At 67.9% G+C, this 56,467-nt stretch carries 48 protein-coding genes and 1 tRNA gene (2 of these 49 cut by a window edge); 20 read left to right on the top strand and 29 right to left on the bottom strand.

Annotated features, from left to right (window positions below; translation table 11 throughout):
• From ABNQ39_RS30845 to ABNQ39_RS30825, 5 genes are all read right to left on the bottom strand, one after another.
• Nucleotides 1–174: the beginning of a hypothetical protein gene (locus tag ABNQ39_RS30845; protein ID WP_376965393.1), read on the bottom strand. The gene continues 225 nt to the left of window position 1, outside the view; only the first 174 of its 399 coding nucleotides appear in the window; the start codon lies at nucleotides 172–174; its stop codon lies off the left edge, out of view.
• Nucleotides 175–359: 185 nt separating this feature from the next.
• A complete protein-coding gene (locus ABNQ39_RS30840) occupies nucleotides 360–2,066 on the bottom strand; it encodes an ArnT family glycosyltransferase (RefSeq protein ID WP_376965391.1) in 1,707 nt (568 codons plus the stop codon).
• Nucleotides 2,063–2,398, bottom strand: a complete 336-nt coding sequence (locus ABNQ39_RS30835) for a lipid-A-disaccharide synthase N-terminal domain-containing protein (RefSeq protein ID WP_376965389.1) — start codon at nucleotides 2,396–2,398, stop codon at nucleotides 2,063–2,065. The genes ABNQ39_RS30840 and ABNQ39_RS30835 overlap by 4 nt, the downstream gene beginning before the upstream one ends.
• Before the next feature lie 55 nt (nucleotides 2,399–2,453).
• Nucleotides 2,454–3,215, bottom strand: coding sequence for a glycosyltransferase family 2 protein (locus tag ABNQ39_RS30830; protein ID WP_109448429.1), 762 nt, complete (start codon nucleotides 3,213–3,215; stop codon nucleotides 2,454–2,456).
• 114 nt (nucleotides 3,216–3,329) lie between these two features.
• Complete coding sequence (locus ABNQ39_RS30825; RefSeq protein WP_376965387.1) at nucleotides 3,330–4,946, bottom strand: DegQ family serine endoprotease; 1,617 nt, start codon at nucleotides 4,944–4,946, stop codon at nucleotides 3,330–3,332.
• 487 nt (nucleotides 4,947–5,433) lie between these two features.
• Between ABNQ39_RS30825 and ABNQ39_RS30820 the strand changes: the two genes are divergently transcribed.
• The gene (locus tag ABNQ39_RS30820) at nucleotides 5,434–6,294 is read left to right on the top strand and encodes a hypothetical protein (RefSeq protein ID WP_376965385.1); all 861 of its coding nucleotides are present in this window, start codon (nucleotides 5,434–5,436) and stop codon (nucleotides 6,292–6,294) included.
• Nucleotides 6,295–6,462: 168 nt separating this feature from the next.
• A tRNA-Tyr gene (locus ABNQ39_RS30815) sits at nucleotides 6,463–6,548 on the top strand.
• 101 nt (nucleotides 6,549–6,649) lie between these two features.
• On the opposite strand, the gene ABNQ39_RS30810 is transcribed toward ABNQ39_RS30815, so the two are convergent.
• From ABNQ39_RS30810 to ABNQ39_RS30800, 3 genes are read right to left on the bottom strand one after another with little or no spacing between them, the layout of a single operon-like run.
• Nucleotides 6,650–7,216 (bottom strand): DUF4865 family protein, encoded by a 567-nt coding sequence (locus ABNQ39_RS30810; protein WP_376965383.1) that lies wholly within the window; start codon nucleotides 7,214–7,216, stop codon nucleotides 6,650–6,652.
• Nucleotides 7,213–7,647, bottom strand: coding sequence for a cupin domain-containing protein (locus tag ABNQ39_RS30805; protein ID WP_376965381.1), 435 nt, complete (start codon nucleotides 7,645–7,647; stop codon nucleotides 7,213–7,215). The genes ABNQ39_RS30810 and ABNQ39_RS30805 overlap by 4 nt, the downstream gene beginning before the upstream one ends.
• Nucleotides 7,644–8,045: a tautomerase family protein gene (locus ABNQ39_RS30800; RefSeq protein WP_376965379.1), complete on the bottom strand. Its 402-nt coding sequence runs from the start codon at nucleotides 8,043–8,045 to the stop codon at nucleotides 7,644–7,646. Before ABNQ39_RS30800 ends, ABNQ39_RS30805 begins: the two co-directional genes overlap by 4 nt.
• Nucleotides 8,046–8,154: 109 nt before the next feature.
• Between ABNQ39_RS30800 and ABNQ39_RS30795 the strand changes: the two genes are divergently transcribed.
• Nucleotides 8,155–9,069 (top strand): LysR substrate-binding domain-containing protein, encoded by a 915-nt coding sequence (locus ABNQ39_RS30795; protein WP_376965377.1) that lies wholly within the window; start codon nucleotides 8,155–8,157, stop codon nucleotides 9,067–9,069.
• Nucleotides 9,070–9,077: 8 nt separating this feature from the next.
• On the opposite strand, the gene ABNQ39_RS30790 is transcribed toward ABNQ39_RS30795, so the two are convergent.
• Entirely contained in the window at nucleotides 9,078–10,949 is a 1,872-nt protein-coding gene (locus ABNQ39_RS30790) for a PAS-domain containing protein (RefSeq protein ID WP_376965375.1), read from the bottom strand.
• A gap of 282 nt (nucleotides 10,950–11,231) precedes the next feature.
• Between ABNQ39_RS30790 and ABNQ39_RS30785 the strand changes: the two genes are divergently transcribed.
• The 4 genes from ABNQ39_RS30785 (at nucleotide 11,232) to ABNQ39_RS30770 (ending at nucleotide 14,498) form a co-directional block, all read left to right on the top strand.
• Nucleotides 11,232–11,657 (top strand): YqaA family protein, encoded by a 426-nt coding sequence (locus ABNQ39_RS30785; RefSeq protein WP_109452952.1) that lies wholly within the window; start codon nucleotides 11,232–11,234, stop codon nucleotides 11,655–11,657.
• 241 nt (nucleotides 11,658–11,898) lie between these two features.
• Complete coding sequence (gene ccoG / locus ABNQ39_RS30780; RefSeq protein ID WP_376965373.1) at nucleotides 11,899–13,374, top strand: cytochrome c oxidase accessory protein CcoG; 1,476 nt, start codon at nucleotides 11,899–11,901, stop codon at nucleotides 13,372–13,374.
• Between the two features lie 212 nt (nucleotides 13,375–13,586).
• The gene (locus ABNQ39_RS30775; RefSeq protein WP_376965371.1) at nucleotides 13,587–14,144 is read left to right on the top strand and encodes a hypothetical protein; all 558 of its coding nucleotides are present in this window, start codon (nucleotides 13,587–13,589) and stop codon (nucleotides 14,142–14,144) included.
• A gap of 183 nt (nucleotides 14,145–14,327) precedes the next feature.
• A complete protein-coding gene (locus tag ABNQ39_RS30770; RefSeq protein WP_376965369.1) occupies nucleotides 14,328–14,498 on the top strand; it encodes a hypothetical protein in 171 nt (56 codons plus the stop codon).
• Nucleotides 14,499–14,542: 44 nt separating this feature from the next.
• Here ABNQ39_RS30770 and ABNQ39_RS30765 read toward each other — a convergent pair whose 3' ends face one another.
• On the bottom strand, nucleotides 14,543–15,703 hold the full coding sequence (locus ABNQ39_RS30765) for a cytochrome-c peroxidase (RefSeq protein ID WP_376965367.1): 1,161 nt from the start codon (nucleotides 15,701–15,703) through the stop codon (nucleotides 14,543–14,545).
• A 141-nt stretch (nucleotides 15,704–15,844) separates the two neighbouring features.
• Nucleotides 15,845–16,690 (bottom strand): uroporphyrinogen-III synthase, encoded by an 846-nt coding sequence (locus tag ABNQ39_RS30760; RefSeq protein ID WP_376965365.1) that lies wholly within the window; start codon nucleotides 16,688–16,690, stop codon nucleotides 15,845–15,847.
• A 179-nt stretch (nucleotides 16,691–16,869) separates the two neighbouring features.
• Here ABNQ39_RS30760 and ABNQ39_RS30755 point away from each other — a divergent pair, with 179 nt between their 5' ends.
• A complete protein-coding gene (locus ABNQ39_RS30755) occupies nucleotides 16,870–18,087 on the top strand; it encodes an acyltransferase family protein (protein WP_376965363.1) in 1,218 nt (405 codons plus the stop codon).
• 20 nt (nucleotides 18,088–18,107) lie between these two features.
• Here the strand turns inward: ABNQ39_RS30755 and ABNQ39_RS30750 are convergent, their stop codons facing one another.
• Entirely contained in the window at nucleotides 18,108–18,728 is a 621-nt protein-coding gene (locus ABNQ39_RS30750; protein WP_174474859.1) for a class I SAM-dependent methyltransferase, read from the bottom strand.
• Nucleotides 18,729–19,030: 302 nt separating this feature from the next.
• On the opposite strand from ABNQ39_RS30750, the gene ABNQ39_RS30745 reads away from it, so the two are divergent.
• Together ABNQ39_RS30745 and ABNQ39_RS30740 are read left to right on the top strand one after the other, a co-directional pair.
• Entirely contained in the window at nucleotides 19,031–20,821 is a 1,791-nt protein-coding gene (locus ABNQ39_RS30745) for a sensor histidine kinase (protein ID WP_376965360.1), read from the top strand.
• Nucleotides 20,822–20,828: 7 nt separating this feature from the next.
• The gene (locus tag ABNQ39_RS30740) at nucleotides 20,829–22,223 is read left to right on the top strand and encodes a sigma-54-dependent transcriptional regulator (RefSeq protein WP_376965358.1); all 1,395 of its coding nucleotides are present in this window, start codon (nucleotides 20,829–20,831) and stop codon (nucleotides 22,221–22,223) included.
• A gap of 7 nt (nucleotides 22,224–22,230) precedes the next feature.
• On the opposite strand, the gene ABNQ39_RS30735 is transcribed toward ABNQ39_RS30740, so the two are convergent.
• Nucleotides 22,231–23,910 (bottom strand): glycosyltransferase family 39 protein, encoded by a 1,680-nt coding sequence (locus ABNQ39_RS30735; protein WP_376965356.1) that lies wholly within the window; start codon nucleotides 23,908–23,910, stop codon nucleotides 22,231–22,233.
• A gap of 265 nt (nucleotides 23,911–24,175) precedes the next feature.
• On the opposite strand from ABNQ39_RS30735, the gene ABNQ39_RS30730 reads away from it, so the two are divergent.
• A complete protein-coding gene (locus ABNQ39_RS30730; protein ID WP_376965730.1) occupies nucleotides 24,176–24,652 on the top strand; it encodes a MerR family transcriptional regulator in 477 nt (158 codons plus the stop codon).
• Nucleotides 24,637–26,262, top strand: coding sequence for a 3-(methylthio)propionyl-CoA ligase (locus tag ABNQ39_RS30725; protein ID WP_376965354.1), 1,626 nt, complete (start codon nucleotides 24,637–24,639; stop codon nucleotides 26,260–26,262). Before ABNQ39_RS30730 ends, ABNQ39_RS30725 begins: the two co-directional genes overlap by 16 nt.
• Nucleotides 26,263–26,454: 192 nt before the next feature.
• On the opposite strand, the gene glpK is transcribed toward ABNQ39_RS30725, so the two are convergent.
• From glpK to ABNQ39_RS30680, 9 genes are all read right to left on the bottom strand, one after another.
• Nucleotides 26,455–27,948: a glycerol kinase GlpK gene (gene glpK / locus ABNQ39_RS30720; RefSeq protein WP_376965352.1), complete on the bottom strand. Its 1,494-nt coding sequence runs from the start codon at nucleotides 27,946–27,948 to the stop codon at nucleotides 26,455–26,457.
• Between the two features lie 284 nt (nucleotides 27,949–28,232).
• Complete coding sequence (locus tag ABNQ39_RS30715; protein ID WP_376965350.1) at nucleotides 28,233–29,996, bottom strand: ABC transporter substrate-binding protein; 1,764 nt, start codon at nucleotides 29,994–29,996, stop codon at nucleotides 28,233–28,235.
• Between the two features lie 144 nt (nucleotides 29,997–30,140).
• Complete coding sequence (locus tag ABNQ39_RS30710; protein WP_376965729.1) at nucleotides 30,141–30,413, bottom strand: DUF2160 domain-containing protein; 273 nt, start codon at nucleotides 30,411–30,413, stop codon at nucleotides 30,141–30,143.
• Nucleotides 30,414–30,434: 21 nt separating this feature from the next.
• On the bottom strand, nucleotides 30,435–31,187 hold the full coding sequence (locus tag ABNQ39_RS30705) for an ABC transporter permease subunit (RefSeq protein ID WP_246307146.1): 753 nt from the start codon (nucleotides 31,185–31,187) through the stop codon (nucleotides 30,435–30,437).
• Nucleotides 31,188–31,300: 113 nt separating this feature from the next.
• A complete protein-coding gene (locus ABNQ39_RS30700) occupies nucleotides 31,301–32,176 on the bottom strand; it encodes a carbohydrate ABC transporter permease (protein ID WP_109049476.1) in 876 nt (291 codons plus the stop codon).
• A gap of 14 nt (nucleotides 32,177–32,190) precedes the next feature.
• Nucleotides 32,191–33,279 (bottom strand): ABC transporter ATP-binding protein, encoded by a 1,089-nt coding sequence (locus ABNQ39_RS30695; RefSeq protein ID WP_376965347.1) that lies wholly within the window; start codon nucleotides 33,277–33,279, stop codon nucleotides 32,191–32,193.
• A gap of 13 nt (nucleotides 33,280–33,292) precedes the next feature.
• A complete protein-coding gene (locus ABNQ39_RS30690; RefSeq protein ID WP_376965345.1) occupies nucleotides 33,293–34,396 on the bottom strand; it encodes an ABC transporter ATP-binding protein in 1,104 nt (367 codons plus the stop codon).
• On the bottom strand, nucleotides 34,393–35,979 hold the full coding sequence (glpD, locus tag ABNQ39_RS30685; RefSeq protein ID WP_376965343.1) for a glycerol-3-phosphate dehydrogenase: 1,587 nt from the start codon (nucleotides 35,977–35,979) through the stop codon (nucleotides 34,393–34,395). Before glpD ends, ABNQ39_RS30690 begins: the two co-directional genes overlap by 4 nt.
• Before the next feature lie 187 nt (nucleotides 35,980–36,166).
• Nucleotides 36,167–38,368: a methyl-accepting chemotaxis protein gene (locus ABNQ39_RS30680; RefSeq protein WP_376965341.1), complete on the bottom strand. Its 2,202-nt coding sequence runs from the start codon at nucleotides 38,366–38,368 to the stop codon at nucleotides 36,167–36,169.
• Between the two features lie 389 nt (nucleotides 38,369–38,757).
• On the opposite strand from ABNQ39_RS30680, the gene ABNQ39_RS30675 reads away from it, so the two are divergent.
• The 3 genes from ABNQ39_RS30675 to uvrC all read left to right on the top strand — a co-directional run bounded on the left by ABNQ39_RS30675 (nucleotide 38,758) and on the right by uvrC (nucleotide 42,796).
• Nucleotides 38,758–39,573 carry a DeoR family transcriptional regulator gene (locus tag ABNQ39_RS30675; protein WP_098735309.1) on the top strand — a complete coding sequence of 272 codons (816 nt, stop codon included), beginning with the start codon at nucleotides 38,758–38,760 and terminating at the stop codon, nucleotides 39,571–39,573.
• A gap of 155 nt (nucleotides 39,574–39,728) precedes the next feature.
• Nucleotides 39,729–40,784 (top strand): GMP reductase, encoded by a 1,056-nt coding sequence (locus ABNQ39_RS30670; RefSeq protein ID WP_098735310.1) that lies wholly within the window; start codon nucleotides 39,729–39,731, stop codon nucleotides 40,782–40,784.
• 137 nt (nucleotides 40,785–40,921) lie between these two features.
• Entirely contained in the window at nucleotides 40,922–42,796 is a 1,875-nt protein-coding gene (gene uvrC / locus ABNQ39_RS30665; protein WP_376965338.1) for an excinuclease ABC subunit UvrC, read from the top strand.
• Between the two features lie 4 nt (nucleotides 42,797–42,800).
• Here the strand turns inward: uvrC and ABNQ39_RS30660 are convergent, their stop codons facing one another.
• The 5 genes from ABNQ39_RS30660 to ABNQ39_RS30640 form a co-directional block, all read right to left on the bottom strand.
• On the bottom strand, nucleotides 42,801–44,000 hold the full coding sequence (locus tag ABNQ39_RS30660; RefSeq protein WP_376965336.1) for a hypothetical protein: 1,200 nt from the start codon (nucleotides 43,998–44,000) through the stop codon (nucleotides 42,801–42,803).
• Between the two features lie 225 nt (nucleotides 44,001–44,225).
• Nucleotides 44,226–44,696 carry a hemerythrin domain-containing protein gene (locus ABNQ39_RS30655; protein WP_376965334.1) on the bottom strand — a complete coding sequence of 157 codons (471 nt, stop codon included), beginning with the start codon at nucleotides 44,694–44,696 and terminating at the stop codon, nucleotides 44,226–44,228.
• Between the two features lie 121 nt (nucleotides 44,697–44,817).
• The gene (locus ABNQ39_RS30650; protein WP_376965332.1) at nucleotides 44,818–45,078 is read right to left on the bottom strand and encodes a hypothetical protein; all 261 of its coding nucleotides are present in this window, start codon (nucleotides 45,076–45,078) and stop codon (nucleotides 44,818–44,820) included.
• 152 nt (nucleotides 45,079–45,230) lie between these two features.
• A complete protein-coding gene (locus ABNQ39_RS30645; RefSeq protein WP_376965330.1) occupies nucleotides 45,231–46,097 on the bottom strand; it encodes a universal stress protein in 867 nt (288 codons plus the stop codon).
• A 177-nt stretch (nucleotides 46,098–46,274) separates the two neighbouring features.
• Nucleotides 46,275–47,843, bottom strand: coding sequence for an AAA family ATPase (locus tag ABNQ39_RS30640; RefSeq protein ID WP_376965726.1), 1,569 nt, complete (start codon nucleotides 47,841–47,843; stop codon nucleotides 46,275–46,277).
• 190 nt (nucleotides 47,844–48,033) lie between these two features.
• Here ABNQ39_RS30640 and ABNQ39_RS30635 point away from each other — a divergent pair, with 190 nt between their 5' ends.
• From ABNQ39_RS30635 to ABNQ39_RS30620, 4 genes are all read left to right on the top strand, one after another.
• On the top strand, nucleotides 48,034–48,645 hold the full coding sequence (locus ABNQ39_RS30635) for a hypothetical protein (protein WP_376965328.1): 612 nt from the start codon (nucleotides 48,034–48,036) through the stop codon (nucleotides 48,643–48,645).
• A gap of 136 nt (nucleotides 48,646–48,781) precedes the next feature.
• Nucleotides 48,782–49,336 (top strand): DUF2934 domain-containing protein, encoded by a 555-nt coding sequence (locus ABNQ39_RS30630; protein ID WP_376965326.1) that lies wholly within the window; start codon nucleotides 48,782–48,784, stop codon nucleotides 49,334–49,336.
• Between the two features lie 107 nt (nucleotides 49,337–49,443).
• The gene (locus ABNQ39_RS30625; protein WP_376965324.1) at nucleotides 49,444–50,382 is read left to right on the top strand and encodes a DMT family transporter; all 939 of its coding nucleotides are present in this window, start codon (nucleotides 49,444–49,446) and stop codon (nucleotides 50,380–50,382) included.
• A gap of 207 nt (nucleotides 50,383–50,589) precedes the next feature.
• Complete coding sequence (locus ABNQ39_RS30620) at nucleotides 50,590–53,313, top strand: TIGR02302 family protein (protein ID WP_376965322.1); 2,724 nt, start codon at nucleotides 50,590–50,592, stop codon at nucleotides 53,311–53,313.
• An 87-nt stretch (nucleotides 53,314–53,400) separates the two neighbouring features.
• On the opposite strand, the gene ABNQ39_RS30615 is transcribed toward ABNQ39_RS30620, so the two are convergent.
• Entirely contained in the window at nucleotides 53,401–53,634 is a 234-nt protein-coding gene (locus ABNQ39_RS30615) for a hypothetical protein (RefSeq protein ID WP_376965320.1), read from the bottom strand.
• Between the two features lie 89 nt (nucleotides 53,635–53,723).
• Nucleotides 53,724–54,713, bottom strand: a complete 990-nt coding sequence (locus tag ABNQ39_RS30610; protein ID WP_376965318.1) for a DUF4142 domain-containing protein — start codon at nucleotides 54,711–54,713, stop codon at nucleotides 53,724–53,726.
• Nucleotides 54,714–55,008: 295 nt separating this feature from the next.
• Here ABNQ39_RS30610 and ABNQ39_RS30605 point away from each other — a divergent pair, with 295 nt between their 5' ends.
• Nucleotides 55,009–56,467, top strand: partial view of an FAD-dependent oxidoreductase gene (locus ABNQ39_RS30605; protein WP_376965316.1) — the 5' portion only. 233 nt of this gene lie beyond the right edge of the window; only the first 1,459 of its 1,692 coding nucleotides appear in the window; its start codon is at nucleotides 55,009–55,011; the stop codon falls past the right edge of the window.

Raw genomic sequence — 56,467 nt, 5'->3', positions numbered from 1 at the left:
CTGGGCCTGATCGAGGTTGCGCAGCAGCGGGCCGGTCGGGACCATCTGGTCGTACACCCAGGGCGCATATTCCTGCTTCTGGGCGTGGGCCGGCAGCGACAGCGTCATCACCGCCAGAGCGGCGGCGACGGCGGTCCGGATGGCGGTATCGGCAGAGAAGGAAACGCGGGTCATCGAACAGGCACCTTTCGTCCGGGGAAAACGGATCGGAAGGGGCAGTCGAGCGCAAAGCACCCGCGCCGTCCAATGCGGAGGCGCGTTACCCACCCCGGTCGCCGCATGCCCAAGCGGGGCATAGGTCCCGCCTTACGATACGGCGCCGGGGCTATTCCGTTAGGAGGCCCCTTCAGGAGGCTCCTTCAGGAGGCCGGCAGGCGGTAGAGCGTCAGGTGCAGCCGCTTGCCGGTGTTGTAGTTGAAGCCCGACAGATCGGCCAGCGGCAGCGGCGTGGCGGTGCCCAGGCTGTCGAGGAAGGCCGGCGCCTCGCGGTCCTCCACCAGGGCCAGCCCGCAGGCGCGGTCCGCCGTCAGATGCGCGGCGGCGCCGGCGCCATGGACCAGCTTGGTCGGCGTGCCGAGCAGGAAGATCAGGCTCGGCTCCGAATAGCCGGCGGACGCCACCACGCTGTCCGGGCAAGGCCGGACCTGCGCCACCGCGCGCGCGGCCTGCCGGCTGACCCACACGCCATCGATGTTCGGCAGAACGGCGGCATAGGTCCCGGCATAGAGCAGCGCCGCGGCCCCAACCCCGGCAGCAAGCCCGCTCCGCCGCTCCCCGCGCAGAATCGAGCGCAGCGACAGAGCGAAAAGGCCGCCCACCGCCGGCGCCAGCGCCACCCCGACCGGATCGATCCGGCCATCGACCAGCCAGGGGATCACCGCCACCGCCAGGATTAAGGCACCGAAACCGATCACGCCCAGCGCCACCGCGGCGGCGACCAGCCAGCGGCGCGGCTTTTCTCGGCTGCGGTCGAAGCCGTCGATCAGGGCCGCCGCGGCGATGGCGGCGATGGCCGGGAAGACCGGCAGCGTGTAGTGCAGGAGCTTGGTCGGCACCGCCTCGAACACCAGCCAGCTCGGGATTATCCAGGCGATGCAGAAGCGCACGGCATCCAGCCGGCGGCGCGCCCACACCCAGGGAACGGCCAGCAGCGCCAGCAGCGACCAGGGGGCGAAGGTCACCCAGAAGGTGCCGAGGTAATAGCCGGGCGGCAGCCCCTTGCCCTCCTGCCCACCCGACACCTTGCCAAGCATGTCGTGGCCGACGGATTCGGCGAAGAAGGCACCCTTGCTCTTGATGGCGATGGCGATCAGCCAGGGGGCGGCGATGGCGACGACGATGCCGAGCCCGGCCAGCGGCTTCAGCCGCTTCAGCCATCCGGCCTCGCGGTCCCACAGGGCCAGCACCAGAACCGTGCTGCCGGACACCAGCAGGACCATCGGCCCCTTGACCAGCACGCCGATGCCGGCGGCGATCCAGAAGACCAGCGGAGCCGTCCAGGCAGCGCGCCCGGCGGGGACTGGCCCGCGGCGGCCGAGATAGAGCTGGGCGAGCACCGCCTGCCCGACCACCACGGTGGAGAGCAGCACGGCATCGGTCTTGGCCATGCGCGCCTCGACCCCCAGCACGACGCAGGAGGCCATCATCAGACCGGCGATGAAGCCGGCCGGGCCGCCGAACAGCCGGGCCGCCGTCCAGGCGCTGGCGAGGACGGCCAGGATGGCGCCCAGGAACGAGGGGATGCGGTAGGTCCAGATGACCTTGTCGGCGCCGACCGGAATCCCGCGCACGGCATCGGCGGCGGCGGTCGCGGCGGTCTGCAGCCAGTAGATGCCGACCGGCTTCTTGTAGCGCGTCTCGTCCTGGAAGCGGATGTCGACATAGTTGCCGCTGTCCAGCATCTGCGACGATGCCTGGGCGAAGCGCGCCTCGTCCCGGTCGAAGGGCGGCAGCACGATGAAGCCCGGCAGGAACAGCGCCGCGGCGATCAGCGCCAGCAGCGCATAGGCCCAGATCGGCAAGCGGATGGCCGGCGGATGGCCTTGCGGCGAGGACGCTGCGGTCACGGCTTGCTCGGCACCGCGTCGCCGGTGGCCTGCGACTTCTTGTGCGACCAGACGAAATAGACGTTGCGGGCGTAGATCACCAGACCCATGCCCTGCCCCAGCATGAAGACCGGGTCGAATCGGTAGAAGGCGTAGGCGAACAGCATGACGCCGCCGCCCAGCGAGAAGTACCAGAACATCTCCGGCACCACGCTGCGGCGCGCCTTTTCACTGGCGATCCACTGCACGATGAAGCGCATGGTGAACATCAGCTGGGCGAAAAAGCCGATGCCGACCCAGATCAGGTCGGTGGTGCTTTGCCCCTGGAACCACGCTGCGGCGCGCTCAATCATCGTAGAATCCTGTCGCGAATGGGTCGCTGTGAAGGTCGATCGGCTTTAAAAGACGTCAGAGGCGTTCGGAGACCGGCGACATCTTCGTCCGCCGCTTCAGCCAATACACGCCCAGCAGATCGACAACGCCGATCAGCCCGCGCCGCCAGTTGTTGTATTTTGACACGCCGCGTTCGCGCGGGCGATGGTTCACCGGCACATAGGCCACCGGGTGGCCGTGGGCGCGGAACAGCGCCGGCAGGAACCGGTGCATCGCCCCGAAGAAGGGCAGGTCGAGGAAGGCGTCGCGGCGGAACAGCTTCAACCCGCAGCCGCTGTCGGTGCAGCCATCCTGCAGGAAGGACTGGCGGACGGCATTGGCGATCTTCGAGGCCCAGCGCTTGGACAAGGTGTCCTGCCGCTTCTTGCGCAAGCCGCCGACCAGCACCGGCGCTCCCGCCTCGCCTGTCGACACCAGGGCGAACAACGCCGGGATGTCGGCCGGATCGTTCTGACCGTCGCCGTCGAGCGTCACCACGAACTCGCCGCGCGCCGCCTTGACGCCGCTGCGCACCGCGGCACTCTGGCCGGAGCGCTGGACATGGCGCAGCACGCGCAGCCGGCCGGCCTCGACCGCCGGGGCAAGGCGCGCCTGGGTGTCGTCGTCGGACTGGTCGTCGACGAAGATGACCTCGAAACCGCCGACCGGAGCCAGTGCCCGCTCGATCTCTTCGAGCAGGGGCAGCACGTTCTCGGCCTCGTTGAAAACGGGGACAACGACCGACAGCCGCACCGGCTGGCCGCTCTCCGGATAAATGCTCACGGTTTGCCATCCCATTCGCCAAACGGGCGGCAAATTACTCTCGCGGCGCGGCGAACGGTAGCGGAAAAGGATGAGACGGAAGCGGGGCAGATCTCCGCTTCCGTCCGATCCGCAAATGCGACGGCCGGATTACCCCTTCTTACCACCGATCTCGGGGGCCAACGGCAGCGGCACATAGCGCAGGTCGCCACCGCGGCTGACCAGCATCAGCAGGGTCTTGCGCCCCTGTTCTTTGGCCTTGGCGATGCGGGTTTCCAGATCGGCGGCGGTTGCCACCGGCTCCTGCCCGGCCTCCACGATGACGTCGCCGAGGTCGAGTCCGCGCTGCGAGGCCGCGCTGTCGCGGTCGACCTCGGTGACCACCAGACCGTCGACATCCTCGCCGATGGCGAAGGTCTCGCGCAGGCCGGGGGTCAAGGGAGCCAGCTTCAGGCCGAGCGCCGACTTGCTTTCCTCCGGCTGGGCGGAACGGGGGGCGCCGCTCGATCCCGACATCGCCAGCTGCTGCGGCTCGTCGCGCAGTTCGCCGACGGTGACCTGGATCGACTGCTGCTTGCCGCCGCGCAGCAGGGTCATCGGCACGGTGCTGCCGATCTGCGTCGAGGCGACGAGGCGGGGAAGCTGGCGCATCTGCTCCAAGGGATCGCCGTTGAAGGCGGTGATGACGTCGCCCTGACGCAGCCCGGCCGAGGCGGCGGGACTGTCGGGCGAGATGCTGGTGACCAGAGCGCCGCCGGAGCCCTCCACGCCCAGGCTTTCGGCGATGTCCGGCGTCACCCGCTGAACCTGGACGCCCAGCCAACCGCGGCGCACCTTTCCGCCGTCCTTCAACTGGTCGATGATCGGCTTGGCCAGCGAGGACGGGATGGCGAAGCCGATGCCGACCGATCCGCCGGTCGGCGAATAGATCGCGGTGTTGATGCCGATCACCGCGCCGCCGGCGTCATAGAGCGGACCGCCTGAATTGCCGCGGTTGATGGCGGCGTCGGTCTGCAGATACTCGTCATAGGGGCCCTGCTGGATGTCGCGGGCACGGGCCGACAGGATGCCGGCGGTCACCGAGCCGCCGAGGCCGAAGGGATTGCCGATGGCGACCACCCAGTCGCCGACCTCCACCGTTTCGCTGTCGCCCCAATGGGCGGCGGTCAGCGGCTTGGCGCTCTCGACCTTCAGCAGGGCAAGGTCGGTCGGCGCATCCGATCCCACCAGCTTGGCCGGCAGCTTGGTGCCATCATGCAGGGTGACGGCGATTTCGGCCGCGTCGGAAACGACATGGTTGTTGGTGACGATCAGGCCCGACGGATCGATGATGAAGCCGGAGCCGAGCGCCATGCTCGGCAGACCTTGCGGACCGCCACCCTGCGGACCGCCGTTCGGCCCGCTTTCCGGCGAGCCGTTGCCATGACCGCCCCTCTGACGGTTGCGGAATTCACGGAAGAATTCCTCCAGCGGCGAGCCGGGTGGAATGTCCATCCCTTCCGGCAGCCGACCGCCCCCCGCCGAGGGCTGGGGCGCCTGGGTGCTGGAGATGTTGACGACGGTGTCGATCTGCGTGCGGGCGAGGTCGCGGAAGGACGGCGGCGCGTAGGTTCTGCTCGCCCCCGGCTGTGCCCCGACGGCGGGCGCATCCTGGGCTGCGGCCGGCAGCGCCGGCAGGAACACCGCGCCGGACAGCAACGCGCACAGCGCCGCGGCCGGAAGGCGTCGGAAGATCGGGTACGAACGCGGCACGGGCGCATGCGGCATGGACGGTCTCCGCAGAAAACGGTTGGGCAATCGCCGAAGAGTCGCGACCAACGGCTCTTCAAAAGACCCTGGGCCAGAAACCATCGAATGGCAGGGCCCCGGTCGGGTTTGTTCTGAAACTGCAAACACGGAACCCCCCGTCCGGGGTCCATCGCATTTTTCAAAAGTCCGGCGACCGGGAGATGCCGGCGGCGGATTCCTTCCACCCTGGGTTTCCAATTGCCCGTGGTTTTTAAAACCGCAGGCCCTCCACCAAGCATCGTGCCCAGTTGTGACACCGGCTACAAAATCACAATTCCGTGCAAAGTTATGCTGGCATTTTTGAGAAGAGTTTCCGATAGTCATCCATACCGAAAACATCGCCCGCCAGCGTGAAGCCTCGATGCTGCTGACGCACGCGCCCGCGTGGTCCCGCGTCCGAAGCGTGCGGTCCGGGTGGACATGCTGACGAATGACTGAAAATTCACTTTGGCAACCGAGCGATATAATGAACTCAGAAACCGGGAGCGAACCGGAGTCTCCCAAGAAGCGTGGGCGCATTCCGCAGTCGGCGTGGCCCCAAATTCTTGATCGCTACCGCAGCGGTGCAACCCTTTCGGCCATCGCGCGCGAATTCGAATGCACCCCCAGCGCCATCTCCTACATCATCAAGAAGGCGGAGGCCGCCAGCGGCCAGGGCGATGCCGTCTCGGGTGACGTCCAGGACGGTGCACAGATCGCCGAGGCCGGCACGTCCGCCACGGCGGACACGGCTGGCGAAGCCGCCGCTCCGGTGACGGCGACGACCCCGGAGACGCCGGCGGAAACGCCGTTGGCCGCTCCCGCCGAGCCCGCTCCGGCACCGGCTGCCGAGGCGCCGGCCGAACCGCGCCGCGCCGCCGGCCGCACCGGCCGGACCACGCTGACCCGCGCCTCCCGGCCGGAACCGGCTGCCGAACCGGCCCAGGCCGAAGCACCGGCAGCGGCCCCGGCGCCCGCTCCGGCGCCGACTGAAACGCTGCGCCTGAACCGTCCGGACGCCGCTCCGGCAGCCCCTGCCGCCACGCCGGCTCCGGCCGCACCGGTGGCCGCCGCGCCGGAGGCCCCGCGGGCTCCCGGCCAGCCGACCCCGCCGGTGGATGCGATCGAAGGCCGCCTGCGCGACACCGCCAAGGCCTGCATCTCCGCCTATCGCGGCTGGCGTCAGCAGCCGAGCGAGGCGACGATCCAGTCCCTGTCCGACACCGTGCACGAACTGCGCAAGGCTCTGGCCCGCGTGGAAATCGACATGTCGGCCAGCCGCCGCGAGGAACAGGCAATCCGCCCGATCCCGATCCCCGCGCATCGGGCTTCGCGCCGCCCGAACTGAGCGGACTTTTGAAAAGCGGGTTTGAAAAAGCCCCTTTGAAAAGCCTCCGTCCCCCTTGGGACGGAGGCTTTTTCTTGCCGCTTTTGCTGCCGCGCCTCCGCTTGCGTTTTTCGTGCAAAAGGGTCTTGACGGCCCCCCTATCGAAAGGCTACTCCTCAGCGCCCCGATGGAAGGGTGGCCGAGTGGTTAAAGGCAGCAGACTGTAAATCTGCCCGCGTTAGCGTACGCTGGTTCGAATCCAGCCCCTTCCACCATCCCTGCGAAATCAATGCTTCGCAGGGCCGCCGTTCCAGACGGCGACTGTGTTGCAAACTCTCCCCTGGTTACAGCGATCCTGCGCCCTCGATGCGCGTCTTTATTGTTCGTTCGGCAGCGAGACATGCCCGACGGTGTAAAGTTGCATCGTCTCCGTCACCATTGGCGGCAGCCCGGCCCAGAGAGTGACTTTCGTCATCTTCCATCCCGTCGGATCGAACGCGGCAACGGCGGCCAATGCACCGGCGTCAATCGCCGACTTTGCCTCCGCAATGGCATTGTCCCGCTGTGACGCCAAGTCCGAATAGGCCGCAATCGCAGCGATGTCGCGGGTGGCGTAAGCCGCGGCTTTCAAATTCCCCGTCAGTTCCGCATGCCAAACCAGCCATGTCTGCACCGACGGCCAGCCGAAATCGCGGGTCACTGCCGCAAAACCCGGACTGGAAAGAAAGCTGTCGATCCCTTCCGGCTCATCCCACAGGTAGAACGGCGCATAGAGGTTTTCCGCACCGGCAAAACCGGCATCCTGCTTTCTTGCCGCGAGATAGGCTTTGAAACGCAGGCGCGGAAAGCCGTCGAGCAGCGGTCCCCTCTCACGAATGCGGCGGTCGATGATCGCCATGTCGTAATCGGCAGGCAGCACGAAGCTGTATTGCATGGCGATCATCGGGAAAGCTCCCCCTGCTCGACGGCTTCCATCCACTGAACGGCGGTCCCGTCCCGCACCGGCTGGACGCTGACGTAGCTGAACGGGCTCAACGGCGCCGCGCCATGCCAGTGACGTTCGCCGGGTGCGAACCAGACGGCGTCCCCGGTACGGACCTCGACCGGCTCAGCGCCCTCGCGCTGCACCAAGCCGACACCGTCGAGCACGAAAAGAAGCTGTCCGGACGGATGGCTGTGCCAGTGGGTCACGACGCCCGGCGGGATGAAGGCCCGCATCGCCGTCATCTCGCCCTCTGTCCGGCTCGACAGCAGCATCTGAACGAGGAAGGAGCCGTTGGCGATCCCCTCGGGCGCGGCAACGATGCCGTCGCCGGCGCGTCGGACGGTCATGGCCGGCGGACAGGACATCTGCATTTCAAAGTAGCCGGTCATTGGGGCGCCTCCTGCGCCGGCAGTCCGGCGGACACGCCGGATGCGAAAGACCAATCCTCGAAGGACGAATCCGCGATCACGATCATCACGTCTTCCGGCCGCACGCCCGGCGACGCCGCAAGAGTCTCGGCCAGCCGCCGGAAGAAGCGCGCCTTGGTCTCCGGCGACCGCAGCTTTCCTGTGGTGATGTGAAAGACGATGAAATCATCCGAGCGCGGGCCGCCGCGATAGGTCCGGTCGAAGATCAATTCATGCGGTTGATGCTGATGAATGGCCACGAAGCGGTCGTTCTCCGGAACCTCGAAGCAGTCGACCAGCGCACGGTCCAGACTGTCGGAAACGGCCGCGAGATAGGCCGGCGATTTGCCAGCGAGCAAAGAAATCCGTGTGAAGGGCATGGCATGCCGCTCCTGTTTGAGCGATTGACAGCCCCAGTATGGGTGGAGATTATCATCCCGATAATCAGATTATTCTGAATGAATCGTCCTGATTTATGGGATTTCGGCAATGCGCCTGACCAACCTCGACATGGATGCGCTGCGCAGCTTCGTCGCCGGCATCGACGCCGGATCCTTCGCCCAGGCCGCCGACCGGCTCGGACGGTCGACATCGGCAGTCAGCGCCCAGCTCAAGAAGCTGGAGGAGCAGGCCGGGACGGCGCTGGTGCGCAAAGCGGGTCGCGGGTTGACGCTCACCGATGGCGGGGAGGTGCTGCTCTCCTATGCCCGGCGTCTGTTGAACCTGAATGACGAGGCAATGAGCGCCGTTCGCGGCGCGGGGCTGGAGGGCTGGGTCCGTCTGGGAATCCAGGAGGATTTCGGCGAGAGCGTGTTGCCGCAGGTTCTCGGCCGCTTCGCCCGCGCCCATCCCAAAGTCCGGATCGAAGGACGCATCGCCCGCAACAGCGAGCTGTCCGAGAAGATCGCCTCCGGCCATCTCGATCTGGCTCTGGCATGGGACGACGGCAGCGCATCGGCCACCGAGCGGATCGCGTCATTGCCGCTGTGCTGGCTGACCGCGGCGGAGGAGGCGCCACTCTGGCGGGCCGACGGGAACGAGCCGTTGCCGCTCGCCGCATTGGAGGCGCCGTGCCTGCTGCGCACCATCGCCTGCGACCATCTGGACCGGCATGGGATTGCCTGGCGCATCGCCTTCGTCAGCCCGAGCCTGGGCGGCCTCTGGGCGGCGACGGCCGCGGGGCTCGGCATCGCCCTGAGGACGCCGGTGGGCCGGCCGGCGGCGGTGCGCGTGCTGGATCCCGCCGCCTGCGGCCTGCCGCAACTTCCCTCGCTCGGCCTCCGGCTCCTGCGGTCCGACAAGGGACCGAACCCGATTGGCGATCATCTCGCCACCATCATCCGGCAGGCGTTGCGCGAAACACTGCCGGCCGGCTGGATGCCGGAAACACCGGGCGCCGGGTGACGCCGGCCTCACAGTGGCAGCGGATCGGCCGGCGTCACTCGCGGGAAGCGCAGCGTGAAGGCGGTCCCCGCCCCCGGCTCGCTCTCCAGCCGCAGCCGGCCGCGCAGGGTTCGCGTGACCAGCGTGTAGACGATGTTCAAGCCCAGCCCGCTGCCGCCGCGGTCGCGGCTGGTGGTGAAGAAGGGCTCGAAGATTTTGCCATGCAGGTCGGCCGGAATGCCGCGCCCGTCGTCGGCATAGACCAGTTCCACCTCTCCGCCGGTCACCGTGACCGTCACGGTCAGCCGGCCGCGGACGCCGGGTTCATAGCCGTGTAGGAGCGAGTTGATGACGAAATTGGTCAGGATCTGGCCGAAAGCGCCGGGATAGCTGTCGAGCGTCAGACCGTCCGGACAACGCACCTCGATCGAATGCCCGCTGCGGCGGATGCGCATGCCCAGGCTGCGCAGAATCTCGTGGATGTAGTGGTTCAGTTCGAAGACGCGGCGCTCCTCGCTGGCCTGATCGACGGCGATCTGCTTGAAGCTCTGAATCAGACGGGTGGCGCGCTCGATGTTCAGCAGCATCAGCTGCGTCGCCTCGTCGGCGATGTCGATGTAGTCCGCGAAATCGCCGCGCCGCAGGCTGCCGGCTTCGAAGAGATGCCGCAAGGCACGGGTCTTCTCCGCCAGCAGCGAGGCGCCGGTCAGGGCAATGCCGACCGGCGTGTTGATCTCATGCGTCACGCCGGCCACCAGCGATCCCAGGGCCGCCATCTTCTCCGCCTGGATCAGCTGGACCTGCGCCTCCTTCAAATCCTGCAAGGCCCGCTCGGCCTCATCCCTGGCGGCGCGCACCGCCTCGGCCGCATGGACGCTTTCGGTGACGTCGGTGTGGGCGCCGACGATGCGGACGATTCGGCCGTCATTCCCCGTCACGGCGAGCACGCGGGTCTCCAGGAAGATCGTCTGGCCGGACCGGTGGCGGAAACGCTGGAGCTGGCGGCTTTCCGACTGGCGGCCGGTCGCCAGCTCCTCCACCATCTCCAGCGCGGCGTCACGGTCCTGCGGATGGAGCAGTTCCTCCCACCGGTGGCGGCTGTTGTCCATTTCCGCTTCGGAATATCCCAGCAATCCCCACCATTGCGGGGAAAACCACACCTCCCCGCTGTTCAGGTCCCATTGCGAGATGCCCTCGCGTGCCGCCCGGATCGCCTGTTCCAGCAATTCCCGGCTGGAGGCCAGCTCCCGCTCCGCCTGCTTGCGGCGGGTGATGTCGGTGTAGGTGGTGACGAATCCACCGTCGGGCAGCGGCAGGGTCACCGTCTCGATGATGACGCCGTCGGGCCGGACACGCTCGTTGTAGAAGGGCCAGGGCGCCTTGCGGATATGGTGCAGCCGCTGCGCCACCAGATCGTCGACGTTGCCGCGGCCATAGCCGCCTTGTTCCGCGATGTGTCGGACCACCGCCTCGTAAGGCTGGGCATAGCGCGGGAATCCGGGATCGATGTGGAGCAGTTCCAGCACGCGCCGGTTCCAGGCGACCAGCCGGAGGTCGCGGTCGAAGGCCATCACCCCCTGGCTGAGGCAGTCGAGCACCGAGCTGGTCTTCGCCCACGGTTCACGCTCCGCCGGGCTGCCGGCAACGGCCGCCTCGACCGCCGTCAGCAGCCATTCGCCCGCTTCCCCGGCACCCAGCGCCAATGTGACGGCGCTGCCGTCGGGAAGCCCCGAAATCATCGGCCGGCCGCGGCGCAGGTCGGCCATCGCACCGCCCAACAGGCTGCCGAACAGGCCGTCCAGCGTCGTGTTGCCCGCCACGGCGAACCGGGCCGCAAAGGCGGCATTGGCCCACACCAGACGTTCGTCGGCGTCGAAGCGGGCGAACCCGGTTTTCCCCATGCCCGTTCCTACTCCCTCCGCTCAGCCCACCAGCCACCGAAGTCGCGCGAAGACTCTGCTTAAAACAGAATTGATTACGGGAATATTCACAAATCCAGACGCGCATGCAGATTTTTCTTTCGTATTCTTGTATCCCCTGAGTTGTAGGGCAAGCGTCATTGTGTGACGATTCTCGGCAAATCCGGCGGACAGGCCTCTTGATTTTACGCCACCACGAAGCCTAATCCAGCGCCTGTCGTGGGGTGCGGCAGTCAAGCCGTTGGCAGGAAAAGGATTTGCATGATGGGAGATGTCGCGGCCTATGGCAGCCTGTTCCTGGTGGCGCTGGTGGCCGCGACGATTTTTCCCGCCCAGTCCGAGCTTCTGCTCGCCGGGCTGCATGCATCCGGCAACTATCACGATGGCCTGCTGATTCTGGTGGCGACCGTCGGAAATGTCGCCGGCTCCACGATCAACTGGGCGCTCGGCCGCTATCTGATGCATTTCCAGGACCGCCGCTGGTTCCCGGTTTCCCGCCCGCTGGTCGAACGGGCGACCGGATGGTACCAGCGCTTCGGCGTCTGGTCGCTGCTGCTGGCCTGGGTGCCGGTGATCGGCGATCCGCTGACGCTCGTCGCCGGCATCCTGCGCGTCGACCTGCGCCTGTTCCTGCTGCTGGTGACCGTCGGCAAGCTGGGACGGTACGTTGCGCTGATTGTTGCAATATAGCACAGTATAGTAGAAGTATTGTGCGTGATACCGCCGAAAGCCGACAACAATGGGCTTGTGAACGGGCCCGCCGGCACAGTATTAACGGACCCCGAAACGCGGATCCCTCGAACCGGTGAAAAGCCTCGGACCTGAAGGGGCTTTTCGGAATATCGACGTTGTTTGACAGAGGTCAAACGCGCCGCATCGGCGGTCGACTATGCTCCGCGCCAACGTGGAACCGGAAATCAGGCGCATCGACATGCCAGACGGAAGCATCGTTCAGCAGGGCTCGGCCCAACCCGCCAAGGTTCCGCTGTACGAAAACCATAAGACGATCCATCCGAAGGCGGTCAAGGGCCTCTATCGCCGCCTCAAGACCGTCACCTTCTCCGTTCTTCTGGCACTGTTCTTCATCGCCCCCTGGATCCGCTGGGAGCGCGGTCCCGATGCGCCGGCCCAGGCGGTGCTGTTCGACCTGACCACGCCGCGCTTCTTCCTGTTCTGGATCGAGATCTGGCCGCAGGAGATCTATTACCTCACCGGCATCCTGATCGTCGCGGCGCTGGGCCTGTTCCTGGCGACCGCGCTGGCCGGGCGCGTCTGGTGCGGCTTCGCCTGCCCGCACACGGTGTGGACCGACCTGTTCGTGTGGATCGAGCGCGTCTTCGAAGGCGACCGGGCGGAGCGCATCCGCATGGACAAGCAGCCCTGGACGACGCGCAAGATGCTGCGCAAGGCCGGCAAGCATGCCGGCTGGATTGCGCTGAGCCTCGTCACCGGCTTCGGCTTCCTCGCCTATTTCACCGACGCCCCTGCCCTGCTGCACGATCTGGTCACCTTCCAGGCCAGCTACGAGGCAACGTCGTTCTTCGGCATCTTCGTCGGCATGACTTATGTGATGGCCGGCTGGACGCGCGAGCAGATGTGCATGTACATGTGCCCGTGGCCGCGCATCCAGAGCGCGATGCTGGACGAACATTCGCTGGTCGTCACCTATCAGGTCGACCGCGGCGACAACCGCGGCCCGAAGCGCAAGTCGCAGAGCTGGGACGAGCGGCGCGCCCAGGGCTTCGGCGACTGCATCGACTGCGGCCAGTGCGTGCAGGTCTGCCCGATGGGCATCGACGTCCGCACCGGCGAGCAGTCGGACTGCATCAATTGCGGCCTGTGCGTCGACGCCTGCGACAGCATCATGATCCAGCAGGGCCTGCCCACCCGCCTGATCGCCTTCGATTCGCTGGCCGCCCAGGACACGCGGGCTTCCGGCAAGAGCTACCAGTGGCGCCTCGCCCGTCCGCGCGTCATCGTCTATGCCCTGATGATGCTGGTCATCGGCGGCGCGATGGCCTGGAGCTTCGCGCTCCGCCCCAGCCTGAACATCACCGTTCTGCGCGACCGCGCCCCACTGTTCGTGACGCTGTCCGACGGGTCGATCCGCAACGCCTACACCTTCAAGGTCGCCAACAAGACCCGGCAGAACCGCTCCTACACCCTCAGCGTCGCCGGCCTGCCCACCGCCGACATCAAGGTGATCGGCGAGGCCGGGGATGAGTCCGCCGCCCACACCGCCACCATCTCGGCGGAGCCGGACAGCGTCGCCACCTACCGCGTCTATGTGACGGCCCCGCGCACGGCACTCACCGCCGCCTCCCTTCCCCTGACCTTCCAGCTGTCCGACACCGGCACGGCCGAGAAGAACAGCCGCGACAGCGTTTTCCTCGGCCCCGCCAACTGACGGTCGCCAGCACCTTGGCATGAGCGCGAAAGGCGGTGGCCGTCGGAACGGCCTACCGCCTTTCGCTTTTGTGCGCAAAGGAGGGACGCCCGCATGGACAGTTTGCGCGGGCACCCCAGCCACTCACCTGACTCAAGCGAACGCAGGCTGGGCCACGGCGACACCGTGCCGCCCGGCAGCTTGGTGACGGGTGGCAGCGAGGTGAAGATCCCATGCTTTTTGATTTCGAACCATCGGGCATCAACGACACCTACCTGCGCCTGACCCGCAACGGGCTGTCCTGCATCGTTGCGCCGGCCGGGGCATGGAACGGGCTTGTCCGGGTGAACTACATCGTGGCCGGCGCCCCCGGCAGCAGCGAACCCTACATGATCTTCCGCAGCCTGGATGTCGGCTGGGACGACGGCCGCTTCTGCTGGAAGGGGCGCGCGGCGCCGGTGATGACCAGTTCGGCCATGGTCGACATCCTGCTGGATCGCGGGATGGTGACCGAGGCGGAGGCGGAACGGCTGCTGTTCGGCATCAACGCGCCGGCGGCCGGCGCCACGTCGGACGAGTCGCTGATGATCCGCGCGCTGCTCGCCGGCTGCAGCTTCACCCCCGTCTACGACCAGCAACCGCTCAGCAGCGAACCGCCGACGGTCGCCGGCTTCGCCATGCGCACCCTGTCCGATCCCGGCGCCTTCATGCTGGAGGCCCGCAACGGCATCCCCGTTCTGGACAGCGAGGCGCGCGACGCCCTGCGCCGGCTGGTCGGCGTGGTGATGTGACGGCCTACTCCTCCGTCTTTGGTCGAAGATCGCGGCGAAGAGGGTCGATTCCTTGCCCAAAGGCGTAGGGGTTAGACCTTCGGGCGATAGAAACTGTCACAGTGCCGGGACATTCTTATTGCAACTGCTCACAGGAGCCATGCTGCCGCCGACTTAACCCCTTGCGAGAGAGTCCGACCAGCCATGAACGCCAGACTGTCCCACCGCTGCACCTCCCTGTTCGACCGCGCCCGCGCCGCTTGGCTCAGCCAGCCGCTGGCCCGCAGACTGACTTCCCGCAAGGCCGCCGGGCGCCCCCGGATGTCGATGGAACTGCTGGACCTGGAACTCTTCCGCATCGACATCGGTCATTGAGGGCTGCCGTCCGGCCCCATTCCCGGCCCCAGCCGCTGATTGCCCTATTTCAGCAGATGCTCGTACCGCGCATCGGTCAGCGTCTTCATGAAGGCGACCAGCGCCTTGACGCGGCGGGTATCAAGGGCGGGCGCCGATTCCAGTTCCTTTGACGACAGGTTCGCCGCCACCTCCGGCGGTCCCCACGGCTTGCCCGTCTCCGGGTTGAGCGCGGCCTTTTCCGTCCGGTTGTTGTAGTGGTCGTAGAAGCGGACCACCGTTTCCAGATCCTTGAACACCCCGTTGTGCATGTAGGGGCCGGTCACCGCGACGTTGCGCAGGGTCGGCGTCTTGAACTTTCCCTCGTAAGCGGGCTTGGCCGCCGCCGGATTGTCGTGCAGCCCGCGGTCGGCGAAACCCGGCTTGGTCGTCGCCTCGCGCAGGGCGGGATTGGCCGGCACGCCGATGTTGTGGTGTTCGTAATTGGTGAAGGTCTCGCCCGCGGCGGCCGGCATCGGCTTCAGCTTGTGGCACTGGTTGCAGTTGGTGAACTGGGTGGAGAAGAACAGGGTCATCCCCAGATCCTCCTCCGCCGTCATCTTGTACTCGCCGCGCAGGGAGCGGTCGTATTTCGAATCGAAGGGCGCGAAGCGGTCGGTCTTCTCGAAGGCGGCGATGCTGTCGCTCATCGCGTCATAGGCGCGCTCCGCATCGTCCAGCACGCCGGCGCCGTAGAGCGCCACGAAGGCCCGGGCATAGTCGGGATTCTCCGCCAGCCGGGTGCGTGCCTGCTCCTTGGACGCCAGCCCCATCTCCGCCGGGTTCAGCGGCGGGCCGCCGGCCTGATCCTTCAGGGTGGCGGCGCGGCCGTCCCAGAACTGCCCGCCGACCGCCTTGCCGTCGGCCCTGATGTGGAAGGACGGCGTGAAGGCGGCATAGCTCGCCGTCGGCGCGTTGCGGTCGCCCACCGATTTGCCGTTGTCCCCGACCGACGCCGCCCCGCCCGCCCCGCCGGTGCGCGGATCGGCGAAGCCGAACTCCGGGTTGTGGCAGTCGCCGCAAGACTGGGTGCGGTTGGCCGACAGGGCGGTATCCGAGAACAGCGCCTCCCCCAGCCTCTCCTTGCTTGAGAGATCGGCGGCGAGCGCCGTCCCGCCTCCCGCCAGACCGGCCGACAAGAGCGCCAGCGCCAACGCACGGGGCAGGAAAACGGGGAGGGTGGACATGATGACGCTCCTGACAACGGCCACTGACTGAGGCCGACACTGAGCGTCAAAGGTTAAGCGAGAGTGAGAATTGTTATCAATTGACCTGCGCGGAAGAGGGGTGGGACGAAAGGTCGCTGACCGGCAAAGGCCCCGGCCCGATCAGGCCGGCCCGTTTCCTTCCCCCTCGGTCAGCAGGCGGCGGATGGCGTTGACCAGCGGCTTCATGTGGAAGGTCGAGTCCGGAGAAACCGCGACGGTTCCGCCGGCCGCCTCCACCGCCTCGGCCACCACCGGACCGACGGCGGCGATGCGTGTCCTGGCGAAGCCCTGGCGGAAGGCGTCGCCAAGGCCGCAGGCCTCCGCCACCTCATGCAGGCGCCGCACCTGGGGGGAGGCGGTGAAGGCGACGAAGTCGATGCGCCCCTCCGCCATGTCGCGGATCGCCGCCTGGACGGCGCCGGTCTCCGAATCGTTGGCGTAGCGGTAGGGGGTGACCGCAACCGGCTGGCCGCCGCCCGCCCGCACCGCCTCCAGCAGCGGTTCGTTCGGGTTGTCGGGATAGAGCTGGATACCGACGCGGCGGCCGGACAGATCCTCGTCTCCCAGCATGGCGATGACGCCGTCGGTAGTCGGGGCGGGAGCGGATTTGTAAGGCGCGCAGCCGATCTCGCGGAGCGCCTTCACCGGCTTCGGGCCACGGACGAAGACCCGCGCGCGGCCGATGGCGGCGACCACTTCAGCCTCGCGCTCCATGGCGCGGGCGACGGTCATCAGCCGCCGCAGCCCCTCGCCGGTCAGCAGGACGATGTCGTCGTACCCCTCGGTCAGCAGCCGCTCCAGCCACGCCCGTGCCGGCGCAGGGTCGTCGAGGTCGAGGATTTTCACCATCGGGCAGCGGATCGTCTCGGCCCCATGCTGTTCCATCATGCCGGCGAACAGGTCGAGGTCCCGGCTTTCCGGCACCAGAATCCGCTTCCCCGCCAGATCGCCGCTCTGTCCGGCCATGGTCCCGCTCCCGTGATCAGCCTGTGTGGTGAGACCGAGACTAACAGCAGGCGGCGGGCGCGGTCACGCGGGATGGAGCGGTGCGCCCCAGCCGGAGACCAGCGAACGGCTTTGAGGCGAACGGCCTTGACAAGCGGTCCGCAGGCATCTCCCCATCACGCGATCCACGACGGCTGCGCATGACGATCCGGAACGACGCTATGGCCTTCTCCCCGCTGCTGGCGGTTTTCCTCTTCGCGGTGGCGATCTGCGCGTCCTGGGCCATTCTGCGCCTCGTTCCCCGTCCGCTTCGCCCGCAGGCCGGCGCAGACGGCCGAAATGAGGGCCGCTACGCCGCCATCGACGGGATGCGCGGGCTACTGGCTTATGCCGTGTTCATCCATCACGGCATCATCACCTGGCAATATCTCCACACCGGCCTTTGGGCGCTGCCGCCCTCGCGGCTCTACACCCAGTTGGGACAGAGCAGCGTGGCGCTGTTCTTCATGGTCACCGCCTTTCTGTTCTGGGACAAGCTGCTGAAGGCCGGGCCGGACATGGACTGGCCGGGCTTCGTGTCGTCCCGCATTTACCGAGTCTATCCGGTCTATGCGGTCGCCGTGCTGCTGGTCGCGGTGCTGGCACTGGCCTCGACGGGTTTCGAAGTCAGGACCGGTCCGCTCGACCTGCTGCGCCGGCTGATCGGCTGGGCGACCTTCAAGGCTCTGCCGATCAACGGCCTGGAGAACACCGGGCAGATCGTCGCCTACGCCACCTGGTCCCTGCCCTACGAGCTGCTGTTCTACGCGGCATTGCCGGCACTCGCCGTCCTGGTCACGCCGGCCCGCCGGCTGCGGCCGGCCCTCGTGTCGGTCGCGGCGACGCTGATCCTTCTGCTCTATTTCCGCAATTTCAGCCTTGCGGTGCTGGAGTGCTTCCTGGGCGGCATCGCCGCCGCCCATGCGATCCGCCGGCCCGGGCTCGTCCGGTTCGCGCGGTCGGACCGTGGTCTGGCGGTGGCGCTCGCCGGCTTGTCGGCGGCTGTGGCAGGCTTCGACACCGCCTATGCGCCGCTCCCCATGCTGGGGCTCGGCCTGTTCTTCGCCGCCGTTGCCGCCGGTCAGAGTTTCCGCGGCGCCCTGACCTGTCAGCCGGCTCTATGGCTGGGAGAGATCAGCTACGGCGTCTATCTGCTGCACGGGATCGTGATCTGGACAGCGGTCACCGCCAACGCTCCCATGCGTTCCCTTGTCGGAGAGGATGCAGGGCTGTACGCGCTGGCGCTGGCGGGGACAGGCATCCTCGTCGTGGCGGTCGCCAGCCTCGTCCATCTGGCGATCGAGCGGCCGGCGATCATGGCCGGCCGGCGGAGCCGCGCCCTGCGCCGGAACGACCGTGCCGAGCGCGTCCCAGCCTGACGGATCGCGGCTATGGCAATCTAGCCACGCCGGCAGTGCAGCAGGCTGAACAGCCCGAAGGGCGGCAGCGTGCGGATGCTCTCCACCGCCAGCCGCGACCCAGTCATCATCGCATCCAGCGTGAAGTCCGGCCGCCAGCCGAGCTTCTTCGACAGGGGCGACAGCCACCCCTCCACCGCGCGGCGGACACCGGCTTCGGGAGCGGCGAAATGGTTGACGATCACGATGTCGCCGCCGGGTTTGCAGACTCGCTCCAACTCCGCCATCGTGCCCTGGGGGTCGGGGACGACGGTCATCACATACATGGCGACCACCACGTCGAAGCTGCCGTCGGCAAAGGCCAGCTTGCCGGCATCCATCTCCAGCAGCCCTTCGACATGGTCGAGCTTCTCGCGCTCCACCCGCTCCTGCGCCACCTTCAGCATGTCGGTGGACAGGTCGATGCCGACGACGCGGTTGTCCTTGCGGTAGTCGGACAGCGACAGGCCGGTGCCGACGCCGACCTCCAGGATGCGCAGGCCGCCGCGGCGGTTCAGCCACTCCACCGCAGCATGCCGGCCCGATGCCAAAAGCACCCCGAACACGCGGTCGTAGAAGCCGGCGTAGCGGCGATAAGCGGCGCGAATGGATTCGGCGTCCATGATCCTGTCCCCCCGTTTCGATCCCGTTGCCGGCAGTTGCGACAAGGTCGAGCCCAAGCCGTCGGCGGCGCACCATAGCCGGCTTTCGTGCATCATGAAAGTGACGCAAACAACAAAACCCGGCCAATGTCACGCATCGGGAGGCTGTTCATTTGACATAGGCACGAGAATGATTCATCGGCATTTCATATGCTGGTTTTCTTGATTGAACGTTCATTCAAAATACGGTGCTGCTTTACCGCTCCGACGCTCCGTCGGAAAAGGCGCTGGACAGCGTCGCCCCGGCGGCTCCATAGACAGGCATGGCCGACACCGTTCCCCCCCGTCCGCTGCGCCGCCGCAGGATGGCGATCCTCGTCGCGGCACTGGCCGCGGTGACGGCACTGGCCTGCTGGGGCGCCTATCGCTGGGCGGAGGCGGAGGCGCGGGCGGCGCTGACCCTCAACGGCGACCAGCGTCTCGGCCTCTATGCCAGCAGCATCCGCAACGCGGTCGGCCGTTACGACTATCTGCCCTTCCTGCTCGCCCGCGACCATGAGGTGCTCGACCTGCTCGACGCGCCTTCGGACCTGCGGCGCGACGCCGTGAACCGCCGGCTGGAGACGGCGAACGCGGCGGCGGGATCGGCGGCGCTCTATGTGGTGGACCGCAAGGGATTGGCGCTGGCGGCCAGCAACTGGGCCGATCCGGTGCAGAGCTTCATCGGCCATACCTACGACTTCCGCCCCTATTTCCGTCAGGCGGTGGAGAGCGGCAGCGGCCGTTACTTCGGCATCGGCGTCACCACCGGGCTGCCCGGCTATTTCCTGTCGCACGCGGTGCGTCAGGGCGAGGCGCTGACCGGCGTCGCTGTGGTCAAGATCGATCTGGAACCGGTGCAGCGCGACTGGGCGGCCGGCGGCGAGCGGGTGCTGGTGACCGACGAGAACGGCATCGTCTTCCTGTCCAGCCATGCCGAGTGGAAATACCGCGCCCTGCGCCCGCTGCCCGGCGCGGTGACGGACAGGCTGGCCCAGACCCGCCAGTATGACCGCAGCGATCTGCCCCCGCTCGGCCTGCATGACGGCCCGCTGATGGAAAACGGCGCCCGGCTGATCAGCCTTCCCATCTCAGGTCCGGAGGCAACCCGCCGCGCCTTTCTGATGCAGGAGCTTGCCCTGCCGGAGTTCGGCTGGACCATCCGCTTCCTGTCCGATCTGGAGCCGGTGAAGGCGGAGGCCACCGGTGCGGCCATTCTGACCGCCATGGGCATCCTGCTGCTGGCCGCCGCAACGGCGCTGGGCTGGCAGCGGCGCCAGACCCTGCGGCTCCAACGTGAGGCGCGGGTGACGCTGGAACGCCGGGTGGAGGAGCGCACGGCCGAACTGGTGACCGCCAACCGCATCCTGCGCGACGCGCAGGAGGAACTGGTGCAGGCCGGCAAGCTGGCGGCACTCGGCCAGATGTCGGCGGCGCTCGCTCACGAGATCAACCAGCCGCTGGCCGCCATCCGCACCTTCGTCTCCTCCACCCGGCTTCTGGCGGAGCGGGGCGAAACGGCGATGGTCCGCGACAACCTCGCCATGATCGGCGATCTGGCGGAGCGGATGGCGCTGCTGTCCGGCCATTTGAAGGAGTTCGCCCGCAAGGGGCCGGCACGGGTGGAGGCCGTTCCGGTCGCCCGCGCCATGGACCGCGCGCTGGCCCTGCTGACCTCCCGCCTGCGCGAGGAGGAGGTGCAGGTTGACCGGTCGATCCCGCCCGACGCCCGCGTGCGCGGCGACGCGGTGCGGCTGGAGCAGGTCTTCGTCAACCTGCTGCGCAACGCCGCCGACGCCATGGAGGGCAGCGGGGACCGGCGCCTGACCCTGACCGCCACCCGCAATGCGGAGGGCTGGGAGATCCGCATCCGCGACACCGGCACCGGCATCGCCGAGGCGCACCAGTTCCAGCTGTTCGATCCCTTCTTCACCACCAAGGAGGTCGGACAGGGGCTTGGCCTCGGGCTGTCGCTGTCCTATGGCATCGTGCGGGACTTCGGCGGCACACTGCGGGCGGAGAACAATCCCGAGGGCGGCGCCTGCTTCGTCGTCCAACTGCCGGAGGCACAGTGAGGGCCGAATGAAGACCGATCCGCTTGCCACCCCCGTGCTGTTCATCGACGACGAGCTGGCGATGCGCGTGTCGGTGACGCAGTGGCTGCAACTTGCCGGCTTCGCGGCACAGGGCTTCGAGACGCCGCAGCCGGCGCTGGATCTGCTGTCGCCCGACTTCCCCGGTGTGTTGGTCACCGACGTGCGGATGCCGCGGATGGACGGCATGGCGGTGCTGGAGCGGGCGCTGGAGCGCGACGCCGACCTGCCGGTGATCCTGGTGACCGGCCATGGCGACGTGGCACTGGCGGTGGAGGCGATGCGGCGCGGCGCCTACGACTTCATCGAAAAGCCCTTCGAGCCCGACAATCTGGTCGCCGTCCTCCGCCGCGCGGCGGAGAAGCGCCGTCTGGTTCTGGAGAATCGCGGCCTGCGCCGCCGCGCGGCCGGCGGCGGGATCGAGGCGCGGCTGATCGGCACCTCTCCCGCCATCGCCGAGCTGCGGCGCGACCTGATCGACCTCGCCGCCACCAGCGCCAGCGTGCTGATCCATGGCGAGACCGGCACGGGGAAGGAACTGGTCGCCCGCTGCCTGCACGATTTCGGTCCCAGAGGCTCAAAGGGCGCCTTCGTCGCCGTCAATTGCGGCGCCATCCCCGACAGCATGGCGGAGAGCGAGCTGTTCGGGCACGAGCCCGGCGCCTTCACCGGCGCCACCCAGCGCCGCGCCGGCAAGCTGGAGCATTCCAGCGGCGGCACGCTGTTCCTCGACGAGATCGAGAGCATGCCGCTCGCCATCCAGGTCAAGCTGCTGCGCGCGCTCCAGGAACGCACCATCGAACGGCTGGGCTCCAACAAGCAGGTCGCGGTCGATCTGCGGCTGGTCGCGGCGACCAAGATCGACCTGCTCGACCTCAGCGAGGAGGGGCGCTTCCGCGCCGACCTCTATTACCGGCTGAACGTGGCGGAGCTGCACATCCCGCCGCTGCGGGCGCGGGCGGAGGACATTCCGCTGCTGTTCGACTATTTCACCGCCGAGTTCGCCACCCGCCATACCCGCGAACCGCGCCCGCTGGAGCCGGCCGACCTCGACGCCCTGCTGGCCCACGACTGGCCCGGCAATGTGCGGGAGCTGCGCAATCTGGCCGAACGCCATGTCCTGTCGGTGGGGCGCAGCGGCGTTGCCGGCCTGCTGCGCCGCCGCGCCCTTGGGATTGGGGCCGGGGGAGAGGCGGCGGCAGCGCCGCGCGCCCTGGCCGATCAGGTCGATGCCTTCGAAAAACGGGCGATCGAACAGGCGCTGGAGCGCTGCAAGGGCGACATCAAGGCGGTGATGGACCTGCTGGACATCCCCCGCCGCACCCTGAACGAAAAGATGGCCCGCCACGGCCTGGACCGCATGCGCTTCCTGCCGCGGGTTTGACCGTTCGTCACCACCAGTGGCGCTGCTGGCGGCCGGTGCGCAGGCGGGCCATTTCGACGGTCTTCGCCGGTTCCTCCGGCTTGCGCAGATCCTTCACCACCGCCAGCAGCGCGCCGTCACGCTCGACCTCCGCCACCGTCGGGCCGGCCATCAGCGTGTCGCAATCCTCCTGCGTCGGCGCAATGAAGAAATCGGCGCGGGTCCAGTCGGTGACCCAATGCAGGTTGGCCGGCGCCAGCTTCTCGAAGGCCAGCGGTTCGGCGCAGACGGCGACGCTGTAGCTGCGGTGGCGGTGGGTGCGCGCCTCCTCCGCGGCGATGACCTCCGACAGATCCTCGACCGCTTCGGGCAGGCTGTTGGCCCAGTAATCGACATCGTATTTGCGCACGGCGCCGGCGACGCCGCCGACCAGCTCGTTGAAATAGACATATTCGTTGGGATGCAGCGACTCCAGGACCGCCGCCTCGCGCCCCAGGACCAGCGCCAGCGCAAACCCGGCCAGCACGGCGGCCGACAGTCCGCGCCCGGTGCGCTGGGACACGCCGAACCTCCAGGCGCCGGCCCAGCCGAGCAGCCGGTCGAGCCCGATGCCGCCCAGCACGGCCAGCGGCGGCAGCACGAACAGGAAATGGCGGATCGCGGTATAGCCGGGCGCATGGGTGACGGTGAACCAGACCACCGGAAACAGCGCCGCCAGCGCCACCAGCCCGCAGCCTACCGCGCGGGCGATGCCCTCCCCGCCGGCCAGCCGGTCCCGATGCATCGCCGCCGGCAGAACCAGCAGCCCCAGCACGGCACCGCCCAGCATCACCAGCGGCAGCTTGATCCCGAGATACCAGACCAGATAGCTGCGCGGCACCTCGTACATCCAATATTCCGAACCGCCCAGCAGGGTACGGATCGGGTAATGGAAGTGCGAGAAATCGGCCAGCGCCCGCAAGGGGTTCAACGGCTCCAGCACCGCCCAGGGCCAGAAGACCGCCATCAGCCCGTAGGCGACCGGCAGCGCCGGCAGCAGCCACAGCGCCCCCCGCCCGGTCTCGCGCAGCCGGGCGACGGAGACGCCGCCCAGCAGCAGCCACCCCGCCAGCATCCCCACCGCATAGCCGACCAGCAGCAGTGCTCCGACCCGGATGCCCAGCGCCAGCCCGACGACAATGCCGAATCCCAGCACCGTGGGCAGGCGCGGCCGCGGCATCTGCCCGGCCAGCCGGACCAGCAGCGCCATCCCCGCCATCATCAGCACCGCGAAGGGCACGTCCTTGGTGTGGTTGAACAGCCCGCCATACCAGGGACCGCACAGCGCCAGCAGCGCCCCGGAGAGGAACCCCGCCCGCGGCCCGGCCAACCGGCGGCCGACGCCCCACACCACCGCGATCCCCGCCACCCCGATCAGGGCACACAGCAGATGCCGCGTCTCGTACGGGTCGAAGGGCAGCAGCGGCGCCAGCGCCACCGCCGCCATATCGAACAGCCCGCCATAGAGATAGAGGTTCTTGTAAGTGAAGGCCGAATCGTCGCCGAAACCGCTGCGGTACCAGTCGATCAACTTGGCGCCATAGACATGCTGCACCTCCTCGTCGTTGGAGATGCCATACTGCCGGAAGGTGACGGCGACCAGCACCAGCAGGGCCAGCAGTCCCAACGCCGCGGCCAGATCCCACGGCTCGCCGATCGGACGGCGCAAAAAGCTGGTCCTCCCCGTCACCCCACTCCCCCGCTTCCCGTCCGCCTGCATGCCGAAGTCCGGATGCCGAAGTCCGAGCGCAGGAAGCACCGGCGGCCATGGCTTGTCATGTGAAATCTCTGCCACAGTCGCACCGCGCCGTCCGCAGGCCGAAGGTCGCGGCAATCAGTCGGCTGTCGCAGCACGACATAAAGCCTGCTTTAGCTCATTGACGTTGACTTCCCCCCAGTACCCGTGGAGAAATCGTCGGCACAGGGGATTGTTCATGGCCGAACGGGATCGGGTCTATGGCGTGACGGAGCTGGCGGCGGAGTTCGATCTCACGCCGCAGGCGCTGCGCTATTACGAGGAAAAGGGACTGCTGGCGCCGCAACGCGCCGGGGGGCGGCGGGTGTTCACCTACCGCGACCGCGCGCGGCTGATGATGATTCTGAAGTTCCGCCGGGTCGGCTTCTCGCTGGAGCAGATCGCCGAATATCTCGCCCACTACCGCTCCGGCCGGCCCAGCGCCGGGCAATACCGCGACGGACTGCGCAAAATCCGCTCCCGCCTCGTTGAGCTTGAGCGGATGCGCTCAGAAATCAGCGAGGTGATCCTTGAGCTGGAGGCGATGGAGGCCGACGCCGAACGGCGGCTCACCGCCTGCACGCATGACGATGCCCCACCACCAGACGACCCAAAATCAAACTGTCCAAAACCAGAAGCGACCGAACCGGGAGTGAAACGATGCTGCGCGGAATGATGATGAATGGCCCCCTGCTGGTGACGTCGATCCTGCGTCACGCAGCGCTCTACCATGCCGACACCGAGATCGTGTCGCGCACCACCGAGGGGCCGATCCACCGCTACACCTACGCCGACGCCTGGGTCCGCGCCCAGAAGCTGGCGAACGCGCTGGCGGCGCTGGGGATGAAGCCGGGCGACCGCATCGGCACCCTGGCCTGGAACGGCTACCGCCATCTGGAATGCTATTACGGCATCGGCGGCTCGGGCATGGTCTGCCACACCATCAACCCGCGGCTGTTCCCGGAACAGATCGCCTACATCGTCAACCACGCCGAAGACCGGCTGCTGTTCACCGACCTGACCTTCCTGCCGCTGCTGGAGGGCATCGCCCACGAGCTGACCGGGCTGAAGGGCATCGTCGTGATGACCGACCGCGCCAACATGCCGGTCTCCAGCCTGCCCAACCTGCTGTGCTACGAGGATCTGCTGGCCGACCAGCCGGACGGCTTCGACTGGCCGGAGCTGGACGAGAACACCGCCTGCAGCATGTGCTACACCTCCGGCACCACCGGCAACCCGAAGGGTGTACTGTACAGCCACCGCTCCTCCTACCTGCATGCCATCGCCGCCTGCCTGCCGGACGTGTTCGGCCTGTCGGCGTCGGACGTGGTGCTGCCGGTGGTGCCGATGTTCCACGTCAACGCCTGGGGCGTGCCCTATGCCGCGCCGATGGTCGGCGCCAAGCTGGTCTTCCCCGGCGGCAAGCTGGACGGCGCCAGCCTCTATGAGCTGTTCGAGGCCGAGAAGGTCACCAACAGCGCCGGCGTGCCGACCGTCTGGCTGGCGCTGCTGAACTGGCTGGACGCCAACAAGAAGAAACTGACCAGCATGCGCCGCATCGCCATCGGCGGCTCCGCCTGCCCGCCGGTGATGATCCAGCGCTTCCAGGAGATGGGGGTGGAGGTCCTGCATGCCTGGGGCATGACGGAAACCAGCCCGCTCGGCCTCGCCAACACGCCGAAGGGCAAGCACCGCGGACAGGATGCCGAGGCCGCCCTGGCGCTGGCCTCCAAGCAGGGGCGGCCGATCTGCGGCGTGCAGTTCCGCGTCGTCGACGGCTCCGGCAACGATGTCGCGCGCGACGGCACCAGCTTCGGCCGGCTGCTGGTGCGCGGCCCGACCGTCTGCTCCGGCTATTTCGGCGTGACGGAAAGCCCGGCCCACCAGACGGTGCCGGGCTGGTTCGAGACCGGCGACGTGGTGACGATGGACGCCGATGGCTTCGTCCAGATCGTCGACCGCACCAAGGACGTCATCAAGTCGGGCGGCGAGTGGATCAGCTCCATCGACCTGGAGAACATCGCCGTCGGCCATCCCGGCGTCCAGGAGGCCGCCGCCGTCGCCGTGCCCGACGAAAAATGGGGCGAGCGCCCGATGCTGGTCGTCGTCCGCAAGCCGGACTCCACCGTGACGCGCGAGGAGCTGCTGGCGGTCTTCGACGGCAAGGTGGCGAAATGGTGCATCCCCGACGATGTCCGCTTCGTCGACAGCTTGCCCCACACCGCCACCGGCAAGCTGCTGAAGAGCGAGATCCGCCACATGCTGACCGACCGCGAAGGGGTGTGACCGGAGAAGAATTGGGCCGGAAAAGAAAACGGGCCGGACGGTATCGACCGTCCGGCCCAGTGTCCCCGCTGAACCGGCGAGGACGACGCACCCGAGGGAGGAGCGCGCAACCAAGGGCAGATTACCGGCAGGGGATCGGGGCCACTTGCCCGTCTGCGCCAGAAACTCTGCAAATTCCCGCCATCGAAGCCGTCAACGCTCCGACCGCACCCGCGCCACGGCGTCGCGCCAGCCGCCATAAAGGCGGTCGCGCTTGCCCTGCTCCATGCGCGGCTCAAAGCGGCGCTCGCTGCGCCACGCGTCGGACACCGACTCCAGCCCGTCGAACACGCCGACCTTCAGCGCGGCGAGGCAGGCGGCGCCGAGCGCCGTGGTCTCGATCACCTTCGGCCGTTCGACCGGCATGTTCAGCAGGTCGGCCAGGAACTGGCAAAGCCAGTCGTTGGCGGCCATGCCGCCGTCGATGCGCAGCGCATTGATGGTGCCGCCCCAATCGCCGGCCATCGCCTCCATCAGGTCGCGGGTTTGGAAGGCGACCGCCTCCAGCGCGGCGCGGGCGATGTGGGCCGGGCCGACGTCCAGCGTCATGCCGAAAATCGCGGCGCGGGCGGCCGAATCCCAATGCGGCGCGCCCAAGCCCACGAAGGCCGGGACGAAATAGACGCCGTGACTGTCGGGCACGCGGGTCGCCATGTCGTCGGTCTGGCTGGCATGGGTGATGATGCCGATGCCGTCGCGCAGCCATTTGATCGCGGCGCCGGCCACGAAAATCGAGCCCTCCTGCGCGTAAGCGGTCTTGCCGTTCAGCCGGTAGGCGACGGTGGTCAGCAGCCGGTTCTTCGACACCACCGGCGTCTCCCCGGTATTGATCAGTGCGAAGCAGCCGGTGCCGTAGGTCGATTTCGCCATGCCCGGCGTCAGGCAGGCCTGCCCGAAGGCCGCCGCCTGCTGGTCTCCGGCAACGCCCGCGATGGGGATCGGCCGGCCAAGCAGGCCCGGCTCGGTGGCGCCGAAATCGTCGGAGCTGTCCAGCACCCGCGGCAGCATGGCGCGCGGCACCCGGAACAGCCTCAGCAATTCGTCGTCCCAGTCCTGGGCATGGATGTCGAACAGCATGGTGCGCGAGGCGTTGGTCGCGTCGGTCGCATGCACCTGCCGGCCGGTCAGGTGATAGATCAGGAAACTGTCGATGGTGCCGAAGCACAGCTCGCCCCGCTCGGCCCGCGCCCGGGCGCCCGGCACATGGTCGAGGATCCAGGCGATCTTGGTGGCGGAGAAATAGGCGTCGATCAGCAGGCCGGTCTTGGCGCGCACCAGCTCGGCATTGCCCGCCGCCACCAGATCGTGGCAGAGCGCGGCGGTGCGGCGGTCCTGCCAGACGATGGCGCGGTGGATCGGCTCGCCGGTCGCGCGGTCCCACACCACGGCGGTCTCGCGCTGGTTGGTGATGCCGATGGCCGCGATGGCGGACACGTCGACCCCGGACTTCTCCACCGCTTCGCGCGCCACGGTGCGCACGTCGCGCAGGATGTCGGCGGGATCATGCTCGACCCAGCCGTCGCCGGGGTAATGCTGGGGGAACTCGCGCCGCGCTTCGGCCAGCGGCGTCCCCCGGCCGTCGAACAGGATCGCCCGCGACGAGGTGGTGCCCTGGTCGATGGCGAGGATGTGGCCGGCCTTGCTCATGGAAGCGTTCCCTCGTGAATTCTTGGACTTCATACCCTCTCCCGCCCCGGGAGAGGGAGGGACCCGCCAAAGGCGGGAGGGTGAGGGGCAATCCGAACATGGATCTTGTTCCTTGGATCACCCCTCACCCTTCCCAAGCTTTGCTTGGGCCCCTTCCCTCTCCCGGGACGGGAGAGGGAACCTTCAGAATAATAAGAATGGGGCGGCAGCATGCCGCCGCCCCGCAGTTTACCCCTGGCCCAACCAGGACGAAGTGCCAGGAGGAGAACCGTTCCGCCGGTCCGTTACTGGGCGCGGCCTTCCTTCCACGCCTTCAGCAGGTCGTCATAGGCGATGGTCTGGCCCTTGGGCTTCTCGTTGTCGAGCTTGGCCTTCGGGGCGCCGGGGGCGGCGAACCACTCCTTGGCGTCCTTCTTCGGGTTCAGCTTCGGCGCGCACTCGCCACCGATGTTGGCGCGCTCCATGCGGGCCAGCACCTGCTCCATCTGCTCGGCCAGATTGTCCATCGCCTGCTGCGGGGTGCGCTCACCCGTCACGGCTTCGGCGATGTTCTGCCACCACAGCGGGGCCAGCTTCGGATAGTCCGGCACGTTGGTGCCGGTCGGCGTCCAGGCGACGCGGGCCGGGCTGCGGTAGAACTCGACCAGACCGCCCAGCTTCGGCGCCACCTGGGTCATCGCGTCGGACTTGATGTCGCTTTCGCGGATCGGCGTCAGGCCGACCAGCGTCTTCTTCAGCGACGCGGTCTTCGACACGGTGAACTGGGCGTAGAGCCACGCGGCCTTGCGGCGCTCGGCCGGGGTGGACTTCAGCAGCGTCCACGACCCCACGTCCTGGTAGCCGAGCTTCATGCCCTGTTCCCAGTACGGGCCATGCGGCGAGGGGGCCATGCGCCACTTCGGCGTGCCGTCGGCGTTGACCACCGGCAGACCCGGCTTGGTCATGTCGGCGGTGAAGGCGGTGTACCAGAAGATCTGCTGGGCGACGTTGCCCTGGGCCGGAACCGGGCCGGCTTCGGAGAAGGTCATGCCGGCGGCTTCCGGCGGCGCGTACTTCTTCAGCCAGTCGATGTACTTGACCAGCGAATAGACCGCGGCCGGGCCGTTGGTGTCGCCGCCGCGGGCGACCGAGGCGCCGGCCGGGCGGCAGCCCTCGACGCGGATGCCCCACTCGTCCACCGGCTTGCCGTTCGGCAGGCCCTTGTCGCCGGCGCCGGCCATCGACAGCCAGGCGTCGGTGAAGCGCCAGCCGAGCGACGGGTCCTTCTTGCCGTAATCCATGTGGCCGAAGACGCGGACGCCGTCGATCTCCTTCACGTCGTTGGTGAAGAACTCGGCGATGTCCTCGTAGGCCGACCAGTCGAGCGGGACGCCCAGATCGTAGCCGTACTTGGCCTTGAACTTCTCCTTCAGGTCGGGACGGGCGAACCAGTCGGCGCGGAACCAGTAGAGGTTGGCGAACTGCTGGTCGGGCAGCTGGTAGAGCTTGCCGTCCGGGCCGGTGGTGAAGCTGGTGCCGATGAAGTCCTTCACGTCCAGCGTCGGCAGGGTGACGTCCTTGCCTTCGCCGCCCATGAAGTCGGACAGCGCGATGGCCTGGCCGTAGCGGACGTGGGTGCCGATCAGGTCGCTGTCGTTGACATAGGCGTCATAGACGTTGCGGCCCGACTGCATCTGCGTCTGCAGCTTCTCGATGACGTCGCCTTCCTGGATCAGGTCATGCTTCAGCTTGATCCCGGTCAGCTCGCTGAACAGCTTGGCCAGCGTCTTCGATTCGAACTCGTGCGTCGTCAGCGTTTCGGAGACGACGTTGATCTCCATCCCCTTGTAGGGCTCGGCGGCCTTCACGAACCACTCCAGCTCCTTCATCTGCTCGTCCTTGGACAGCGTGGAGGGCTGGAGTTCCTCGATGATGCGCTTGGCGACGGCTTCCTGGTCCGGCGTCATGGCGGCGGACGGGGCGGCGGAGCCCATCGCCAGCAGAACGCCGATGCCGCCGGCCATCACGGCCCCGGTCAGGCGGCGGCGCAGAGTCTGTTGCTGAAGCATGTTTCCTCCCACTTGTCGACTTGGTGTCTGGTTGACGTTTCGTTGTTAAGCGACCGGCGGAGACCACCGTTCTTCCCGTCACCCCCGCAGCCCCGCGGGGAACGGATTCCTTGGAAACTCTGTCCTCTTCTCAGCCGAAGCGGATCACCCGAACCGGATGATCAGGGCGATCCACACCAGCGAGACCGCAGAGGCGCCCCACAGCGACGCGTCGGTCGCGGCAAGCCAGCCCAGATGGATGAAGGCGCTGCCGAGCAGGCCGATGAACAGGCGGTCGCCGCGGGTGGTGCGCATCGGCAGGAAGCCCTTGGCCTCCACCGTCGGCGACACCACCTCCCAGACCGTCATGCCGGCCAGCATCAGCGCGATGCACAGGAAGAAGATCGCGGTCGGCGTGGTCCACGCCATCCAGTCCATATCCATGACGCGGAGCCTCCCTCAGACCCGGCCCAGGGCGAAGCCCTTGGCGATGTAGTTGCGGACGAACCAGATCACGAGCGCGCCCGGCAGGATGGTCAGCACGCCGGCGGCGGCCAGCAGGCCCCAGTCCATGCCCGACGCGCTGACGGTGCGGGTCATGGTGGCGGCGATCGGCTTGGCGTCGACCGAGGTCAGCGTGCGGGCCAGCAGAAGTTCGACCCAGCTGAACATGAAGCAGAAGAAGGCGGTGACGCCGACGCCGGCCCGGATCATCGGCAGGAACACCGTGCCGAAGAAGCGCGGGAAGCTGTAGCCGTCGATGTAGGCCATCTCGTCGATCTCACGCGGCACGCCCGACATGAAACCTTCCAAAATCCAGACCGCCAGCGGCACGTTGAACAGGCAGTGGGCCAGAGCGACGGCGATGTGGGTGTCGAACAGCCCGACCGTCTGGTAGAGCTGGAAGAAGGGCAGCAGGAACACGGCCGGCGGCGCCATCTTGTTGGTCAGCAGCCAGAAGAAGACGTGCTTGTCGCCGATGAAGCGGTAGCGCGAGAAGGCGTAGGCCGCCGGCAGCGCCACCGTCAGTGAGATGATGGTGTTCAGCGTCACATAATAGATCGAGTTGATGTAGCCGCTGTACCAGCTGGGATCGGTGAAGATGATGGCGTAGTTGCGCAGCGTCGGGTTGTGCGGATACAGCGTCAGGCCCGACAGGATCTCCTCGTTCGTCTTGAAGGACATGTTGACCATCCAGTAGATGGGCAGCATGAGGAAGATTATGTAGCAGACCAGAACGATGGTCCTGTTGGACACCCGCGCCGAAGAGCGGCGGATGTTTGCCGGGGCCGCCAGCGAACCGGGAGCGAGAACCGCAGCCTTGCTCATTTCTTCTCTCCCTCGCCGGTGCGGGTGATGATGGTGTAGAAGATGAAGCTGAACAGCAGCACGATCAGGAAGTAGACGATGGAGAAGGCCGCGGCCTTGCCGATGTCGAACTGACCCACCGCCATCTGCGTCAGATACTGGCTGAGGAAGGTGGTGGAGTTGCCGGGGCCGCCGCCGGTCAGCACGAACGGCTCGGTGTAGATCATGAAGCTGTCCATGAAGCGCAGCAGCACCGCGATGATCAGGACGCCGCGCATCTTCGGCAGCTGGATGTAGCGGAACACCGCCCATTTCGACGCGCCGTCGATCTTGGCCGCCTGATAGAAGGCCGGCGGGATCGACTGGAGGCCGGCGTAGCACAGCAGCGCCACGAGGCTGGTCCAGTGCCAGACATCCATCACCAGCACCGTCACCCAGGCATGGGCCGAATTGTTGGTGTAGTTGTAGTCGATGCCGATGGCGCGGAAGGTGGCGCCCAGGAGGCCGATGTCGCCGCGGCCGAAGATCTGCCAGATGGTGCCGACCACGTTGAACGGGATCAGCAGCGGCAGGGCCAGCAGCACCAGCGTCAGCGATGTCTTAGCGCTGCGACCGCCGGGCATGCCGAGAGCGATCAGGATGCCCAAAGGGATCTCGATGGCGAGCACCGCCAGCGAATAGACGATCTGGCGGACCAGCGCGTCGTGCAGCCGCTCGTCCTTCAGCACCGCCTCGAACCATTCGGTGCCGACGAAGAATGTCTGGCCGGGACCGAAGATCTCCTGCACCGAGTAGTTGACCACCGTCATCAGCGGCACCACGGCGCTGAAGGCGACGATCAGAAAGACCGGGATGATCAGGAACCAAGCCCGGTTGTCCTGGACCTTATCCATGGCTCATGGCTCCTTCAACCGACCAGATGGCTGTCGCGGTAGAGCTTGGTCCACCGGGAGGGGAAACGGATGGCGGCGTCGAGAGCCGGGATTTCCTGCTCTTCGCTCAGCCGAACCTTCAAGGTGTGGTTGTTCAGCCGCACCGTCGCCAGCTTGGAGGTGCCGAGATCGTCGACGCCGGTGACCTGCACCGGGATGGCGCCGGCAGTGCCGCTGCGGGTCAGTTCCAGGAATTCCGGCCGGATGCCCAGCTCGAACTTTCCGCCCACCCGGCCGCCGGCCGACGACACCGCGCGGTCGGGCAGCGGGATGGCGATGCCGTCGACCAGCGCATGGTCGTTGCCCAGCGTGCAGGGCATCAGGTTGATGCCGGGGCTGCCGATGAAATAGCCGACGAAGGTGTGCTCGGGGTTCTCGAACAGCTCCTGCGGGGTGCCGAGCTGGACCATGGCGCCTTCGTACATCACCGCGACCTTGTCGGCGAAGGTCAGCGCCTCCACTTGGTCGTGGGTCACGTAGATCATGGTCAGGCGATATTCCTCATGGATCTGGCGCAGCTTGCGGCGCAGGATCCATTTGGTGTGCGGGTCGATGACGGTCAGCGGCTCGTCGAACAGGATGGCCGCCACGTCCGACCGCACCAGACCGCGACCCATCGAGATCTTCTGCTTGGCGTCCGGCGTCAGCCGCTGGGCGCGCTTCTTCAGATCGGCGGTCAGGTCCAGCGCCTCGGCCACCTGCCGCACGCGGCGGTCGACGTCCGCCGCCGGAACCTTGCGGTTGCGGAGCGGGAAGGCGAGGTTCTCGTACACCGTCATGGTGTCGTAGATGACCGGGAACTGGAACACCTGGGCGATGTTGCGCTCTTCAGGCGTGCAGCGGGTCACGTCCAGCCCGTCGAACAGCACCCGTCCCTCGCTGGGCACCAGCAGGCCGGAGATGATGTTCAGCAGCGTGGACTTGCCGCAGCCCGACGGGCCCAGCAGCGCATAGGCCTTGCCGTCTTCCCACTCCTGCGACAGGCGGCGGAGCGCGTAGTCCTCAGGCTTGCTGGGGTGCGGGTGATAGGAGTGGCCGAGATTGTCGAATTGGATGGTCGCCATCGCTCCCGCCCCCTTAAGCGATGTTGCGCAGCGCGCCGCGCCGCCAGTTGGGTGCCGCCACCAGCTTGCCCACGGTGGAGAAGACGAAGATGCGGTCGGGATCGGCATAGACTTGGATGTCGCTGCCGATCGGGTGGCTGTGCACCCCCTCCTCGCGCGCGATCAGCGTGCTGTCGCCGTGGCGCAGATGGACGAAGGTCTCCGACCCGCTGATCTCCGACAGGGCGACCTTCCCCCGGATCGGCACCAGCCGCTCGCTCCGCCGCAGCACCGTCAGGTGGTTGGCGCGGATGCCGACCTTGCAGGGACCGGCCGGCAGGTTGCGGTCATGGGCGGACAGCGGCAGGCTGGTGCCGTCCGACAGCGCCACGCGGTCGTTGGTCAGGATCGCGTCCACCACATTCATCGGCGGGTCGCTGAACACCTGCGCGCATTCCAGCGAGGCCGGCGTGTGGAACACCTCGCCGGTCGCCCCGGTCTGCAACATCCGCCCCTCGTGCAGCACCGTCACGTTGCCGCCGAGGATCAGCGCCTCCTGCGGTTCGGTGGTCGCGTAGACGACGGTGGTCTTGCCGTCGGCGAAGATCTCGCGCAGTTCGGCGCGCAGCTCCTCGCGCAGCTTGTAGTCGAGGTTGACCAGCGGCTCGTCGAGCAGCAGAAGGCCGGCGCCCTTCACCAGAGCCCGCGCGATGGCGCAGCGCTGCTGCTGGCCGCCCGACAGTTCAGCCGGCAGCCGGTCGAGATAAGGCGTGATCCGCAGCATGGCGGCGGTGCGCCGCACCTTGGCGTCGATCTCCGCCTTGTCCTTGCCCTGGCGGCGCAGCGGCGAGGCGATGTTCTCGAAGACCGTCATCGCCGGATAATTGATGAACTGCTGATAGACCATCGCCACGTCGCGATGGCGCACCGACGTGCCGGTGACGTCCTTGCCGTTTTCCAGCACACGCCCGGCGGTCGGCGCATCCAGCCCGGCCATCAGCCGCATCAGCGTCGTCTTGCCGGCCAGCGTCCGCCCCAGCAGCACGTTGAAGCTGCCGGGTTGCAGTTCCAGCGACAGGGGATGGAGATGCTGCTCGGCGCCGACGCGCTTCGCCACGCCTTCCAGTGTGAGTGTCACCGCATTCCTCCCATCGACCGCCCCTTTTCAACCAACAGGCCGGCGGTATCGCCGCCCGTACCCCTGTTGGCCGTTGCTTCGCGGCGCCGGTCGAACCAGCCGCCGATGGCCTCCCGGACATTTGCGTCCAGGTGCAGCCCAAGTTTGGAGCGCCGCCACAGGAAGTCGTCGCCGGTCATGGCGAACTCCTCCCGCGCGGCATAGTCGAGTTCGGCCTCATGGACGCCGCCCCCGAAATCGATGCCCAGATCGTCCAGCCCCTTGGCGTCGCCCAGCAGCCGCTCGACCCGCGTGCCGTAGGCCCGCGCCAGCCGCAGGGCCAGCGCATCAGGCAGCCAGGGCCGGCTGCGCTTCAGGCCCGCCAGGAAGCCGGCGAAATCGGCGTTGGCGATGTCGCCGCCGGGAAGCGCCACGTCGGCGGTCCAGGTGATGCCGCCTTTGCCCAGCGCCTTGCCCAGCTTTTCCGTCGCCTCCTCCGCCAGCCGGCGGAAGGTGGTGATCTTGCCGCCGAAGATCGACAGCATCGGCGCGTCGCCGGCCGGCTCGTCCATCTCCAGCACATAGTCGCGGGTGACCGCCGAGGCGTTGCCGCTGGCGTCGTCGAACAGCGGCCGGACGCCGCTGTAGGTCCACACCACGTCGCTCTCGCGCACCGGCCTGGCGAAGTAGCGCGACACCGCCCGGCACATGTAGGCGATTTCCTCAGGGGAGATCGCCACCGCGCCGGGATCGCCCGAATAATCGAGGTCGGTGGTGCCGATCAGGGTGAAGTCGCGCTCGTACGGGATGGCGAAGACGATGCGGCGGTCGTCGTTCTGGAAGATGTAGGCATGGTCGCCGTCGAACATCTTCGGCACGACGATGTGGCTGCCCTTGACCAGACGGACCGACTTGTCGACGGTGACGCCGGTACGCTTGGCTATCATCTCGCGCACCCAGGGGCCGGCGGCATTGACCAACGCGCGGGCGCGGACGGTGCGGGTGGCGCCGGTGTGGGTGTCGACCAGCGTCGCTTCCCACAGGCCGCCCTTGCGTTCGGCCTTCTCGCAGCGGGTGCGGGTCAGGATCTCCGCGCCGCGGGCCCGCGCATCCATCGCGTTCAGCACGACCAGCCGGCTGTCCTCGACCCAGCAATCCGAATATTCGAACGCCTTGGTGAAGCCACCCGCCAGTGGCTTGCCCGCCGGCGCACTGGTCAGGTCGACGCCGTGTGAGCCTGGCAGCAGCTTGCGCTTTCCAAGATGATCGTAAAGGAACAGGCCGATGCGGACCATCCAGGCCGGGCGCATGCTGCTGTCGTGCGGCAGGACGAAGCGCAGCGGCCAGATGATGTGCGGGGCGGCGCGCAGCAGCACCTCGCGCTCTTGCAGCGCCTCGCGCACCAGACGGAATTCGTAATATTCGAGATAGCGCAGGCCGCCGTGAATCAGCTTGGTGCTGGCCGACGAGGTGGCGCCCGCAAGGTCGCCCTGTTCGCACAGCACCACCGACATCCCGCGCCCGACCGCGTCGCGGGCGATGCCCGCCCCGTTCACGCCGCCGCCGACGATCAGAAGGTCGGTAACCGCGGACTCGTTTGCCATGGGTTCCTCTCCGTACCGCGGCGGTTCCTTCTCGAACACAGCCGCTTTCGTTTCGGAACATAGAATGTTCGTTCGCGTTTGAAAAGGAAAATGTTTGTTCAACGGACCATGTTTCTGAGGCTACGCCGGATCGGGCATCTTTCCTATCGGAAATAAGGCTGATCCGGCTCCCCTCCCCGCACCCGGCTCACGCCGCGCGGATGCGGCCCAGCAGACGGTCGATATCCTCGCTCAGGCTTTCGGACCGTTGCGAAAGCGCGCGGGTGGCGTCCACCACCTGGGCGGCGGCGCTGCCGGTGCGGTTCACCGCGTCGTCCACCGACACCACCGTGTCGGCGATGCTCTGCACCGCGTCGGAAGCGTGGTTGATGCTGCGTGCGATCTCGTCGGTGGCGGCGGACTGCTCCTCCACCGCGGCGGCGACCATGGCGGTGATCTCGTCGATGCGGCTGATGGTGCGGCCGATGTCGTCGATGGCCGACACCGCTCCCTGCGCCGTCGTGCGCACCGCCTGGACCTGCTGGGCGATCTCCTCCGTCGCCTTGGCGGTCTGGCCGGCGAGGCTGCGCACCTCCTCCGCCACCACGGCGAAGCCCTTGCCCGCATCGCCAGCGCGCGCCGCCTCGATGGTGGCGTTCAGGGCCAGCAGGTTGGTCTGGCCGGCGATGGCGTTGATCATGCCGACCACGTCGCCGATCTTCTGCGCGGCGGCAGCGAGTTCCACCATCAGGTCGTTGGTGCTGCGCGCCTCCTCCACCGCACTGCGGGCGATCTGGCTGGAATCGCCGACCCGCCGCGTGATCTCGCCGATGGAGGCGGAAAGCTGGCTGGCGGTGGCGGCCACCGTCTGCACGTTGGTCGCGGTGTCGGCGACCGCCGACCGCACGTCGGTCATGCGGCGGCAGGTCTGCTCGGCGGTGGTGGACATCCCCTCCGACGCCTCGCGCATGTCGGCCGATGCAGTGCCGATGTGGCGTGACGCCTCCTTCACGCTGGCCTCGATGCTCGCGGCGATGGACTGGATGGTGCGCGACCGCTCGGCGTCGGCCGCCTGCTTCATCGCGTCCTGTTCCTCCTGCAAGCGGGCGATCTCGGCGCTCTTGTCGCGGAAGACGCCGACGATCCCCGCCATCTCGGCGATCTCGTCGCGCCCGCCGACCGCGGCATCGGCAGCCAGATCGCCGCCGGCCACGGCGCGCATGGCGTCGATCACCCGCATCAGCCGCCGGGTCAGCCGGTTGCGGACATAGAACCAGGCGATCAGCAGGCTCGACAGCACCACGACCGCCGCAGCGCCGCCCTGGACGGCGACCGCACCGGAAATCGCCGTTTCGGTCCGCGTCACATCGGCATCGGTGCGCTCCTGCTGGTGCGCGACCACGGCATCGATGGTGCCGTTCAGGTCGGTGGTCAGCCGCACCGTCTCGGCCAGCGCGCTTTCGATGTCGGCGGTGATGCGCGCCTGCTCGTCGCGCAGGCGGAAGACGCTGCCGGCGCCGCCGCCGAAAGCGGCGAGCCCGTCGCGCGCCTTGACCAGCGACGGCCGGTCCGGGCTGTCCTTCGGCAAGGCGGCGATGGCGTTGTCGACGCGCAGCAGCGCCCAATTGTACTTCGACCGGATGTTGTTCAGCGTCGCCCCATGCGGCACGCTGGAGGCGGCGGCGATCATGCCGAAGGCGAGGTTGCCGTTGGCCTGCACGTTCATCAGCTGGGTGATGACCGGCAGTTCCTCCTGCGCCAGCCGGCGGCCCAGTCCGGTTGCGGTTTCGACCGCCTGCGCGGCGGCCAGATCGCCCACCACATTGTTGACCGACAGGGTCGACACCTCCAGCAAGGGCGCCACCAGATCGGTGAAATCCTCGTGCGCCATAACCGCGTCGGCGACCAGCGTGTTGAGCTTCTCCTCCAGCGCCAGCTGTTCGGCGGTGCGCTTGCCCAGCGTGTCGAGTGCAGCCCCCATGCGCTCCAGCAGCCTGGCGACCGCGTCCGCATCCGCGGCCATGCCGCCGGCTCCTCCACCGGCCTGCCCGCCATTTCCTTCGCCGGCCTGGCTCCGAATCGCTCCGATGCGGTCGCGCAGGCCCGCCAGCCGTTTGGTCAGGCCGTCCATCCGCTCCGTCAGTTCCGCCGCATCGCGCGACGCCGCCACCGCAGGCGCATCGGCGGCGATCGCGGTGCTGTCCTTCGCCAGAGTGAGCGAGCGGACGATGGCCGGCACGCTGCTGCGGCCGATCTCACCCATCGAGCGCCCGGTCTCGGTCAGCGACCACCATGCCATCACGCTGGCGAAGGCGGCGAGCATCGCCACCCCGCCGAAGGCCAGAAACAGCCGCCCCTGAATGCCGAGCCGAACACTTCGCCGCCCCCCGGCTGGCGTCAGTTGCGTCATATCCCTCTCCTATACGTTATCTTTATGTCGGCAGGCCGGACCGTTGAGCGTCGCGACAAGTTTGAAGGATGGCGGCGACAGCCGTCAGTCGCGGCAAACCCTGATCGGGCTGACGCCATCGGGCAAACATCGGAACCGCGTGGATCCTCTCATAGCATGCGCGTTCATTTTCGTAAAGAAACATGCTTGTGCTACGAACAATATCGGGCGTACATATCAACCGTACGGGGCCGTAGGTCTTGCCGGGTGCCGGACCAGGCCCGGCCCGCCTGGAATGAGGTTGGGAACCAAGCCGGAATGAACGCCGACGGGGCCGGCGCTTTTCGCTTTGACCCATCGCGCGCATCTGATTCACTCACGACCCTTTCGAGACCGGAGACAGCCCACCGATGGATGCGCGCCTGGACGCCGAACGCCGCCAGCAGGAAATCGTGGCCCTGGTCCATGCCAAGGGCATGGTGCAGATCCAGTGGCTGGCCGAACATTTCGACGTCACGCCGCAGACCATCCGCCGCGACATCGAGCATCTGGCCGGCCAGTCGGCCGTCCGGCGCTTCCGCGGCGGCGTCACCGTGCCGTCCAGCGTGGAGAACATCGCCTATTCCACCCGCCAGACCCTGATGGCGGAGGAAAAGCGTCGCATCGCCGAACTGGTCGCCCGCCATGTGCCGGAGGACGCCTCGCTGTTCCTCAACATCGGCACGACGACCGAGGCGGTGGCCCAGGCCCTGCTCGGCCACAAGCGGCTGCGGGTGCTGACCAACAACCTGAACGTCGCCACCATCCTGCACAAGAACACGAACTTCGCCCTGTCCATTGCCGGCGGCCTCGTGCGCGAGCGCGACGGCGGCATCATCGGCGAGGCGACGGTGGAGTTCATCCGCCGCTACAAGGTGGACATCGGCATCATCGGCATCAGCGGCATCGACAGCGAAGGCGACCTGCTGGATTACGACGAGCAGGAGGTCCGCGTCGCCCGCGCCATCATCGAAAGCTCGCGCCGGGTCTTCCTGGTCACCGACCACACCAAGTTCGGCCGCAACGCCATGATCCGCATGGCCGACGTCAGCGTGCTCGACGCGCTGTTCACCGACCGCCTGCCGCCCGCCGAACTGATGGAGGTGCTGGGCAACGCCGACTGCCAGGTGCATGTCGCCGACGGCAGCGACGCGGCCAACGGCGACGGGGAGGAGGCGGAGGAGTAGGCGGATACCCCTCGTTCCAGCGTAACAGCTTCAAACGCGGCACCCCTGTCCGCAGCCCCGACGCCGCTTGCCGAACCGCGTCATCGCCTCCACTCTGTGATGTTGGGCCCGATGAAAAGCGGTTGGCCCACCCAACAGAGATGAGTAGGTGTGCGGTGATCATCGAAAGCGACCTCAAGCTCGACTTCAAGGATGTGCTGATCCGGCCGAAACGCAGCACGCTGCAGAGCCGCAACGACGTGGACGTCAACCGGACCTTCACCTTCCTGCACACCCAGCGCGACTGGACAGGCTTCCCGCTGATCGCCGCCAACATGGACGTCACCGGCAGCATGGGGATGGCCCGCGCGCTGTCGCGCTTCGGCGCGATGACCGCCCTGCACAAGCATTACAAGGCGGACGAGCTGGCCGACTTCTTCCGGGCCGAGGCTGAATCGGCCACCCTGTCCAACGTCTTCTATTCGATGGGCATCGCCGAGGCCGACCACGACAAGTTCCTGGCGGTGAAGACCAAGGCGCCGGTGGGGAAGATCTGCCTGGACGTCGCCAACGGCTACACCGAGCGCTTCGTCGAGGTGATCGCCCGCCTGCGCCAGGAGAATCCGGATGCCGTCATCATGGCCGGCAACGTCGTCACCGGCGACATGACCGAGGCGCTGCTGCTGGCCGGCGCCGACATTGTCAAGGTCGGCATCGGGCCGGGTTCGGTCTGCACCACCCGCAAGATGACCGGCGTCGGCTATCCCCAGCTGTCGGCCATCATCGAATGCGCCGACGCCGCCCACGGGCTGAAGGGGCAGGTCTGCGGCGACGGCGGCTGCACCGTGCCGGGCGACATCTCCAAGGCTTACGGCGCCGGCGCCGACTTCGTCATGCTGGGCGGCATGCTGGCCGGCCATGACGAGTGCGAGGGCGAGATCCGCTACGAGGACCGGGACGGCAACCGGGTGCCGGTCGCCATGACCTTCTACGGCATGTCGTCGGACACCGCGATGCACAAATACTCCGGCGGCGTCGCCTCCTACCGTGCGTCGGAAGGCAAGACCGTGGACGTCCCCTATCGCGGCCCGGTGGAGAACACGATGCAGGAGATCATGGGCGGCGTGCGCAGCATGATGACCTACATCGGCGCCACCCGGCTGAAGGAAGTGCCGAAACGCACCACCTTCGTCCGCGTCGGCGCCCAGCTGAACACCGTGTTCGGCGGCTGACCGCCCTCCCGACCGCATGGCAGGGTCCTGCGGCACCCCGTCGGAATCGCGTCATCCGATTCTTGTCTCTTGGTCCCGTTCCGTTCTACTGCTTGGGTAAGCGGCGAATCGGATCTTTTGCGGGAACGAGAGAGCTTATGGACGGGGTGCCCGGCAGCGGAGCGGACGTGATCCGCGCCCAGTTGCCGACCCTTCCGGACACGCCCGGCGTCTATCGGATGCTGGCGGCCGACGGGTCGGTCCTTTATGTCGGCAAGGCGAAGAACCTGAAGCGGCGGGTGGCCAGCTACACCCGGACCGACGGGCTGCCCAACCGCACCCGGCGGATGGTGTCGCTGACCCGCTCCATGGAGTTCGTCACCACCCACACCGAGGCCGAGGCGCTTCTGCTGGAAGCGAACCTGATCCGCAGCCTGCTGCCGCCCTTCAACATCCTGGTGAAGGACGACCGCTCCTTCTCCTACATCGTGATTGGGAAAGGACACGATTTCCCCCGCCTGATGCATCACCGCGGCAGCGCCGAGCGGCGCGGCACATCGGGAAAGGGCAACCGCCGCGAGTCCGACCTGTTCGGCCCCTACGCCTCGCCGCATCTGGTCGGCATGACCATCGCCGCCCTGCAACGCGCCTTCCTGCTGCGCACCTGCGACGACGGGGTGTTCGCCTCGCGCACCCGGCCCTGCCTGCAACACCAGATCAAGCGCTGCTCCGCTCCCTGCGTCGGCCGCGTCGATGAAGAGGACTACGCCGCCCAGGTCCAGGGCGTGCGCAACGTGCTGTCCGGCCGCAGCGCGGAGGTGCAGGCGGAGTTCGCCCGCCACATGCTCGACAGTTCCGACCGGCTGGAATACGAGGACGCCGCCCGCTGGCGCGACCGCATCCGCGCCCTGACCGCGCTGCAAAGCCGCCAGGACATCAATCTGGAGGACACGCTGGGCGATGCCGACGTGCTGGCCCTGCACCGGGACGGCGGTGCGGCCTGCGTCCAGGCCTTCTTCTTCCGCGGCGGGCGCAACCAGGGCACCCGCGCCTTCTTCCCGCGCGTGGATGCCGAGGAGGAGCCGGGCGACATTCTGGCCGCCTTCGCCGCCCAGCTCTATGCCGACACCCCGCCGCCGGGCCTGCTGCTGCTGAGCGACCCGGTCGAGTCAGCGGAACTGCTCGAGGAGGCGCTGAGCCTGTCCGCCGGGCACCACGTCGCCGTCGAATGTCCGAAACGCGGGCCGAAACGCCGCGCGGTCGAACACGCGCAGACCAATGCCCGCGACGCTCTGGGCCGCCGGCTGGCCGAGCGCTCCACCCAGGCGACGCTGCTGGAGGGGGTGGCGCGCGTCTTCGGCCTGCCCGACGCGCCGCGCCGGGTCGAGATCTACGACACCTCGCACATCCAGGGCTCCTTCCCGGTCGGCGCCATGGTGGTGGCCGGGCCGGAGGGGTTCCAGCGCAATGCCTACCGCCGCTTCTTCATCCGCGATCCCGAGGCCGCCGGCAACGATTACGCCATGCTGCGGGAGACCTTCACCCGCCGCTTCCACCGCAGCAGCGATGCTGGCCGGGATTCGGGGCAATGGCCCGACCTCGTCCTGATCGACGGCGGGCTGGGGCAGTTGAACGCGGTGAAAGACGAGCTGGCGATGCTACAGATCACCGACATCCCGCTAATCGCCATCGCCAAGGGACCGGACCGCAACGCCGGACGGGAGCGCTTCTTCCGCCCGGGCCAGCCGCCGCTGACGCTGGAGCCCAACGATCCGGTTCTGCATTTCCTGCAAAGGCTGCGCGACGAAGCCCACCGCACCGCCATCGACAGCCACCGCGCCCGCCGGATGAAGGCGATCTCGCACAGCCGCATCGACGGCATCCCCGGCATCGGCCCGGCCCGCAAGAAGGCGCTGCTGCATCATTTCGGCAGCGCCACCGCCGTCGCGTCCGCCGGACTGAAGGATCTGGAGGCCGCCCCCGGCATCAGCGAGGCCATCGCGCGGAAGCTCTACGAGCATTTCCACGGATAGGCGGCTACGGCACACTTTTCCCCGTGAACGGGTTCCAGCCCAGCGCCGCCAGCGCCGCCCAGGCGGTGGCGCCCAGATGGGGCCGGCGGTAGTAGAGGAAGTCGTCGGTCTTGCTGTCCGGCCCGATGGCGAGCCCGGTGGACAGCACCTGTGGCCGGGTGGCGTAGAGATAGCCGCCGGGGCTGACTTCCTTCAGAATCTCGCCGAACAGCCGGTCGGCATCGCCACGGCGGCCGACGCTGCGGTAGGCGAGCGCCGCCTGCGCCGTGCCCTCCACCCACATGCCGTCGCGGTCGTCGTTGAAGTCGAACCCGCCGTCGGCGCCATGGGCGCGCTCCGCATAGGCGAGTGCCGCCCACCACGCCTCCGGCGCCTTCGGCAGCAGCAGCGGCCAGAGCTGCGCATCGAGGCCGGAGGTCGAGGTGCTGACCGTCACCCCGTCCGGCGCGGTGCCGATGGGAAAATGGTCGCCACCCGCCGTCCATAGCGTGTCGAGGAAGGCGCGCGCCTCACGCTCCGGTCCGGCGAAATCGTCGCCCTGATTCTTGCCGAGCCAGGCGAACAGCGCGACCAGATCGGTGTTGTGCTCCGTCGATTTCCAGGTCAGCGGCTGCGGCGCGTCGTCGAAGCCCTGGACGCCGCCGTTGAAGCCGCCGGGACCGCGCGGGTCGCGGGTATGCTCCACCACCCAGCGCGCCAGTTCGACCGCACCGTCGCGGAAACGCTTTTCGCCGGTGGCGTCGGCCAGGGTCAATAGGGCAAGACCGGCCCAGGCAACATTCCCGGTGGCGGTGCCGACCTGATAGGGGTCCTCGCCCCAATGGTTGCCGACGGCATCCCACCAGCCGTTGGGCGGGATCGGCCGCTGTTTCTGCGCGCCAGCCCGATAGGTGTTGCGCAGACGCCCCTTCCAGCCGGCACGGTCGAGCGACACCGCGTCGAGCAACGCCTCGCCGATGCGCAGGGCCTTGTCGCGCTGGCCGCAGGCGGTCAGCGCCATGATCGCCAGCGCGTTGTCGTAGGTGAAGGCGGCATTGGACAGCGCCGGCTCCGAGGTCGGGCCGGGCGCATAGGAATTGTCGTAGCTGCGCAGGAACAGCGGCCCGCGCCCGGACACCTCGTCGACGCGCGCGGCCAGCGTGCCGCAGGTCTTCTGAGCCAGTTCCTTCGCCGGCGGAACCGGCGCTGCGGTTGCGGGAGTCATCAGGGCGGATAGTCCAAGGGCGACCGCCGCCAGCGCGGCGCGGCCGAACCGCATCCCTCGCCGGGAAAGTACTCGCTCGATGCTTTCACAGTTGGAGCTTGCACGCTTGGACATCGACACCGCCGGCCAATTCAAAGAGGCCCCTGATATGGCCCCTTTGCCGGCCGACGGCAACCGAACGAACGCCGCCCCCTCCCCCGGTGGGAGAGGGCGGAGCCAACCGGCTTACAGCGGCGCCAGACCGGCCATGATGTGCGTCTTGCGCTCGGCGTAGGCGCTGCCCAGCTCGGCGGCGCGGTCGTCGTCGAGAGCCTCCTTGGCCTCTTCGAACAGCTCCTCCTCCTCCTCGTCCAGGTGGTGGCGGACCAGTTCGCCCAGCACCTGGAGCTTTTCCTTCCAGCCGCTGTCGGTGGTCTTCATCGCGTTCAGCTCGTCCAGCAGGCCGTTGATGAGGTGATGCTCGTTCAGCCCCTCGACGGTTTCCGACTTCGCTTCCTTCACCTTCTTCAGCGAGGCGTAAAAGACGCCCTCCTCCACCTTCGAATGGGCCCACAGCTCGCGCTGCAGTTCCTCGAACACGGCGCGGCCGCTGCCGTTGGCCTTCTCGGTCTTGTCCAGAAGGCCGCGGATGGTGTCGTGGTCGGCCTTGATGCGGGCGAAGATGTCGGCCTGGGTACCGGTGGTCTTGCTGGCCATCGTCGGGGTCCTTGGCAATTGGGGGGCAATCGTTCTGGGAACATGGTGAACGGTTGCCAATAGAACCCCGTCGCGGCCGGACTGTTCCCGGCCGCGTCCCTTTCGGCATTGCCTTACACCTTTACCCGTGCGGGTGCGTTTCCACGAATTCGCGCAGGGTGTGCATCAGATCCACCGCATGGGCGACCTGCCCATGGGCGCAGGCCTCCGCGATGTCATCGGCGATGATGTGGGCGATGCGGTCGGCCCCGCCGGGGCAGTGGGCAAGGCAATGCCCCATCTCTACGGCGACCATTTCCGGAACATGTTCGTGTTCGGCAATCGCGTCGATCTCGGCTTCGGTGAGATCGCTCAGCGCGATGCAGTCCTTGATCGTCAACATGGCGCGTTCCTCCCGGGAACGGCCGGACTGCCCTGCTGGCAGGGTCATAAAACGGTCCTGCTTGAAACGGCATCCCTGCAAATGCCGGAGCCGCACGGGCCCCCGCCAACTGAAGGCGGCGGGGAAACCGCGCGGTCGGAGACCGGCAGAAATCAGTGAGCCATCAGAACCGGCAGCCCGGCGTGGTTCAGCACGTAGCGCGTGACACCGCCCAGGATCATTTCCCGCATCCGGCTGTGGCCATAACCGCCCATGACAAGCAGGTCGGCGCCCAGCTCAACGGCTTTCTTGGTGACCGTCTCCCCGACGGGTTCCGATCCCGGATGCAATACAGTTAACTCCGGGTTAACCCCTTGCCAAGCGAGATATTGGGCAATGCGACGTCCTGTCGCGCCCTCGGTAACCGAAGTTTCGGCGGTCAGCACATGGGTGCGGTCGGCGCTGCGCAGGAAGGGCAGAGCCGCGGCGACGGCGCGCGTCGCCTCCGTCTTGCCGTTCCAGGCGACGGCGACGGTGTGGCCGATCTCCGCCGGCAGGGTCTTCGGCACCAGCAGCACCGGCCGGGCGGAACCCAGCAGCGCCGTTTCCATGGTGGTGTAGCCCTGCGTGTCGGCCTCGATGGAGGTGTGGGCGCAGACGATCAGGTCGGACAGGCGGCCTTCCGCCGGCACGACGTCCTCGATCCGGCCGATCACCTCGCGCCAGGAGGCGGACGGCGCCTCGACCCCGCCGGGGACGTCGCGGATCTCGAACCCGGCCTCGGCGACCGCGCTGTCGAAATGGCGGCGGGCGGCGGCGCGATGGTTGTTCGACTCCGTCTCCGCCGCGCGCATGATCTCGTCCACCATGGCGCCGGACATGCCCTCGCCCAGCATCGGCACGGCATCGCGCGGGTCGAGGCGGACGAACAGGCCGACGAGGTGGGCGTCGAAGTCCCGCGCCACCGCCACCGCGCCCTTCAGGGCGACCGGATCGTTGTCACTGCCGCACAGCGGCACAAGGATGGTCTTGTAGGTCATGGACTCCTCCCGGACCGGTTCGAGCGGCCCTTCCCGGACGGCGGCGGCCCACCCGCCGGTGTGGCGGGCGATTCTCACCCTTGCCGTCATTCGCCCCGTCGTCGCTGCGGTCCGCGGCCCGGGGCAGTGGCCGCCAACCTTCAGGATATGGCCCTTAACGCGTTGTCTCGCCTCGAATTAGGCCAAGCTTGCACGGGCGTCGTCCAGCACATCCGACGCAACCCTGCCAGAATCCAGGCGCGCCCAGCCGATGCTCCCCAGATCGTAGGATTCCTGCCGTTCCACCACCTCGGCGGTGGCGTCGGAGGCATCGTTGCGACGATTGGTCACACGCTCCACCCGCTCCGTCAGCGGTGCCTCCAGCCAGATGCCGTCGAAGCGGACCCCAGCCCCGGCGGCGACCGCCGCGATCCGGTTGCGCTCGTCGGGCCGGGCGCTGACCGCATCGACCACCACGGCCTGACCGGCGGCCAGCACCGCCGCGGCCCGCCGGTAAAGCTCGCCATAGACCCGCTCCGTCATGGCCGGGCCATAACCCTCGGCCGGCAGCCGGTCGCTGTCGGCCACCCCGCACAGCCGCTTGCGCAGCACGTCGCTGCGCAGGACCACAGCACCGGGCGGCGGTCCCAACTCCGGCGCGATCTCCTGGGCCAGCCGCGTCTTGCCGCTGCCGGACAGCCCGCCGACCGCGACCAGCCGCGCCGGCACCGGGTCGAGCACGGCAAGCGCCTGCTCCAGATAACGCCGCGCCTCCCCGGCCAAAGCCTCGTCCGCCGCCCCCTCCAGCCGCAATGCCGCGGCCGACACCTTGGCCCGCACCGCCGCCCGCAGCGACAGGAACAGCGGCAGCGCCGCCAGCCCGGCGTAATCGCCCGTCTCTTCCAGATAGCGGTTCAGCACGGCATTGCCCAACGGCCGCAGTCCGCGGTGATCCAGGTCCATCAACAGGAAGGCGAGATCGTAGAAGACGTCAGCCACCGCCAGCGCCTCGTCGAACTCGATGGCGTCGAACAGGGTCGGCTCGCCGTCCAGCAGGACGATGTTGCGCAGATGCAGGTCGCCATGCCCATGGCGGACGAATCCCGCCCGCCGCCGTTCCTCCAGCACCGGGGCCAGCCGGTCGAGCGCATCGCCGGTGCGCTCCGCCAGCAGGTCCACGACAGTTGCGGGGAACAGATCCGGAGCGGCCCGCAGATCCGCGACGTTGCCGTCGGCCACCTCCCGCATCGCCTCCACCCCACCGCCATCCGGCCGGGGAGCGGCCTCGCGGTGGAAGGCGGCGATCCGCTCGGCCAGACGGCGCATCAGGGCGGGGGTCAGCGCCCGCCGCTCCGCCATGCGGTCGAACAGCGCCTCGTCCGGAAAGCGCGCCATCGACACCAGCCAGTCGACGGCTTCGCCTGCACCCCCGCTCTCGTCCAGCCGCAGCCGGCCATCCTCCCCGCGACGGACGGCGACCAAGCCGCGGTAGAGCGCCGGCGCGGTGCGACGGTTGATCGCCAGCTCCTCGGCGCAGGCGGCGTGGCGCTTCCCGACCGTCGAGTAATCGAGATAGGGATAGCGCACCGCCCGCTTCAGCTTCAGCGCCCTGTCCCCCGCCAGGAACACCGATGCCGCATGGGTGTCGATCCGCTCGACTGCCAGCCCGCCATGGGTGTGCGGATCGCCGAGAAAGGCGATCACCTCCTCTTGCTGCCCGGCGGCGGAACACCGGCCGGCAGACGGTTCGGCGGGATGCGCGGTCATGACCATAGAATAACAGAGCATGATCCTGCCCCGCTCCTGCTTTCATGGTTGAAACGCAGATGGCGATGACGACATCCTAGGGGTAGTGCCGATACACCATGGGTCAGTTGCCACGCCCCTTCGTTATAGTGGCCGGACCTCATGGTCCGACCCGATTTGCCGTGAATAGGGCCATGGGGAGGGGGTGCCCGTGAAACGCCTGCGCAGCAGCCACCAGAGGAACCGCCTGCCGGCCGTCCTGACCGCCAGTCTGCTCGGGCTCGCCCTGACAGGGGGCGGGGTTGCGCGGGCGGAGTCGATCGACGCCGACGGCCGGTTCGGCAACTGGGCGCTGGGCGGCCTCGCCTACAGCCTGCAGCCTCCGCCGGAAAGCAACCTCACCGTCCTGAACAGCAAGGTGCGGATCGGGACTTCGCTGGTCCCGCAGATCGAACCCTATGTCAACATCCAACCCTGGATCGGACCGGCCACCGGCAGCAGCCTGACCCCGCGCAGCGCCGTGACCAGTCTTTCCGGCAACCTTTCCGGGGGCTTGAGCGGCGGCGTGCTGGTCGATGTGCCGCTCGGCTCCTTCGTCTTCACCCCCAGCGTCGGCGCTGGCACCCTGCCCACCGCCCGGCGCGAAGGCGCCCCCACCACCGAATTCCGCTCGCAGCTGGAATTGGGTTATGAGTTCGACAACAAGTCGCGCTTCAGCCTGGGCTACAGCCGCATCGTCAACGACGCCGCGGCGGGCGATCCGGCGGCCGGCACCAACAATGTCTTCGGCTTTTACTATCGCCTGCCTTTCGGCGGCCCGTGACCGCCCGAAAAAGGCCGGGACATCGTGCCGCGGCGTCCGGTGCGATGAAAGCGCGCGCAACGGTAGCGTCTTAACCGCATTTTAAACATGGTTGGCTCAAGTGGACGCGGACCGAACGCTCCCTGGGGAACCCACCATGGCCACCAAGCGCAAGACCGCTTCCTCCGCCGCTCCCGCAACCGCTCCTGCCGCTGCCGCCGTGCCGGTGTTCGAGGCTCCGGTGGAAAGCTGGGCCGACACCATCCTGCGCACCAACTTCGCGTCGGTGGAACAGGACAGCATCGTCCTGTTGCAGGCGGCCGGCGCTCTTCTGGAGTCGGACTCGCCGGACAAGGTGACCGTCACGCTGGACCAGAACCTGAAGCTGTGGATCGCCATCAAGACGGTCCTGCTGAACAGCGACTGCCCGGTGGAGCCGGAGGTGAAGGCCAACCTGCGCAATCTGGCGCAGTATGTCGTGTCCACCACCATGCTGGCGACCCAGGGCGCCATCGAGACGGCCAAGCTGGTCTCGCTCGCCCGCCTGAACATGAACATCGCCGAGGGGCTGCTGAGCGGCCACCGCAACCGCATGATCCAGGAACGCGCCTATCAGATCTGGGAGGAGGACGGCCGTCCCGAAGGCCGCGAGCAGGAGCACTGGCTGCGCGCCGAGGCGGAGGTCTCCGGCCTGTTCAAGGCCCAGTCCTGACGGACAACTGAAGCGGGTTTACGCAACACCGCCATTCCCCACCGGCATGACCGCCCGCGTCGCGACACCGTGACGCGGGCGGCAACGCTTGGTAGGCTCGGCGCACCGTGACAGTCCCGCCTCACTCCACCCCACCCACACACAAGCGCGTCGACGACACACCCCGCGGCATCGCCGCGATGCTGATGTCGGTGCTGTTCTTCTCGCTGATGAATGTCCTGGCGAAGCTCCTGATGGACCGCTTCCCGGTGACCGAAGTCATGTTCTTCCGCAGCCTGTTCGCGCTGATCCCGGTCTGCCTGTCGATCCATCTCGGCACCGGCTTCGCCACCACGCTGCGCACCCGCTATCCCTGGGGCCATATGGGGCGGTCGCTGATCGGGCTGACCACCATGGTCGCCATGTTCTGGTCCTTCCATCTGCTGCCGCTGGGCGACGCCATCGCGCTGAACTTCGCAGCCCCCCTGTTCCTCACCGCCCTGTCGGTGCCGCTGCTGAGCGAGAAGGTCGGCATCCATCGCTGGAGCGCCGTTCTGGTCGGCTTCGCCGGCGTGCTGATCATCGTGCGGCCGAGCGGCGACGTGCTGAACCTGGGCGCCATCATCGCGCTGTGCGGCGCGCTGACCAACGCGCTGGCGATGATCGCCATCCGCCAGCTGAGCCGGACGGAGCGGCCGGACACCATCGTCTTCTACTTCACCCTGCTGACCACCGTCCTGCTCGGGCTGTCGCTGCCCTTCTCCTGGGTCACGCCGGACCCGATGGATTGGCTTCTGCTGCTGATGACCGGCCTGTTCGGCGGCTGCGGCCAGCTGATGCTGACCCGCGCCTATTCGCTGGCCCCGGCGGCCGTGGTGGCGCCGCTGAACTACACGTCACTGCTGCTTGCGGTCATATTCGGCTGGTTCATGTGGGGCGAGGTGCCGACCGCGACCATGGCCGCCGGAGCCGCGGTGGTGATGGCGAGCGGCCTCTACATCCTGCACCGCGAAACCCGGCGCCGCACCACCGTGACCAAGCCGCTGCCGGCCGGCGACGGCGACTGAGCGCAGTCAAACCTCGAAATTTCGGCTGGTCGTCTCGCGTCATAGTTTCGCCATCCCGCGATGATGGGCTGTACCATCGATTTGAGGTGAACGAACCGGCGGGCAAAAACCGCCGGCGGCGCCTATATGATTGGTTCGCGAGAAGCATCGCCGGTCCGCGGCAGTCGACCCGCCGGACCGGCTGCCTTACGGCGCGAAGGGGGCGGCATGAAGCAGAACGAGCGGCGCGGCGAGGCCGGGGTTGAGAGGGCCGGATCCGAGCGGAGCCGGGCCGCGGACCCGGCGGATGGCGTGACGGAGCCCCGGTTCCGCCTTGCCCAGGCGCGCGCGGCGCTGCTGTGGGAACGGCTGGGGCCGGCCTTGTGGGCGCCGCTGTCGGTGCTGGGCGGCTTCCTGGCGCTCGCCCTGCTCAACCTGCCGATCCTGCTGCCGGGCTGGCTGCACGGTCTGGCCCTGCTGGTGCTGGCCGCCGCCTTCCTGTGGTCGCTCACCGTCGGAATCCGGCGTTTCCGCGCCCCGGTCGAGGATGAGGCCCGCCGCCGGCTGGAGCGCGACAGCGGCCTTTCCCACCGTCCGCTGCACACCCTGCGCGACCGCCCCGCCGGCAACGACCCGACCGCACAGGCGCTGTGGCGCCTGCATCAGGAACGCACGCGCGCCGCCATGCGCGGACTGCGCGTGGCGTGGCCGGGAACCGAAGTGCCGTCGCACGACCGCTATGCCCTGCGCGCCCTAGTGATCCTGACGCTGGTGGTCGCCGGAGCCGCCGCCTGGGGCGACTGGCGCCCGCGGATCGCCGCCGCACTGACCCCGCAATTCTCCGGCGGCACCGCCACCGCGGCGGCGACGCTGGATCTCTGGATCAACCCGCCCGACTACACCGGCCTGCCGCCGGTCTTCCTGAAATCCGGCTCCGCTGCGAAGCCCGCCACCCAGCCAGGAGCCCAGCCGGCAGCCCAGCACACCGCCGCCAATCATCCTGCCGGCACCCCTGCCGCGGACCAGCCGGTCCACATCCCGCAGGGCAGCCTGGTGCTGGCCCGCGTCACCGGCGGCAGCGGCACCCCCAGCCTGGAGGCCGGCGACCAGACCGGCCCGTTCGAAGCGGTGGATTCCAGCAATTTCCAGGTGCAGAAGCCGGTGACCGGCGGCACCCGCATCGCCGTCACCCAGGGCGGGCGGACGCTGGGCTCCTGGCCGATCCAGGTGGTGCCCGACCGCGCGCCGATCATCGCCCACGCCAGCCCGCCCGCTGCCGGCGAACGCGGCGCGTTGAAGCTGGACTATGCCGCCCGCGACGATTACGGCCTGACCGAGGTGAAGGCGCAAATCCGCCTCGCCCCGGAGACTCCGCCCGCCCCGGCTCCCGGCGCGGCGAAGCCCGATGCGGCGCCCAAGCCGGACAAGGCCGGCACCGAGCAGGTGCTTGAGTTCCCGCTGTCGCTCCCCGGCGTCCGCCCGAAGGACGCGCGCGGCACCGCCTTCCAGGACCTGACCGCCCATCCCTGGGCCGGCATGCCGGTGACGGTGCGGCTGACCGCGACCGACGGCGCCGGCCAGACCGGCCGTTCGGAGGATGCGGCGATCATACTGCCGGAGCGCACCTTCAACCATCCGGTCGCCCGCGCCATCGTCAACCAGCGCAAGATCCTGACCCGCAGCCCGCAGGAGTCGCGCGTCCAGGTCGCCCGCGCGCTGGCGGAGATCTCCGCCCGGCCCGACAGCTACGGCAACGACATCGTCGCCTTCCTGTCCCTGCGCACCGCCCTGGCCCGGCTGATGCTGGACCAGAGCGCGGAGGCCGTGCCCGCCCTCCAGCAGCTTCTGTGGGAAACCGCGCTGCGCATCGAGGACGGCGGCCTGTCGCTGGCCGAGAAGGACCTGCGCGACGCCGAAAAGCGGCTGTCCGAAGCTCTCGACAAGAACGCCTCCGACGAGGAGCTGAACCGCCTGATGGACGAGCTGCAGGCGGCGCTCGACAAGTTCATGGACGCCATGGAACAGCGGATGCTGGAAGCCATGCAGCGCGGCGAGCAGATTCCGATGGTCCCGCCGGAGATGGCGGACAAGATGACCGACCGCAACGACCTCCAGCAGATGCTCGACCGCATGCGCGAGATGGCGCAGACGGGGTCGCGTGACGCCGCCCGGCAGATGCTGTCCCAGCTTCAGCAGATGCTGGAGAACATGCGCTCCGGCGCCATGGCCCAGATGAACCAGCAGAACGGCCAGCAGCAGCAGAACCAGGCCTGGGAGATGATGCAGCAGTTGCAGAAGCTGGCGCAGCAGCAGCAGCAGCTCCTCGACCAGAGCTTCCGCCAGTCGCAGGAGTCGATGGACCCGCAGGGGCAGCAGGGCGACCAGCCCCGCGGCCGCCAGCCCAACCAGCGCCGGAACCAGCAGGGCCAGCAGCAGCAGAATTCGGGAAGCCCGACCATGCAGAAGCAGGCCGAGCAGCAGGAGGCGCTGCGGCGCCAGCTTGGTGAGCTGATGCGGCGCATGGGCGAACAGCAGGGCGGCGAGATCCCGCAACCGCTGGGCCGCGCCGAACGCGCCATGCGCGACGCCGCCCAGGCCTTGCAGCAGGGTGCCCCCGGTGCCGCGGTTCCGTCGCAGACCGAGGCGATGGAACAGCTTCAGCAGGGCATGCAGGGGATGGCCGAACAGATGGCCCAGCAGATGATGGGCCAGGGCGGGCCGGCGATGATGGGCCAGCAGGGCCAGATGCCCCGCCAGGGCCGGGGCCGCGACCCGCTCGGCCGCCGCCCGTCCGGCTACGGCATGCAGGATTCCAACGACGTGAAGATTCCGGAGCAGTCGGAACTCCAGCGCGCCCGTGAAATCCTCGACGAACTGCGCCGCCGCTCCGGCCAGTACGGCCGCCCGCAGGAGGAGCGCAACTACATCGACCGGCTGCTGAAGCAGTTCTGACGGCCCGCTTCCGGCGGCTTAGGCACAAAAAACGGGACCGGCACTGGCCGGTCCCGCTCGACGGATACCTTCACGCTGTCCTGCCCGTCATTCCTTCGGACGGTCGTCGTCCGGATTGTGGTTGGCGGCGTGGTCCTGCATCTGTTCGGTCTGAACGGCCTTGCTGTCCAGGCCGCGGGCATCGGAATGACGGGACTTGTCGCGGTTCGACAGCACCATGTTGTCACCGATGGCGCCGGCCGGCAGGTCGGTGGTGGCCCCGGTGCCGGTGCCCTTGCCCTGCCCGCTCGGGCTCATGTGCTTCTTGCTGGCGTTCGCCATCGCGTGTTCTCCATCGGTTGGCCACCCCGGACCGCCGGGAAATGGACTCCCGGCGGCTGGCGGCTGGGTTTCAGGAAATCGCTACCGGATCACTGCTGGTTCGGCTGCGGGGTGCGCGGCTGGGTGCTGTCCAGGCTGTTGGCGGTGCCATGCGCCGCGTCGCCGCCGGCCGCGCCCGTGTTGTGGCCGGTGGCGTTGTGGTCGGCGCTGCTGCCGCTGCTGGTGCCGTGGCGCTTGCCCAGCGAGACGGTGGTGTCGTCGTACTTGAACTCCGCCATCTGCTTGACCTGATCCTCGGTCACCTGCCGGGCGACGAAGCGGTTGCCGTCGGAACGCAGCAGGTTGTAGTCCAGTGCCACATGCTTGGCGCCGATGCCCAGCACGCCGCCGCGGTTCAGGATCACCTGGGTGGCCTTGCCGGTCTGGCCGTCGAGGATGATGTCGGCGACGTCCCCCAGCTTCTTGCCGTTCTCGCCATAGACATCCTTGCCCATCATCTTCTCGAAGCTGGTGCTCTGCTGGGCGGTACCGCCGGCAGCGGATGCGACTCCCGGGCGCATGTCGCGGACGTGGCGCAGATGCTGTTCCAGCGTCGGCAAGGTCTGCTCGGCGAAGCGCCGCAGATCGGCGTCCTTGCCGTTCTCCGCCTGCTGGCGGAACAGGGTGACGGCGGTCTGGTGGGCGTCCGTCTGGCCCTGGAGATAGGCGGAATCGAACTGGTCGCCCTTCAGGCCGCGCAGCTTGTCCAGCTTCTGCTGGTGTTCGGAATCGAGCTTTGTCGGCAGCGTCATCGACTTCTGCTGAGCCATGGTCTTCATGGCGACGGAGGTCTTGGTGTGGTCGGACACCATCTGGCTGCCGAACTGCTTGACGCCCTGTTCCTTCGCCTGATCCTGCGCCAGCTTGCCCGCCTGGATTTCGAACATGTCGCTGATCGCCGCCTTTTCGGCGAAGGTCATGTCCTGCTGAGCCAACTGGCCCTTCTCGGTCACGGTCTTGGCCGGTGCCGGCGTCTGGGCCAGCGCAGGCGCCGAGACCAGAAGCATGGCGGCGGTCGCGAGAAGATGGTGGCGTTTCATGGCGGCGGCTCCTCGAATTGCATTGTGACTTGCAAGGTTTCCGGTGCCGGGCGGCCAAACATGCGGCCGGGCCGAAGCACCCCTCTTCACCTTCTCAACCGTTGGGCGCGGCGGTCGTTCCCTCCCGGTCGAGGGCCGTCCGGTTCGTCCGGGGTGCCGCACTTTTGCAGCCTCCGGGCCAAGGGGGACGCGCCGGGGGTATATCCGAATGAGTGCTCGGTCTAGGCCACGCGTCCGGGGCAAGAAGGGGGGCTTATGACCCCGGTATGCACATGTCCCCAGTACGGAGGCCCGCTTGCTTCGTGACGCCCGCCATGTCCTGAACGGCACGCACATCGACTGCGATCTGTGCGTGATCGGTGGCGGTGCCGCCGGCCTGACCATCGCGCGCGAACTGGCGGGCGGCAGCTTGAGCGTCGTCCTGCTGGAAGGAGGCGGGCTGGAGGTCGACGGCATTTCCCAGGCGCTGTACGCCGGCCGCAACGTCGGCCTGCCCTATGAGCGGCTGACCACCGCGCGCAGCCGCTATCTCGGCGGCAGCACCAATTGCTGGGGCGGCTTCTCCCGCCCGCTGGAGCGGACCGACTTCGCCGAGCGCCCCTGGATCCCCGGCAGCGGCTGGCCGATCCCGCGCGACACGATGATGCCCTATTACGAGCGCTCGCACAGCGTGCTCGGCCTCGGCCCCTTCGAGTACGACAACGACTACTGGATGGAACAGGTCCGCGGGCCGAAGACCGAACTGATTCCGGTGGAGAACGAGGACGGCAGCGCCAGCGCCTTCGAGAACCGCGTCGCCCAGCTCAGCCCGCCGATCCGCATGGGCGAGGCCTATCGCGCCGAGATCGGGCGGGCCGCCAACATCACCGCCTTCCTGAACGCCAACGTCACCGGGCTGGACACCAACCATTCGGCAACGGCGGTGGAGCGGGTGCAGGTCCGCACCCTGGACGGCCCCGGCTTCACCGTCGGCGCCCGGCTGTTCGTGCTGGGCTGCGGCGGCATCGAGAATGCGCGCATCCTGCTGCTGTCCAACAAGGTGCAGGCGGCGGGCCTGGGCAACGGCAACGATCTGGTCGGCCGCTATTTCGCCGATCACCCGCGCTTCAAGACCTCGCCGATCCGCCTGACCCGGCAGGGTCATCACCGCACGCTCTACGACGTCAGCCTGTGCCTCGCCCGGCGGCGGTTGCGCCGGCCGCACCCGTCGATCGCGCTGGCCCTGTCGCCGACCGAGGATCTCCAGGAACGGCACGCGCTGCCCAACTCCCGCACATATCTGGTCGCCTCCTACCATTCGGCAGCGCTGGACGCCTTCAAGGCGATGCGCGACCTGCGGCTCCTGCCGTCGCGCCACCGCTGCCGCCGCTTCGGCGTGTCGGAGGATGAGGCGGCGAGCCTGCTGCGCAACGCCGGCCCGCGCATCCTGCGCAGCATGCCACAGCTGGCCCATGCGCTGTTCGACAGCACCATCGATCCGGGCTGGCTGCCCCGCCGCTTCACCCTGGAAACGGTGCTGGAGCCTGTGCCCAACCCGGAAAGCCGGGTGACGCTGGACCACGCCACCGACCCGTTCGGCCGCAACCTGCCCAAGGTGGACTGGCGCCTGACCGCCCAGGACCGCTGGGGCGCCAGCGAAACCCAGCGCCTGCTGCGCGAGGACCTGCTGCGCCGCGGCCTGATCACGGTGGAGGACGCGGAGAACAAGGCCGAAGCGACGATGGCCGATGTCGGCTGGTGCTGGCACCATATGG

The organism is Azospirillum sp. A26 (assembly GCF_042604635.1).
Lineage (GTDB): Bacteria > Pseudomonadota > Alphaproteobacteria > Azospirillales > Azospirillaceae > Azospirillum > Azospirillum palustre.
Note: the sequence above shows the minus strand (reverse complement) of the source record. Positions and strands in the feature narration are given on the sequence as shown.

Excerpts from the sequence above, each read along its gene's own strand:
- ABNQ39_RS30610 (WP_376965318.1), bottom strand. The coding sequence starts at position 54,713 with ATGAAACGCCACCATCTTCTCGCGACCGCCGCCATGCTTCTGGTCTCG.
- ABNQ39_RS30805 (WP_376965381.1), bottom strand. The coding sequence starts at position 7,647 with ATGACCGGCTACTTTGAAATGCAGATGTCCTGTCCGCCGGCCATGACC.
- glpK (WP_376965352.1), bottom strand. The coding sequence starts at position 27,948 with ATGAGCAAGGCCGGCCACATCCTCGCCATCGACCAGGGCACCACCTCG.
- ABNQ39_RS30775 (WP_376965371.1), top strand. The coding sequence starts at position 13,587 with ATGCTTTTTGATTTCGAACCATCGGGCATCAACGACACCTACCTGCGC.
- ABNQ39_RS30675 (WP_098735309.1), top strand. The coding sequence starts at position 38,758 with ATGGATGCGCGCCTGGACGCCGAACGCCGCCAGCAGGAAATCGTGGCC.
- ABNQ39_RS30790 (WP_376965375.1), bottom strand. The coding sequence starts at position 10,949 with ATGGGGAAAACCGGGTTCGCCCGCTTCGACGCCGACGAACGTCTGGTG.
- ABNQ39_RS30615 (WP_376965320.1), bottom strand. The coding sequence starts at position 53,634 with ATGGCGAACGCCAGCAAGAAGCACATGAGCCCGAGCGGGCAGGGCAAG.
- ABNQ39_RS30750 (WP_174474859.1), bottom strand. The coding sequence starts at position 18,728 with ATGGACGCCGAATCCATTCGCGCCGCTTATCGCCGCTACGCCGGCTTC.
- ABNQ39_RS30825 (WP_376965387.1), bottom strand. The coding sequence starts at position 4,946 with ATGCCGCATGCGCCCGTGCCGCGTTCGTACCCGATCTTCCGACGCCTT.
- ABNQ39_RS30630 (WP_376965326.1), top strand. The coding sequence starts at position 48,782 with ATGGCCACCAAGCGCAAGACCGCTTCCTCCGCCGCTCCCGCAACCGCT.
- ABNQ39_RS30820 (WP_376965385.1), top strand. The coding sequence starts at position 5,434 with ATGAACTCAGAAACCGGGAGCGAACCGGAGTCTCCCAAGAAGCGTGGG.
- ABNQ39_RS30700 (WP_109049476.1), bottom strand. The coding sequence starts at position 32,176 with ATGGATAAGGTCCAGGACAACCGGGCTTGGTTCCTGATCATCCCGGTC.
- ABNQ39_RS30710 (WP_376965729.1), bottom strand. The coding sequence starts at position 30,413 with ATGGACTGGATGGCGTGGACCACGCCGACCGCGATCTTCTTCCTGTGC.
- ABNQ39_RS30695 (WP_376965347.1), bottom strand. The coding sequence starts at position 33,279 with ATGGCGACCATCCAATTCGACAATCTCGGCCACTCCTATCACCCGCAC.
- ABNQ39_RS30835 (WP_376965389.1), bottom strand. The coding sequence starts at position 2,398 with ATGATTGAGCGCGCCGCAGCGTGGTTCCAGGGGCAAAGCACCACCGAC.
- ABNQ39_RS30645 (WP_376965330.1), bottom strand. The coding sequence starts at position 46,097 with ATGACCTACAAGACCATCCTTGTGCCGCTGTGCGGCAGTGACAACGAT.
- ABNQ39_RS30640 (WP_376965726.1), bottom strand. The coding sequence starts at position 47,843 with ATGACCGCGCATCCCGCCGAACCGTCTGCCGGCCGGTGTTCCGCCGCC.
- ABNQ39_RS30650 (WP_376965332.1), bottom strand. The coding sequence starts at position 45,078 with ATGTTGACGATCAAGGACTGCATCGCGCTGAGCGATCTCACCGAAGCC.
- ABNQ39_RS30765 (WP_376965367.1), bottom strand. The coding sequence starts at position 15,703 with ATGTCCACCCTCCCCGTTTTCCTGCCCCGTGCGTTGGCGCTGGCGCTC.
- ABNQ39_RS30655 (WP_376965334.1), bottom strand. The coding sequence starts at position 44,696 with ATGGCCAGCAAGACCACCGGTACCCAGGCCGACATCTTCGCCCGCATC.
- ABNQ39_RS30715 (WP_376965350.1), bottom strand. The coding sequence starts at position 29,996 with ATGCTTCAGCAACAGACTCTGCGCCGCCGCCTGACCGGGGCCGTGATG.
- glpD (WP_376965343.1), bottom strand. The coding sequence starts at position 35,979 with ATGGCAAACGAGTCCGCGGTTACCGACCTTCTGATCGTCGGCGGCGGC.
- ABNQ39_RS30745 (WP_376965360.1), top strand. The coding sequence starts at position 19,031 with ATGGCCGACACCGTTCCCCCCCGTCCGCTGCGCCGCCGCAGGATGGCG.
- ABNQ39_RS30620 (WP_376965322.1), top strand. The coding sequence starts at position 50,590 with ATGAAGCAGAACGAGCGGCGCGGCGAGGCCGGGGTTGAGAGGGCCGGA.
- ABNQ39_RS30680 (WP_376965341.1), bottom strand. The coding sequence starts at position 38,368 with ATGACGCAACTGACGCCAGCCGGGGGGCGGCGAAGTGTTCGGCTCGGC.
- ABNQ39_RS30740 (WP_376965358.1), top strand. The coding sequence starts at position 20,829 with ATGAAGACCGATCCGCTTGCCACCCCCGTGCTGTTCATCGACGACGAG.
- ABNQ39_RS30755 (WP_376965363.1), top strand. The coding sequence starts at position 16,870 with ATGACGATCCGGAACGACGCTATGGCCTTCTCCCCGCTGCTGGCGGTT.
- ABNQ39_RS30730 (WP_376965730.1), top strand. The coding sequence starts at position 24,176 with ATGGCCGAACGGGATCGGGTCTATGGCGTGACGGAGCTGGCGGCGGAG.
- ABNQ39_RS30800 (WP_376965379.1), bottom strand. The coding sequence starts at position 8,045 with ATGCCCTTCACACGGATTTCTTTGCTCGCTGGCAAATCGCCGGCCTAT.
- ccoG (WP_376965373.1), top strand. The coding sequence starts at position 11,899 with ATGCCAGACGGAAGCATCGTTCAGCAGGGCTCGGCCCAACCCGCCAAG.
- ABNQ39_RS30725 (WP_376965354.1), top strand. The coding sequence starts at position 24,637 with ATGCTGCGCGGAATGATGATGAATGGCCCCCTGCTGGTGACGTCGATC.
- ABNQ39_RS30810 (WP_376965383.1), bottom strand. The coding sequence starts at position 7,216 with ATGATCGCCATGCAATACAGCTTCGTGCTGCCTGCCGATTACGACATG.
- ABNQ39_RS30770 (WP_376965369.1), top strand. The coding sequence starts at position 14,328 with ATGAACGCCAGACTGTCCCACCGCTGCACCTCCCTGTTCGACCGCGCC.
- ABNQ39_RS30760 (WP_376965365.1), bottom strand. The coding sequence starts at position 16,690 with ATGGCCGGACAGAGCGGCGATCTGGCGGGGAAGCGGATTCTGGTGCCG.
- ABNQ39_RS30705 (WP_246307146.1), bottom strand. The coding sequence starts at position 31,187 with ATGCTGCCCATCTACTGGATGGTCAACATGTCCTTCAAGACGAACGAG.
- ABNQ39_RS30660 (WP_376965336.1), bottom strand. The coding sequence starts at position 44,000 with ATGACTCCCGCAACCGCAGCGCCGGTTCCGCCGGCGAAGGAACTGGCT.
- ABNQ39_RS30795 (WP_376965377.1), top strand. The coding sequence starts at position 8,155 with ATGCGCCTGACCAACCTCGACATGGATGCGCTGCGCAGCTTCGTCGCC.
- ABNQ39_RS30785 (WP_109452952.1), top strand. The coding sequence starts at position 11,232 with ATGGGAGATGTCGCGGCCTATGGCAGCCTGTTCCTGGTGGCGCTGGTG.
- uvrC (WP_376965338.1), top strand. The coding sequence starts at position 40,922 with ATGGACGGGGTGCCCGGCAGCGGAGCGGACGTGATCCGCGCCCAGTTG.
- ABNQ39_RS30830 (WP_109448429.1), bottom strand. The coding sequence starts at position 3,215 with ATGGGATGGCAAACCGTGAGCATTTATCCGGAGAGCGGCCAGCCGGTG.